Source organism: Shewanella sp. LC6 (assembly GCF_006385735.2).
Taxonomy (GTDB): Bacteria; Pseudomonadota; Gammaproteobacteria; order Enterobacterales; family Shewanellaceae; genus Shewanella; species Shewanella xiamenensis.
The window spans coordinates 53,356-109,283 of sequence record NZ_CP043904.1 but is presented as its reverse complement, the minus strand read 5'-3'; the positions used below and the strand labels follow the sequence as shown (position 1 = coordinate 109,283).

The 55,928-nt window shown below is 47.9% G+C and carries 64 protein-coding genes (2 of these 64 only partly in view); 3 read left to right on the top strand and 61 right to left on the bottom strand.

The window, feature by feature from the left end:
- The 12 genes from FJD32_RS24950 to FJD32_RS24895 form a co-directional block, all read right to left on the bottom strand.
- On the bottom strand, positions 1–1,273 hold the 5' portion of the coding sequence (locus FJD32_RS24950; RefSeq protein WP_140907135.1) for a conjugal transfer protein TraH. 161 nt of this gene lie to the left of the window's left edge; the window shows 1,273 of its 1,434 coding nt (coding positions 1–1,273); it begins with the start codon at positions 1,271–1,273; its stop codon lies beyond the left edge, outside the window.
- 1 nt (position 1,274) lies between these two features.
- Complete coding sequence (gene traF, locus FJD32_RS24945) at positions 1,275–2,315, bottom strand: conjugal transfer protein TraF (protein ID WP_140907136.1); 1,041 nt, start codon at positions 2,313–2,315, stop codon at positions 1,275–1,277.
- A gap of 111 nt (positions 2,316–2,426) precedes the next feature.
- Entirely contained in the window at positions 2,427–3,938 is a 1,512-nt protein-coding gene (locus FJD32_RS24940; RefSeq protein WP_140907137.1) for a UvrD-helicase domain-containing protein, read from the bottom strand.
- A 286-nt stretch (positions 3,939–4,224) separates the two neighbouring features.
- Positions 4,225–5,265 carry a DNA-binding protein gene (locus FJD32_RS24935; RefSeq protein ID WP_140907139.1) on the bottom strand — a complete coding sequence of 347 codons (1,041 nt, stop codon included), beginning with the start codon at positions 5,263–5,265 and terminating at the stop codon, positions 4,225–4,227.
- Between the two features lie 148 nt (positions 5,266–5,413).
- On the bottom strand, positions 5,414–6,289 hold the full coding sequence (locus FJD32_RS24930) for a DNA replication terminus site-binding protein (RefSeq protein ID WP_140907140.1): 876 nt from the start codon (positions 6,287–6,289) through the stop codon (positions 5,414–5,416).
- A 302-nt stretch (positions 6,290–6,591) separates the two neighbouring features.
- A complete protein-coding gene (locus FJD32_RS24925; protein WP_140907141.1) occupies positions 6,592–6,792 on the bottom strand; it encodes a hypothetical protein in 201 nt (66 codons plus the stop codon).
- Positions 6,793–6,889: 97 nt separating this feature from the next.
- Positions 6,890–8,143, bottom strand: coding sequence for a Y-family DNA polymerase (locus FJD32_RS24920; RefSeq protein ID WP_140907142.1), 1,254 nt, complete (start codon positions 8,141–8,143; stop codon positions 6,890–6,892).
- Positions 8,131–8,565, bottom strand: a complete 435-nt coding sequence (gene umuD, locus FJD32_RS24915) for a translesion error-prone DNA polymerase V autoproteolytic subunit (protein WP_140907143.1) — start codon at positions 8,563–8,565, stop codon at positions 8,131–8,133. Before umuD ends, FJD32_RS24920 begins: the two co-directional genes overlap by 13 nt.
- Before the next feature lie 163 nt (positions 8,566–8,728).
- On the bottom strand, positions 8,729–8,980 hold the full coding sequence (locus tag FJD32_RS24910; protein WP_140907144.1) for a hypothetical protein: 252 nt from the start codon (positions 8,978–8,980) through the stop codon (positions 8,729–8,731).
- A 191-nt stretch (positions 8,981–9,171) separates the two neighbouring features.
- The gene (locus FJD32_RS24905) at positions 9,172–9,663 is read right to left on the bottom strand and encodes a hypothetical protein (protein WP_140907145.1); all 492 of its coding nucleotides are present in this window, start codon (positions 9,661–9,663) and stop codon (positions 9,172–9,174) included.
- Positions 9,660–10,529: a 3'-5' exonuclease gene (locus FJD32_RS24900; protein ID WP_140907146.1), complete on the bottom strand. Its 870-nt coding sequence runs from the start codon at positions 10,527–10,529 to the stop codon at positions 9,660–9,662. The genes FJD32_RS24905 and FJD32_RS24900 overlap by 4 nt, the downstream gene beginning before the upstream one ends.
- 4 nt (positions 10,530–10,533) lie before the next feature.
- Positions 10,534–11,544 carry a tyrosine-type recombinase/integrase gene (locus tag FJD32_RS24895; RefSeq protein ID WP_140907147.1) on the bottom strand — a complete coding sequence of 337 codons (1,011 nt, stop codon included), beginning with the start codon at positions 11,542–11,544 and terminating at the stop codon, positions 10,534–10,536.
- 745 nt (positions 11,545–12,289) lie between these two features.
- Between FJD32_RS24895 and FJD32_RS24890 the strand changes: the two genes are divergently transcribed.
- On the top strand, positions 12,290–12,889 hold the full coding sequence (locus tag FJD32_RS24890) for a hypothetical protein (RefSeq protein WP_140907149.1): 600 nt from the start codon (positions 12,290–12,292) through the stop codon (positions 12,887–12,889).
- A gap of 99 nt (positions 12,890–12,988) precedes the next feature.
- Here FJD32_RS24890 and FJD32_RS24885 read toward each other — a convergent pair whose 3' ends face one another.
- From FJD32_RS24885 to FJD32_RS24690, 40 genes are all read right to left on the bottom strand, one after another.
- The gene (locus FJD32_RS24885) at positions 12,989–13,912 is read right to left on the bottom strand and encodes an HNH endonuclease signature motif containing protein (protein WP_219848072.1); all 924 of its coding nucleotides are present in this window, start codon (positions 13,910–13,912) and stop codon (positions 12,989–12,991) included.
- A 180-nt stretch (positions 13,913–14,092) separates the two neighbouring features.
- Entirely contained in the window at positions 14,093–14,932 is an 840-nt protein-coding gene (locus tag FJD32_RS24880) for a DUF2726 domain-containing protein (protein ID WP_140907150.1), read from the bottom strand.
- 13 nt (positions 14,933–14,945) lie between these two features.
- Positions 14,946–15,671, bottom strand: coding sequence for a hypothetical protein (locus FJD32_RS24875; RefSeq protein ID WP_140907222.1), 726 nt, complete (start codon positions 15,669–15,671; stop codon positions 14,946–14,948).
- Between the two features lie 113 nt (positions 15,672–15,784).
- Complete coding sequence (locus FJD32_RS24870; protein ID WP_140907151.1) at positions 15,785–16,159, bottom strand: hypothetical protein; 375 nt, start codon at positions 16,157–16,159, stop codon at positions 15,785–15,787.
- Between the two features lie 118 nt (positions 16,160–16,277).
- Positions 16,278–16,394, bottom strand: a complete 117-nt coding sequence (locus tag FJD32_RS24865) for a hypothetical protein (protein WP_181159837.1) — start codon at positions 16,392–16,394, stop codon at positions 16,278–16,280.
- Between the two features lie 9 nt (positions 16,395–16,403).
- Positions 16,404–16,643, bottom strand: a complete 240-nt coding sequence (locus FJD32_RS24860) for a hypothetical protein (RefSeq protein ID WP_021326768.1) — start codon at positions 16,641–16,643, stop codon at positions 16,404–16,406.
- A 72-nt stretch (positions 16,644–16,715) separates the two neighbouring features.
- Complete coding sequence (locus FJD32_RS24855) at positions 16,716–16,997, bottom strand: hypothetical protein (protein WP_140907152.1); 282 nt, start codon at positions 16,995–16,997, stop codon at positions 16,716–16,718.
- Positions 16,984–18,711 carry a toprim domain-containing protein gene (locus FJD32_RS24850; RefSeq protein ID WP_140907153.1) on the bottom strand — a complete coding sequence of 576 codons (1,728 nt, stop codon included), beginning with the start codon at positions 18,709–18,711 and terminating at the stop codon, positions 16,984–16,986. Before FJD32_RS24850 ends, FJD32_RS24855 begins: the two co-directional genes overlap by 14 nt.
- Before the next feature lie 176 nt (positions 18,712–18,887).
- Positions 18,888–19,274 carry a hypothetical protein gene (locus FJD32_RS24845; RefSeq protein WP_140907154.1) on the bottom strand — a complete coding sequence of 129 codons (387 nt, stop codon included), beginning with the start codon at positions 19,272–19,274 and terminating at the stop codon, positions 18,888–18,890.
- Positions 19,275–19,736: 462 nt separating this feature from the next.
- Positions 19,737–20,588, bottom strand: a complete 852-nt coding sequence (locus FJD32_RS24840; protein ID WP_140907155.1) for an NgrC — start codon at positions 20,586–20,588, stop codon at positions 19,737–19,739.
- A gap of 104 nt (positions 20,589–20,692) precedes the next feature.
- Positions 20,693–20,905 carry a hypothetical protein gene (locus tag FJD32_RS24835; protein ID WP_140907156.1) on the bottom strand — a complete coding sequence of 71 codons (213 nt, stop codon included), beginning with the start codon at positions 20,903–20,905 and terminating at the stop codon, positions 20,693–20,695.
- A complete protein-coding gene (locus FJD32_RS24830; protein ID WP_140907157.1) occupies positions 20,902–21,168 on the bottom strand; it encodes a hypothetical protein in 267 nt (88 codons plus the stop codon). The genes FJD32_RS24835 and FJD32_RS24830 overlap by 4 nt, the downstream gene beginning before the upstream one ends.
- Positions 21,161–21,766: a 5'-deoxynucleotidase gene (gene yfbR / locus FJD32_RS24825; protein WP_140907158.1), complete on the bottom strand. Its 606-nt coding sequence runs from the start codon at positions 21,764–21,766 to the stop codon at positions 21,161–21,163. Before yfbR ends, FJD32_RS24830 begins: the two co-directional genes overlap by 8 nt.
- Positions 21,767–21,837: 71 nt before the next feature.
- The gene (locus tag FJD32_RS24820; RefSeq protein ID WP_140907159.1) at positions 21,838–22,041 is read right to left on the bottom strand and encodes a hypothetical protein; all 204 of its coding nucleotides are present in this window, start codon (positions 22,039–22,041) and stop codon (positions 21,838–21,840) included.
- 202 nt (positions 22,042–22,243) lie between these two features.
- On the bottom strand, positions 22,244–24,694 hold the full coding sequence (locus tag FJD32_RS24815) for a phosphoadenosine phosphosulfate reductase (protein WP_140907160.1): 2,451 nt from the start codon (positions 24,692–24,694) through the stop codon (positions 22,244–22,246).
- Positions 24,695–24,764: 70 nt separating this feature from the next.
- A complete protein-coding gene (locus tag FJD32_RS24810) occupies positions 24,765–25,052 on the bottom strand; it encodes a hypothetical protein (RefSeq protein WP_140907161.1) in 288 nt (95 codons plus the stop codon).
- 232 nt (positions 25,053–25,284) lie between these two features.
- The gene (locus tag FJD32_RS24805; RefSeq protein ID WP_140907162.1) at positions 25,285–25,839 is read right to left on the bottom strand and encodes a hypothetical protein; all 555 of its coding nucleotides are present in this window, start codon (positions 25,837–25,839) and stop codon (positions 25,285–25,287) included.
- A 72-nt stretch (positions 25,840–25,911) separates the two neighbouring features.
- Positions 25,912–26,343: a hypothetical protein gene (locus FJD32_RS24800; protein ID WP_140907163.1), complete on the bottom strand. Its 432-nt coding sequence runs from the start codon at positions 26,341–26,343 to the stop codon at positions 25,912–25,914.
- Positions 26,344–26,403: 60 nt separating this feature from the next.
- Positions 26,404–28,029 carry a DNA cytosine methyltransferase gene (locus FJD32_RS24795; RefSeq protein ID WP_140907164.1) on the bottom strand — a complete coding sequence of 542 codons (1,626 nt, stop codon included), beginning with the start codon at positions 28,027–28,029 and terminating at the stop codon, positions 26,404–26,406.
- 77 nt (positions 28,030–28,106) lie between these two features.
- Complete coding sequence (locus tag FJD32_RS24790) at positions 28,107–28,409, bottom strand: hypothetical protein (protein ID WP_140907165.1); 303 nt, start codon at positions 28,407–28,409, stop codon at positions 28,107–28,109.
- Positions 28,410–28,482: 73 nt separating this feature from the next.
- The gene (locus tag FJD32_RS24785; protein ID WP_140907166.1) at positions 28,483–28,827 is read right to left on the bottom strand and encodes a hypothetical protein; all 345 of its coding nucleotides are present in this window, start codon (positions 28,825–28,827) and stop codon (positions 28,483–28,485) included.
- A 283-nt stretch (positions 28,828–29,110) separates the two neighbouring features.
- Entirely contained in the window at positions 29,111–30,238 is a 1,128-nt protein-coding gene (locus tag FJD32_RS24780) for a phosphoadenosine phosphosulfate reductase family protein (RefSeq protein WP_140907167.1), read from the bottom strand.
- 285 nt (positions 30,239–30,523) lie between these two features.
- A complete protein-coding gene (locus tag FJD32_RS24775) occupies positions 30,524–30,877 on the bottom strand; it encodes a topoisomerase II (protein ID WP_240200055.1) in 354 nt (117 codons plus the stop codon).
- A gap of 68 nt (positions 30,878–30,945) precedes the next feature.
- Positions 30,946–31,137, bottom strand: coding sequence for a hypothetical protein (locus FJD32_RS24770; protein WP_071681719.1), 192 nt, complete (start codon positions 31,135–31,137; stop codon positions 30,946–30,948).
- Between the two features lie 57 nt (positions 31,138–31,194).
- A complete protein-coding gene (locus tag FJD32_RS24765; protein ID WP_240200054.1) occupies positions 31,195–31,470 on the bottom strand; it encodes a hypothetical protein in 276 nt (91 codons plus the stop codon).
- A 4-nt stretch (positions 31,471–31,474) separates the two neighbouring features.
- Positions 31,475–31,927 (bottom strand): hypothetical protein, encoded by a 453-nt coding sequence (locus FJD32_RS24760; RefSeq protein WP_140907169.1) that lies wholly within the window; start codon positions 31,925–31,927, stop codon positions 31,475–31,477.
- A complete protein-coding gene (locus tag FJD32_RS24755) occupies positions 31,917–32,306 on the bottom strand; it encodes a hypothetical protein (protein ID WP_140907170.1) in 390 nt (129 codons plus the stop codon). The genes FJD32_RS24760 and FJD32_RS24755 overlap by 11 nt, the downstream gene beginning before the upstream one ends.
- Before the next feature lie 61 nt (positions 32,307–32,367).
- Entirely contained in the window at positions 32,368–32,592 is a 225-nt protein-coding gene (gene yfaE / locus FJD32_RS24750; protein WP_140907171.1) for a class I ribonucleotide reductase maintenance protein YfaE, read from the bottom strand.
- A 65-nt stretch (positions 32,593–32,657) separates the two neighbouring features.
- Positions 32,658–33,542 carry a DNA adenine modification methylase gene (locus tag FJD32_RS24745; protein ID WP_140907172.1) on the bottom strand — a complete coding sequence of 295 codons (885 nt, stop codon included), beginning with the start codon at positions 33,540–33,542 and terminating at the stop codon, positions 32,658–32,660.
- A gap of 73 nt (positions 33,543–33,615) precedes the next feature.
- A complete protein-coding gene (locus tag FJD32_RS24740; protein WP_140907173.1) occupies positions 33,616–34,116 on the bottom strand; it encodes a hypothetical protein in 501 nt (166 codons plus the stop codon).
- A gap of 80 nt (positions 34,117–34,196) precedes the next feature.
- Positions 34,197–34,736 carry a hypothetical protein gene (locus FJD32_RS24735; protein ID WP_140907174.1) on the bottom strand — a complete coding sequence of 180 codons (540 nt, stop codon included), beginning with the start codon at positions 34,734–34,736 and terminating at the stop codon, positions 34,197–34,199.
- A gap of 274 nt (positions 34,737–35,010) precedes the next feature.
- Complete coding sequence (locus FJD32_RS24730) at positions 35,011–35,343, bottom strand: hypothetical protein (protein ID WP_140907175.1); 333 nt, start codon at positions 35,341–35,343, stop codon at positions 35,011–35,013.
- 127 nt (positions 35,344–35,470) lie between these two features.
- Positions 35,471–37,267: a VWA domain-containing protein gene (locus FJD32_RS24725; protein WP_140907176.1), complete on the bottom strand. Its 1,797-nt coding sequence runs from the start codon at positions 37,265–37,267 to the stop codon at positions 35,471–35,473.
- A gap of 84 nt (positions 37,268–37,351) precedes the next feature.
- Positions 37,352–38,614 (bottom strand): DUF3150 domain-containing protein, encoded by a 1,263-nt coding sequence (locus FJD32_RS24720; RefSeq protein ID WP_140907177.1) that lies wholly within the window; start codon positions 38,612–38,614, stop codon positions 37,352–37,354.
- A gap of 201 nt (positions 38,615–38,815) precedes the next feature.
- Entirely contained in the window at positions 38,816–39,826 is a 1,011-nt protein-coding gene (locus FJD32_RS24715) for a lambda-exonuclease family protein (RefSeq protein ID WP_089140445.1), read from the bottom strand.
- 61 nt (positions 39,827–39,887) lie between these two features.
- The gene (bet, locus tag FJD32_RS24710) at positions 39,888–40,880 is read right to left on the bottom strand and encodes a phage recombination protein Bet (RefSeq protein WP_140907178.1); all 993 of its coding nucleotides are present in this window, start codon (positions 40,878–40,880) and stop codon (positions 39,888–39,890) included.
- Between the two features lie 185 nt (positions 40,881–41,065).
- Positions 41,066–41,971: a hypothetical protein gene (locus FJD32_RS24705; protein WP_140907179.1), complete on the bottom strand. Its 906-nt coding sequence runs from the start codon at positions 41,969–41,971 to the stop codon at positions 41,066–41,068.
- 11 nt (positions 41,972–41,982) lie between these two features.
- Entirely contained in the window at positions 41,983–42,951 is a 969-nt protein-coding gene (locus FJD32_RS24700; RefSeq protein WP_140907180.1) for an AAA family ATPase, read from the bottom strand.
- Positions 42,952–43,169: 218 nt separating this feature from the next.
- Positions 43,170–43,355, bottom strand: a complete 186-nt coding sequence (locus FJD32_RS24695) for a hypothetical protein (protein WP_240200053.1) — start codon at positions 43,353–43,355, stop codon at positions 43,170–43,172.
- Positions 43,356–43,659: 304 nt separating this feature from the next.
- A complete protein-coding gene (locus FJD32_RS24690; protein ID WP_140907182.1) occupies positions 43,660–43,980 on the bottom strand; it encodes a hypothetical protein in 321 nt (106 codons plus the stop codon).
- Positions 43,981–44,270: 290 nt separating this feature from the next.
- On the opposite strand from FJD32_RS24690, the gene FJD32_RS24685 reads away from it, so the two are divergent.
- Both FJD32_RS24685 and FJD32_RS24680 read left to right on the top strand, forming a co-directional pair.
- Positions 44,271–44,912, top strand: a complete 642-nt coding sequence (locus FJD32_RS24685) for a hypothetical protein (protein WP_140907183.1) — start codon at positions 44,271–44,273, stop codon at positions 44,910–44,912.
- A 122-nt stretch (positions 44,913–45,034) separates the two neighbouring features.
- Complete coding sequence (locus FJD32_RS24680; protein WP_140907184.1) at positions 45,035–45,898, top strand: hypothetical protein; 864 nt, start codon at positions 45,035–45,037, stop codon at positions 45,896–45,898.
- 37 nt (positions 45,899–45,935) lie between these two features.
- On the opposite strand, the gene traN is transcribed toward FJD32_RS24680, so the two are convergent.
- The 9 genes from traN to FJD32_RS24635 form a co-directional block, all read right to left on the bottom strand.
- Positions 45,936–48,740 carry a conjugal transfer mating pair stabilization protein TraN gene (traN, locus tag FJD32_RS24675; RefSeq protein WP_240200052.1) on the bottom strand — a complete coding sequence of 935 codons (2,805 nt, stop codon included), beginning with the start codon at positions 48,738–48,740 and terminating at the stop codon, positions 45,936–45,938.
- 115 nt (positions 48,741–48,855) lie between these two features.
- A complete protein-coding gene (locus FJD32_RS24670) occupies positions 48,856–49,839 on the bottom strand; it encodes a TraU family protein (protein WP_231398180.1) in 984 nt (327 codons plus the stop codon).
- Positions 49,840–49,859: 20 nt separating this feature from the next.
- A complete protein-coding gene (locus FJD32_RS24665) occupies positions 49,860–50,531 on the bottom strand; it encodes an EAL domain-containing protein (RefSeq protein WP_140907186.1) in 672 nt (223 codons plus the stop codon).
- Entirely contained in the window at positions 50,528–51,793 is a 1,266-nt protein-coding gene (locus FJD32_RS24660; RefSeq protein ID WP_140907187.1) for a TrbC family F-type conjugative pilus assembly protein, read from the bottom strand. The genes FJD32_RS24665 and FJD32_RS24660 overlap by 4 nt, the downstream gene beginning before the upstream one ends.
- The gene (locus FJD32_RS24655) at positions 51,756–52,286 is read right to left on the bottom strand and encodes a S26 family signal peptidase (protein WP_140907188.1); all 531 of its coding nucleotides are present in this window, start codon (positions 52,284–52,286) and stop codon (positions 51,756–51,758) included. The genes FJD32_RS24660 and FJD32_RS24655 overlap by 38 nt, the downstream gene beginning before the upstream one ends.
- Positions 52,283–52,600, bottom strand: coding sequence for a hypothetical protein (locus FJD32_RS24650; protein ID WP_140907189.1), 318 nt, complete (start codon positions 52,598–52,600; stop codon positions 52,283–52,285). Before FJD32_RS24650 ends, FJD32_RS24655 begins: the two co-directional genes overlap by 4 nt.
- A gap of 14 nt (positions 52,601–52,614) precedes the next feature.
- Entirely contained in the window at positions 52,615–55,059 is a 2,445-nt protein-coding gene (gene traC / locus FJD32_RS24645) for a type IV secretion system protein TraC (RefSeq protein ID WP_140907190.1), read from the bottom strand.
- Positions 55,056–55,763, bottom strand: a complete 708-nt coding sequence (locus FJD32_RS24640; RefSeq protein WP_140907191.1) for a DsbC family protein — start codon at positions 55,761–55,763, stop codon at positions 55,056–55,058. Before FJD32_RS24640 ends, traC begins: the two co-directional genes overlap by 4 nt.
- 148 nt (positions 55,764–55,911) lie before the next feature.
- Positions 55,912–55,928, bottom strand: partial view of an Ig-like domain-containing protein gene (locus FJD32_RS24635; RefSeq protein ID WP_140907192.1) — the 3' portion only. It continues 5,470 nt past the right edge of the window; only the last 17 of its 5,487 coding nucleotides appear in the window; its start codon lies beyond the right edge, outside the window; its stop codon occupies positions 55,912–55,914.

Here is a 55,928-nt window from a genome sequence, read left to right as displayed (position 1 = left end):
GAAGATCTAGAGCCTCTTTTTTATAGGGTGAGTTGCTGTTTGCCATTGCAATGCGAGCGGCACGGAAAAACTCTTCCGAAAAGCTGTACATCATTGCCAGGGCAATTGCTCCAGACGACTCCGTGGCGAAAAGGTTAGCTCCGTCTTGCGAAAGGACTGACAGGTTGCGGACAATGGTGCCTATGCCACCTGGGAGATTGGATACAAAGGCTTTTTCTGGGTCAGTCAAAGTTCCTGAGTTAGTAGCATATTTGTAGATAACTCCCGGTGTGGAGCTGGTTCCTAGCAGCATATCCGTAATCTGGTTCTTAATTCCTTTGAGCGAGACCGTTTTATTGGAGGTTCCAGCACTCAAACAATTGGTTGTATCGCTATCACAAGAATAGATCTCTACAGAGCCACCTGAAATCAGATCTGAAAGGGTAATTTTGTTGCCAGGGAGCGTCGTCAAAGGCGTAGTTTTTGCGCCAGTTCCGGTTGAGTTAGGGTCGTTGACGAGATCACCAATGATTACCGTGCCAGTTAAAGACATGATCGCTTCAAGCAGGGTGTTATCTCCGTACTGGAACCAGGTGTTTGCATTGTTGCCCTTTAGTTGCTTCCAGACAATGTTGCCAATCATCTTATTGTATTCAGCAGGTTTGTTAGCTTTTAGTTCTTCCAGAGGGCTCTTACCGCTGGTTTCCTGTTTGGACCCGAAAAAGTCTTCATATAAGCCGGAAGTTGTGGCTGTAATAGAAGCATCTGTTTTGTGCTTAACGTCCATGCCGCTGGTTAGGTCATTTACGAGCCCTTGCGCTAGTTGGCAGGAATTTCCTAGATGCTGGTTGAGTGCTTGCACCTTCTTTTGGAAGTTCTCTATCCATTTAGCCCCATCAGGGAAAACGTTATCCAGTGCAAGCTGGAAGGCATAGCCTTTGGCATTTGCAGCGACAGCGCGAAGTAGTTGGACGATTTGATCGGCATTAATAAATGAAAGTGACCCACCGAATAGATCCACACCACCACAACCTGCTTTCCATGATGGAGGTGCAAAACTCACCAAGTTCTCGTCAAAGATACGAGTCTTCGCAGTGAAACGACCACCAGCTAACACACCGCGTCGCTGGCTTTCATAAACACCTGGCGGTGTTGTATTACTCATTTCATTGAACAGCTTGTCCATTTGAGATTGTAGGCCGTTAGATGCCATAGCTCCTGTTGGAGCAATAAAGAGACTGGCCGCCACACTTAGTGCAATCAGGCTCCTTTTTAATGTCTTGTACGTGACCATTTTAGTTCTCCTGTAATTTGTCCCGGATGTACTTCATTAGTTGTTCCGGTGGCACGAAGTTGTCTTTGTCTCCGCTCGCTTGTGATAGCTGTTTGAGGTCAGCCCCCAACTCTGGTGAGGCCAAGCGTTCGGCTATGTTGTTTTCTAGGTTGAGTACGGGACGAGTACGGTTGAACTCTTCGTCTGATACCCAGCCGTTGCGTTTAGCTGCGACCAAAATCCGGTGGTTCAGCTCTGGAAGTGACATTGGTCCTTGTCCTATCGGGGCGAATTGACCATCCGGAGAAGCTAGGTAAACAGCAGGGAACGTTACGATGCCAAGTTGTTTGGCATGGCCTTCATCGGTTTTGTAATTAGGAAAGATTCCGCTGGGGAGAGGTTTACCATCTATAGACACGGGGATAATCGAAAACCCTTCTCCTTGTTCAAGCATTTTGATGAGCGGAGCTTGTAATTCGCTGTAGTCGTCGTCTGACTTGTAGAAGAAGAATATCCCCACGCGGTCGGCAACACTTTTGAGCAGCATATTTTTGGCGTTGCCAGCATCTCGGTCCACCTGCTGTGAAGCAAACGTGGCCGCAGGGCGTCTGGTGATTTCATCCAAAAATGGATCACCCACAACAGCCAGCTCTGTTGCATCGGAAAACTGTTCTGAACGGTCTATCGCAAATCGCTGCAAGTAAAGAAACATTCTGACGTTTTCAACAGTTGGGTCATTCCAAGCTAGATCCTTGTATTTTGGAAGGTTCTCTCGGAACCATTTTGCCGAGAACATTTCTGGGCCGCTTGTTTGTGGTTCGGTAGGGTTCGTCGGCGTTGGCTTCGCTTCTGCCACCGGCTTCGGTTTAGGTTTTTCGGGTTTCTTCTCTGGTTCTTTTGGCTCTTCTTTGTACCAGAACCAACCCTCTTCTTTTCGCTCATAAAAACCTGAGCTAGTGACATCTTGAGCCCAAGCATGGTGTGATGCCCCCAGCGTGAGCGATGCTAGGAGCAGTAAGTTCAAAGGTGATTTTTTCATAGTCTCACGCACGTATTTTCCCATGTTCGTTATGGTAGAGGTGTGCGGCGTGAAATTAGGCAGGTCTAAGCGCCCATTTAGGGCGCTAAGAGCGATTTATTTGTCAACTTTCACATGTGAAAGAATTGACACAAGTTATTTGGACGTGTCCTCTTCAACTTCTTTGGCCTCAGCAGCAATCTTTCTCTGCTTCCCGACTAAGCGCTTATGGGTAATGTAGCGGATAACCATCTCTACAGCGCTGTTCAAGGCTAGGATACGCATCGCCCTTGTGGAGGCGACGTAGAGCAGGTTTATTTCGTCATCACGAGCCATAGGGTCGAGTTCAGGATCAAGGACATCAGGAAAGTCGTCATAGAGCTGAACAAAGTCCCATTCAAGCCCTTTGCAGCGATGGGCAGTCGAAACCGTAATATCGGCACCAAACTCTTCTTTGACTGTATTTCGTCGAAGAACAGTGAGTCGCTCAGGTATTTCATCGTAGCTGTTGATGATTTTGACAGCTCTCATCATCTCGGGGTCTTTTGTCGCTTTGGCTACTTCTTGATACTCAAAGTAGTCTTCATATTCATCAAGAAGTTTCTTGTTTTTGACCCGTTCAGGTTCAGCCATCGAGAACCAATACAAGTCCTGGAGCTCATTAATCTGGTAAGCGTCAATTCCACCCACCCAGAAAACTTGTGAACCTGCTTCGGTAGCAGATAGAGCCGTTTCAATAACACCCATTACGGTTCGGTGAAGTATTGCTCGATGGCCCACATCGCCAGGTAAAAACATAACCACCTGATCTGCTGCCCCCCGGCCAATGACAGGGCGAGTCTCACCTTTGAGTTCAAGAAGGGCGTTTGCCACAAGCGACACGTTGGGACCAAAGCGGAAACTATGAGTGAGATAAAGTTGGTCGGCGTTCATAAGTTCTTTGCTATCAAGAGCGTTGTTTGCTCCTCTGAACCTATAGATCTGCTGGTGGCGGTCTCCAACCAATATTACCTTGCAGTTCTGCTGCAAAACGATGCTGCTTGTGACAGGGTTTGCGTCCTGAGCTTCGTCAAACAGAATAGTAGTGTACCGGCGAGAAAGGTTTGGCATACCTAACTGATACTGCTTGAGGTAGCAGTCGTGGACAGTAGGGAACGGATCTTGGGCGTTGGTCATGCGCTTCCATATAAGCTCAGCACCCTCAATCACTTGTATTTGGTATCTCTCCTGTTTGGATGTAAGCAACTTGCCAGTGTCAGCACGAGCAAAATGAGTATAAAGAATCCGCATGTCAGCACTGCACATGAAGGCGTTGAGCGTGTCAATAATGTCTTTGGCAAAGGTCCAGTTCTTCGTATTTACCGCTTGCGCTATATCGGTAAGCCTTAGGTTGCCGGTGAGTTTATGCTGATAGCTTCTTCCAATAGTGGCATATGCAAGCTGATGGGATGTTTTGCAGTCCACGTTTGCAGGAAACTTCTCTCTGGCCTCGTCGCGGATGGCTCGGTTGTATGCCAAGTAGAGGATTCTGGAATTGAGGTTGTTGTGGGCATATTTAACCAACGTAGTTGTTTTACCCGTACCAGCATAAGCCTTAACGACAAGTCGAGACCCTTTATACTGAGTGATCATTGATTGTTCGGGTGTATCAGGAGGTAGTTGCTTCATGAAACCTCCTACGCCAAACACATCTGAGAAGTGATACGTTTCCTTTGTGTCGAGATGAAGGTACTGACCCGGTTTTCTTCTCGGGGGAGTGATGCTTCACAATCCAGATCTGTCCACCAGTCTGGGGCCTTCCCATGGGCCACTTCTGCAACCCAGGTATGCAGCCGGTGTAACCAGTCATCGTCACCAATAGACGCAGAGGTTAGTTCCATAGCCTCCTCGATATTGACTTGAAGAGCAGCCGCTCTGCTTCGCCACTCTTCTGAATATTTAGCCTTACGCGCCATCAGTTTTCCTCTTTCTTTTTCCCTCCCTTGCCAACTTTAACGAGTTCTAACTCTAACCCAGAAATTTTGGTCAGCGCCTCATTGAGTCTCTGTTCAAGGTTATTGGCCTGCTGGTCCTTTTCCTGTAACTGACCAACAATAACGCCTTTGTCTTGAACAAGAGTGCGAGCTTCCGCTTCGGCGCTAGAGAGTTTAGATTCCAGCTTTTGGATATCACCAGATAGACGCTGGTACTCTCGTTCTAAGGATTCGCCATGAGCTTTGGCTGTGGCAAGGGAGTCCTGTGATTGGGCCAATTTGGCCTGTGTTTTTTCGAGCTGCTCCTTTAACGCTGTATTTTGCTCGTGAGCGGCCCGGAGTTTTTCAGTCTGCTCTATACTCTTGCCTTTTTGGGCTGCTAACTCACCCTCTGTAGTTGCCAATTTTTGGCTCAAAGAGCGATTTTCGCTTTCAGCTTGCTCTAAGTGATCCTGAGCTCGGGTAAGATCGGTGGATTTCGCTTCCAACTTTCCTTCCAAATCCATGATCCGCTTTTCTAGTTTCTCGATGTCAGTTAGAGAGCGTTCTAACTCAGCAGATTTGAGTGATAACGAGCTCTCAGTTTTAGCAAGAGCAGCATCACTCTCTGCTTTTTTGTTGGTCATAGCTTCAAGCTGCTCTTCCAAAAGCTCAGATTTTTCTGTGGCATCATTAGCCATTTCCACGGCTTGCTGCATGTCTTCTTCGAACTCGATCTCTTTTTGTCGCAGAAGCTCTCGCTCGCGCTCAAGCTGATCATCAGCACTGGCTTTTGCAACAGTGTATATTTTCTGGAGAAAGAGCCGAGCATCACTCATGACCGATTCAGGCAGAATCACTTCTACGGGTTCATCATCGAGAGAATGTTCCTCTGACCACTGTTTTAGAAATGTTGATATGGTGGTGTAGCTTCCCTTACCAATGAGATCTCTAACCGCGATGAGAGTTGGACGTTTACCTGCGTCTTTGAGCCTTTGAGCCGCAGCGGCCACATCGTCGTACTCAACTAATTTTCTAGCCATAATAACGTTCCTCTTTTCTTAAAGTAATTATGATAATTACTGTAATATGATAATTATCATAATAATACATTAAAGCAAGGTGGATTGAAATTATTTCGGTTGAACAAAGTCCTTCTCAGTACGGAAGGGCTTTGTTACATGGTCACGTTTACTCAGGGGTCGATTCGATGGTGACGCCACCAAAGGTGCCAAGAATTTCCGACGCCGACTTATCCGAGCGTGTTTTGCGCTGTTCAGATGCGTCGAAGCTCCGAAGCATTTTGAGCTCAACATCCTTGTCTTGTAGCAGGATCAAGGGCATAGGCGCGGTAACGGTTTTGAGTACGCCTGCGGCCATGACGTTTGCTACCGGCTGCACTTTTACCTCCCTTCGCTCCCGGAGGTAAGGCTCTGGAGTGCTGACTATCCTCTGGATCAGTTGTTCAAGGGGAAGCTGATAGTCAGCACCAGAACGTTCAAGCTCCTCTCTTATGCGTTGCAAGAGCTCTTCTTTCACTGGTTTCTTTAAAGAGTCCTTCCGTTGCCAGGTGAAGCGGATAGAGTCGATGTCGCCACTGGAATAGCATCGGATTTGCCTGTAAAGGTGAAGAGTCATTACTCCAGGGCAGTCTACTCGAAGTGCTTCAAACCGCTCTTGCCTGGTGGGATATGTAGAGATAATGAACTCTTCTATACCGGCTTTGGCCGCATTGATACGATCAACTGTCGCAGCAATTTCATCAGCCAGCCCGACTTTGGAAGGGGAGAACCATAGGACCCCCACTGTTCGCCTGGCAGACTTCTGCGAATAGTCTGGATTGATGTGCAGATCTTTGTAGCTATGCGCTGCCAGCTCAAGAGCTTCGCGTCCTATTTGTTCTGTCACGACAATGTTGTTGATGCGCTCACTCTCCATTCCCTTTCTGGTAGGGGGGATGGCCGCAACTTTTGCGTACCGTGGTGGTAGTCGTTTGATAATGGAAGATAGGTTTGTTAAGTCCCGGCACATGGCCGAGAATTGTTCTGAAATGAAATTTTTAGCCATGTTGCCGCCTGTGTGTGGGTTTGTTCTGATAGATCATTGGTTACATAGTAGACAGTATTAGACCATCATGCAACAAGGGGGGTAAGGGCAAGAATACGCCTCCGCTTCGCTTCGGCGGGTGTCCTGTTTGACCTTCGTGTGTGAGATTAGATTGAGAAAAAGAGAGAAAAAGAGAGAAAGAAGAAAAGCGCGGGTCAGGCCAGAAATGTGGCTGAGTGGGACTGCGGGGGTGGGGCTGGCACCTTCTATACCCCACCTTGCATGATGGTCTAACTTCTCAGCTTTAGTACAATGGCCCTATGTTAAATCTCTGGTTTAGACCAAGTGTTGGCAAAGCTAAAATCACTAAGCTGTAGATCCCATGCTGTCAAGATAACATCAGCAACGTCTTTTGCTATTTTGTCCTTGTCTGCATCACTCAGTTCATAACGCTTTAAAATAATTTCCACTTGATCTTTAACCATTAGCGCTTGTTGTTTTTTAACTTCTAAGTTTCTAGACATTTGATTATTCCCATTATTTTCAAAAAATGTAACCTATAACAGACGTTTGAGGTTGTATGCGTGGAGTAAGGCCAGGATAAAACACAATAAAATTCTATTACGCTTTAATCATCGGAATATCGGACCAACGGGTGGTGTACTGCGGCGATAAAAACTGGCGGCGCATAGTCCAATGCTGATCACTCCCCTGTGCAGCAATATACAACACATCACGGCCATAGCGATTATTCAGACTATCAAAGATTTTCATTAAATTAGGGCCGCTCTTTGGCGCATTAAATAAGTCATATTGCACTGACATTTTGGGGCAAAGATCAATCAGGCCAACACCAATTCGATAATAGCGCACACCAGGGCGATAAAGATTTGAAAGCTCTCTGCTTACCGCAGCGCACAGTTCGCGGCTGTCATCAGTGGCGCAGACAAACTTCACGAACCTTTTAAAATACAATGGCTGTGGGTCATGGGGCGAATTAGCAGCAAACACGACCATTGCTTTACATAACGAGCCTTGTTCCCGCGCTTTGGCCGCCGCTATGGCGGCATGTTTGGCTAACGCTTGGTGTAAATGATCACAGGTAGTGATTCGCTCACCAAGGCTACGAGTAGAAAAAATTTGTTGTTTATCCGCTTTTGTTTCGTCCCACGTTTTACAGATCTGTCCATTGAGTTCTCGTACTGTACGCTCTACATCTATTGAATAATGCTGTCGAGCTATTTTCGGCGCCAGTTGAGCCAAATCGTAGGCAGTTTGCACACCCTGTGAGCCCAATTTAGCACTTAACTTGCGACCAATCCCCCAAACCTCATTAACGGGCATAGATTTTAAGATTTGAATACGTTGTACATCGTTATTTATAACGCAAACGCCATGATATTGCGGCAGTTGTTTAGCTGCATGATTAGCCAATTTAGCAAGAGTTAATGTCTCGCCAACCCCAACACAAACCGGCAAACGACACTCACGCCAAACAACTCGACGCAGCTCAGAACAATGTGCCGTTAAGTCTCCAATTGAAGCGCAGCGTTTGAACGACACAAAAGACTCATCAATAGAGTACACGTATTGTTCGGGCGCGAAACGCCCGATCACTTGCATCATTTTTGCAGACAGATCAGCATACAGTTCATAGTTAGATGAAAACACATGTACATTATATTGTCTGCATAGATGTTGCTGCTCAAAATAAGGAGCAAATTTTTTCACCCCAACGGACTTGGCCGCACGATTGATTGCCACACAACACCCGTCGTTATTGCTGAGTACAATCGCAGGAAGTCCTCGCAAGTCGGGCCTAAAGACCATTTCACAGCTTACATAAAAGGAGTTAGCATCAATCAGTCCGTACATAATTGACTCAGATATTGTTCAAGTAAGCTTGAATACTCATGTACTCTGATCGATTTAGTGATCACCCCTTCAACCGAGAAAGTATCCGCATCATCAATTGCAACGGATGCTATGTTTTGTTGTTGATCTATCGAAACCAGTAACCGGCGCTTTTCATCGAGAAGCTTTACAGTAAATTCACCATTGTAGCTGGCAACCACAATCGAGAGATTACGGCGCTTAGCTGCACGGTCTATCACCAGTATATCGCCATCATAGATCCCAACCCCTTCCATTGAGCGTCCCGCCGCACGACCGAACCAGGTTGAGCTTGGATGCTCAACAAGTAGTTGATCTAGACTGAGCGGTAATTCTACGTAATCAGCCGCAGGGCTTGGAAAACCCGAAATTCCTGCACTCGCATTGCATGTGATGAGTTTCATAGCATTAAACCACTGTATAAATAATCAGTAATAATAGCAGTAAAAAAATAAAAATCTAAAATTTCGATCCTGCTGTCGATTCCTGGCATAATTCGGTGGGTAATCGCCACCGCTCTTTGCTGTGTCATCAACAAAAATAAGGTGGAGCTGGCAGTGTGCCAGCTTAGAGATAGCTATTTAGTGCGCGCATTAATCTTTCAAATTTGAGTAATGGAACTTGCTCTAAGTCATTGTTTGCTAGAGCCAATATATCTAAAGGAAAAAATCCGCTATTACTCAAATGTATCCACTGTTTAGTTATGTCTTGAGTAACTAATAATCTTGGTGTTTCCCCTGAAAAATTTCCCAATATTGCATTTCGCAATCGCTCTGAACGTTTTTGCTCAGTGTTTAAAATAATGAATGGTACTGCCATACGAAACTCCACACGAATTATAGTGTTGAGCAATATATACATGCGTATAGAGGAGAGCAAAAAACGAGGATATTTATAGCATTCTTGTTTCTATAATTGTTTCCGTGTTGCTTAAAACAGAACTTAAGCGTCACGGAATCCAATGGTTTCAAGAATTAACTTCACAACTTTGCAGACGCCTGATAGTGCTATTAGGACAGATTGCGGTCCATCCATGCTGATTGACGCAATAACGCTATAGCATCAGAAGGGCTAACTTTCCATGCGTTGGATAGCTGGCGAACAGCGAAAACTGCGAGTTCCAATCGGTCATCATCATTGATGAAATTCTGGAGCTGGTTGCCTCGCTCGCTTAGGGTGATTGCAACACCGGCTTTGCCGTTGTTGTAAACCGCAAAGCTCTTATTCTTCGAGTCACCGTGATAGGAACCCTCAGCCTTGCTACGCAAGCCAAAGAGAACACCGCAAAACGCCGTCAGCTCGCCACGAGTGAGCTGCACAGTGATCTTGCTTTTCCAGTCTGGGCTGACCCCCGATTCCCTGATCGGCGCAATCTCGATGCTGAGAGTAGGATACTCACCTCTGGTTAGCGTGTGTTGTACATTAATGCCGGTACGTTTCGCGGGCTCTTTCTGCCAGTCTGAGAAAAATTTCAGGCTTTCACCGTAGGATTGTTCTGTCATTCCAAATTACCTTTGCTTTGAAGCTCCTGGAGTTGAACCACGAGATTACGTTGGATTTTTGCTATCTCTGTCACCAGATCGGCGGTGGCAATAGCGTCGGTCGCTGCTGCATGGGCTCGACCTTTCCAAACCACGCCTGCTTGGTAGGTTGCATCCGCAAGCGAGATAGTGCCGTGCCGGTTGGTTGAGCCAAAGGCATCAGACGCCAGCGTCATCGCACACAGCAAATTTTTATCTTCCCACCAAGGCATATCATCTCCAAATGCACCGGCAGTCTGCCTCAACAGCCTGCTATCGAAACTGGAGTTAAATATCACTACATGTCGGCCAGAGAGAAGCTGGGCAAGATCTAGCGCAATTTGAGGCCACATTGGCTCATTCGTCAGATCCGCCTCGCTGATTCCATGAACATCCATTGCATGAGGGGAAATTTTCACGGTTGGCCGCAACCTGGTGTTTAGTAGAACATCGCCCCAGATGTCTGTGACAGCCAACTCTATCACCTGGTCTCTCTCACCAAGCCCGGTCGTCTCAGTATCGAGTACCAGAGGCTCCAGAGCGACCCACCTTTGTGCCATGACAGAGGCCTTTGCCAGGTTACTACGCATTCTTGCCTTGACCGAAAGGATGGATTGCGCCCTTATTTGCTTTTGTGATGCCGGTGAACAGCCCCTTCTACGCATTGGTTGGCAATCTGCAATCCGGTACACTCCAAATTGGCCGCCATACCCGTTTTTGTAGAACGAAACTGGCTCTACTCCCGGCTTGGGTTTCATCCGAAATTCGTCCCTGAGCCGTCCTTTTGAAAAGCACCTATCGGCTTTCATGGCTTCGACTCTGGCAAGTTCGAGTTCTTCATCATCCATACTGTTAATCCGCTATATCGAGACGTTGACTCGCTCTCTTCAAGCGCTCATCGCCGCGTCGGTCATATTTCTGAGTAGTGGCGATACTTGAGTGGCCCATAGCATCCTTCACGGTCACAATGTCCTCACCGTTATCCAGCATCGAGGAGGCGAAGGTACGCCGAAGATCGTGAGGCGCGAACTTTTCCAGACCTGTTTCGACTCTTCTGGTTTCCAGAATGTGGTAGATGGCTTGATCAGACATCCTCTCTCCTGTCACATCATCAAATCGCCTTATCCTCGGGAAAAGAGGACCTTCATGCTCTCCCCGAACATCTTCAACCCACTTCTCAAGTCTTTTCCATGCACCGCCAGGTACATAAGCCATTCTCTCTTTGTTGCCCTTGCCAAGCACCTTGAGTGCTCGGTCTTTATAAATCATGTCCACAATGTCCAAGGCGACAATTTCAGAACGACGTAAACCGCATCCGAGAAGAACCCCAAAAATGGCCGCGTCACGCACCCCCTTGGAGCTTGGATCGCTTTCACATGTGAAAAATAGGCTGCGAATTTCATGGCGCTCAAGGGCTCTACCCTTGGGTAGCCTGGACCCTTTCACAGAGCGCACTTGCTTAATGTGCTGGAAACTGTCCGTGTCTATTTGTTTCATCGTCCACGCTTCAAGTGCTACACCTTTCAGCGCTGCGAGATAGGTGTTGATGGTTGCCGGAGCTTTACCTGAATCGCTTAGCATTTCCAGCACGGCCAAAATGTGGTGCCTCCTCATTGAACTCCATGCACAATCACGAAGGTTCTGAAACCCGATCATCTTGGCGACTATATTGAGGAATGAGCCCATAGTCTGCCTACTTCGCTTTGAGCCAAGACTCAACAGGTAGGCGATTGCAGGGTTGTCATGGATGTTCTGGAGAGAACTGGATGATGGCAGAAACTCACTGCGGACGCTTTGTTCTAACGGAACAAGGGACTCTGCGTGTGGAATTAGAACTTCTTTGTCGTTGTTCGTATCGTGCAAAGTTACCTCCTAATTTCGGCCTCAGACTGACTGATGAAGATGACTTTTTTCATAGGTATCTCCTACATACGACGAGCACAAGGATGAGAAGCCAAAAGCTCACGGGCCTGGCGCTCACCTTCATCAGTACCGACCGGAGCAGTGGTATAGACGCCACCATGCCTCAGGTCCACTATATTGCTTCGGCAGCACTGACCGACGTTCTGCACCTTGCTGTCTGCATCCACCCCACCAAATGTGTGGCAAGGCACAGGAAACGTCTTTTTGCACACAGAACATCGGTTGCTGTTCTTGTTGATGACTCTCGCCAATACCTTTTCAAATTTTCTTTGGTTTAACATCTGGCTCTACTTGTTACTCGGTCGATTCTTTGGTTTAAATATAAGGAGTTGTGCAACCATAACCCATTGTAAATAATGGGTTTTATGTTTGCTTGTGCAGATTTTATCTTACACAAAGGTTGATTCGGGCAATCTTTATTTGATATTGGCAAACTTTATTCTACTTAGACAGATAATCACCACCAATCTTACTTTAAAAACACTACTTTTTCAAAGATACATTTTAATAAGTAGAACAACAATAGAGAAATTTCAATTTATTTACCGTAATTATCATAATTACGGTAATACGATAATTTTACAGATTTAAACGGAATGGTATAAGATGTTGCGTTGGAACATACTTGCTGAAAAAGCGCTTAACAACGATAGTGAACACATCATGTGCAGGTGCGAGAAATAATATGTATAAGAGCCTTGAAGATCTGATGGCCGGTATTTACGAGATGGCCGCGCCAGGTGGCGTAATCTATAACGAAGTTTCCAAGTTCCTTGCGGCCAATCAGGTTAAGCCGGAAGAAATCAACTCAGGAATTTGGTTTTTCCTTTGGCTTAAATCAGCCCCAATAAAAGCAAAACCCATTCAAAAGAAGATCCCAGGCTTTGGTGTTGTTCTCAATATTCCGACGCATGGCGGAATGCTCAATGAAGCGATTACTAGCCTAATTGAAAAGGAGTGCCGACAAGTACAACTAGCTGAGAAACACGAAAGTCTTGAGGAATGGATAGAGTCAGTGTTAACCAGCCGGAAAGATGATGAAGAAAATGAAATTGCGGCCAGTATCGTTGATCTGCTTAGCGGATGTCACGACCTACTGGACACAGCTATGATCAATTACCTTTTCGAGGTGGGTAAAATCAATGAACAAGAGATTTTGTCTCTGATCTATTATGGAGAGCTATGTGACCATTCTCTAGTCGGGACGCCATTTTCAACGTTAAATATACCGAGTGAAAATAACATCCACGAACGCAATATAATTCCCATAAAAAAAGGAGTCTAATAGAGAAATTAGCTCCTTTTATTTCTATGGATTACCACTCGTTTAAGTGGCCAAAAAACCAGACCTAAGCGGCGGTTTTATTAGTCCTTCTGACTCGACTTATTTTTCGCTTTCAAACAAAGCTTCGGGTAAAGTTAATTTTTCCTCCGCTGAATATTCAATCAGTCTTGTTCTAAATGACAAATCCATAAAAGGACCTTCCATTATTAAGAATTTCCCTTTTTCTGAAAAAAACATCGGATTTATATCTCTCCTAACAATATCCGCAAACCAGTTTGCAGCCTTCGTTGCTTGGTAAATTGATACATAGCAATCGTCTAACCATTTTTCATACGCAGCCAAATCACGGTCATAGTTAGGGTTGTTGGGCGTATCTTTATAGAACTTATGGGGGAAGTATGTGTCTCCCTGCAAGTAGGAATGCTCAAGGTATGTTTGAGCCGCTCTATTCAATGACACGGAAAGTGTTATTGCAGAATTTTTAAGCTCATCAAACTCATCAGGCCAGATGGCTGCTATAACCTTTTGTCTAAAGTCAAAAATCCTATCTGGACGCTCTTTAGACCATTTTGGATCTGGGGATAATGCGAAGCTTGTCCAATTTTGCCACTCGTCCAAATCACACAAATAAACAGCCGAGTCCACTATTGAGGCAATAACTGCCTGCTTCGCTAGCCTCACGTGATCTATTGTTTCACTCAAAGTTTCTGTAACCCAAAGCTCATGCTCTGATTTAATTTGATGAAGCTTCTCTACAGGCCAATCATCCTCATTGCTATCAATTTCTGTATGATGTGTAGGGCAAAGAAGAACCAGATTGTGATAGCTATCTCTCTGCTCATCAGTGAGAGGACTATTAGATCTAGCAGAACCTGGCATATCCCCGACAATGTGTGCCTGCTCTCCAAGAGTAAAACTGGAGTTAACTGCTAATTTATCTTGGGTTAATTCAGTTTTACATATTGCGCAACGATTCCCAGATCGACCCCAAAGTATTTTAATGTCTTTTTGTTTGATTCCCATGTGCTTCCTTAATGCGAATAACGTCCGCAGTTGCGGAGACTTGTAGCGACGAAGGAGCTAAAAGGCGTTCCTACAGCCAGCGCTTGTTATGAGTTGAACTACGATAAAGCATCGAAGACGATGCTCCGTATAATACTCATGGAACATGCCGAGTGTGTAACCACACTACACTCAGAAGTCTTACGTTAAACTACTTATCGTTTTTCTTATCACATTTTCAAAAAAAAATCGGTTCCCTATCAAATCCTCACCAGGTCGAACTCTAATTAGCTCAATATTTGCGGAAGCGAATATGCTGTTTTTTAGTTCATCCCTATATTTAGCTTTGTCGCTGTCATGGTAACAACTATCGACCTCAAAAAAAAATTTTGGACTATGGTTGTCAGCAGGATCATATACAACAAAATCCACAACCGATTTGAAAAAATAAGATCTTTGCTCGTGTGATAGTGACGGAGATATTTTTTTGAAATCAAAAATATTACTAAAGGCTACATTTGGATAAACAAAATACGTTGGAAATACATTTTTTAACGCCTGATAAAACTCGCCTTCCAGTGAACTTCTAAATAACGGCTGTAGCCAGTCAACACGCTTTAGCTTGTGTTCACTCGTTCGATTAAAATTGACACCACCTGAATTTACTGTTCTGTTATTACCATTCAACTCAAGAATAATATTCTTTGCTTTTTTTGAAAATCGACATTGCTTTGCGAAATAAAGTAATTGAGCATGATCATCACTACTGATTGCAGATAGCACAATATCCTCAACTTTAGCCGCTCCATCTTTTGAACAAATAATGTAGCCTGCGGTATCAAGCCGGATAAACTCCTCGCAAAGCTTTATAACCAGAACTGGTTTTTCAAGTTCTACATTTATCAAAAACTCATTCTCAATTATCCTGAATATATTCCCCCACTCAACATCATTTTTTTTTATGCTGGTCTGATTGCGTTTAATAAATGAGAAAAGGTCACGCCACCTTTGCTCTTTAATCATCAAATATACATTTTCCATATCTATCAACTACCTATTCATTTCGTTCAAACACTGTCACGAGAACGCGCTTCTTGTTGTCATCGTTGATCACCATCAGATACTTGAACTTGGAATCTCTATGGCCCCAGACTTCCACGTTATCTACGCGGCCATACTTTCTGGCTTTATGGCGAGCCACTTTCTCGTCAAAGGGCTGAACTTGTAACTCTGGATGCTGGAGGCGGCCAACGAGTGAGGCCCACGGTTTTTTAGGGTCTCCAGAGGTTATCCGGGCCTGATACTGATCGATAGCATGTTGAGTAACCAGGACGGGACCAATGGCCGGTGTAGAGATTTCGTCATGGGTTTGGGTATAGGCTTGCTTGTCCACATCGAGGAGCTCAACGTTGCCCTCACCCGGCTCATCCATAAACTCCATGCTCTGCGAAACTTCAATAGTAGCGCCCTTTAAACGTCCAGTGAGGCAAGCCGCAAACTTGAATGCAAACGCCTTGGTGGATTTGCCCAGCGCCAACTTTTTAATCGCACCTTTGGATACCACCAGCTTGTAACCAGCACCAGCACCTGGCTCTCTGCAAAAAACCTGTTTGTCCAGCGCCAGATAGCGAATGGCTACGAGCTCAGCCAAAAGATCTGCCTCTTCGTGGTCAAAATCAATACGGACATCAAGAATGCCTTTTCGCTTTGTGCCAACGCGCCAAAACACCAGAGCTGAGTTGTTTGAGGTTTTTTTCGAGACGGTAGTCAATGTCATCATGGTAAATTTCTCCATTGCCGGGATAGTGGTCGGCATCGCCGCCAGCATCCCTATTCGTTAGGGTTCATTTAGATGCTATCACGGGTTTTAAAAATGCAACCCCTGGTGTCACTCTATTTATTGTCCCAAGTATTTTTATAGGCTCGGGCTAGGCGTTTTTCGATCACTTCTGACAAACTGCAACCATCGACTTCTGACAACCGCTTCAAAATCCTGTGGGCGTTATCGCTTATAGTTATGCTTTTACCAACACCATATCCCCTTCTGCGACGTTGCCTAATAGATGTCCCGAGCTTATTGATTTGCTCTGCTGTCAGATATTTATTAATCCATTCGGTGAGTTCTGAGGGTGAGCGCCCTATATTGTTCAGACTGTTCACTGCTTCAAGTTTTTTATCGAATGGGACGTCACGCCAGAACGCTGGGCGCGAAGCAGCTCTGAGAAGATAGATCGCTGTAGCCTGGGCATCTTCATTGGATACTTTCAAAAAACACCTTTTCCGTTACATGTCACACTAACCATATCGTGACATGTAACAACCCAAACTGCAAGTATAAAAAAGGCCAGCTATTGCTGGCCTTTTCGTTCATTTTCGCAGTTATTCTTTAGGCGTTGTGATGCTTTTTTTCTTTCTGTTGCTCATGGTAGAGATACAGACTGCCGCCAGTGACGACAGTGAAAAATATAAGCAACCCTAACATACCTAATGTGAAAGCGTCCATTTGACCCCCTTAGGAATTGCTGACCTTGGTTAAGATTATACCATAGATCCACAGGATAACCCCAACAAACAACACTAAACCGGCTTCTTTGACGGTAATAGTGTCCCCAGACACAGCCAATCCTACAATACCAACACCGATGGCTGTTACGGCGACCTTACGCAGGTCTTCACCGATAGCTCCCAGAGTCTTCTTGTCAGGAGAAAAAAGACGCACAAACCACGTTTTAATACGCAAAAACTTTTTCATAATTACCTCCACAGTTGAAGAGGAGGCGAATCATGCCCGAGAGGGCATGAACACCCCCTCAGGGTTAAAGTTTTAAGCAGACAAAGCCGATGGCGGCTTTCCCTTGTTCATTTTCATTGAGTTAATGATCTTCGTTGCTTCGTCAGCAAAAGGACCAGTAACTTGGATAGACTCCCTTCTTGCGAAAGAAGCCGTCACCATCATTCTCTGGCAGTGCATCAGATAACGATACCGAGACCGCATAAGCTCAATGTAAGCCGCAGAGTCACCCTCCCACCCCTCAGGGGGTGAGAAGGAGCACACTTCGTCATTACCAGGCGTGGTATCAACTTTTGAGACATCAATGACGGGCATACTCATCTCTCCTTCTCGCAATAAAATCGCGCAGGTAGCGAGCATTCGGGAAACCAAGGCTTCCCTGACTCATCAGGACATCGTTCCAGTCAATCCCTTTCGCTCTGGGTGGGATAGGGAGCTTAGGCAGCAGGATGTACACACGAATGCCGAGCTTCTCCAGCTTGGCTTTCAGCACATTCGCTGACTTTTCACCAGTCACAGACTTATCTTTGTCAGCCCAGATCAGTACGGTGTGAACACCTTCCGGAACCTCGAAGGACTCCATCAGGGTCGCATTGACCGTTGACCAAACTGGGATTTGAGTGACTCGATAAGCGGATAGAGCTGTTTCCAACCCTTCTGCAACACCCAGGATACCCTCAGTCGGTTCACCAAGGCGAATGGCCGCACCATTGACATCCAAACCTTCCGGAATGGGCATCATTTTCTTGGCGTTGCCGACCTTCGCTTTCTTACCGTTTGGGGTGAGATAGGTGCGGTGGAGCGTTACCATGTTGCCTTCCACATCTCGGATAGCGCAGACGATAGCCGGGAATTTCCCAACTTCATTGCCATCTTCGTCATAGTAGGCCATAGCCGGATTGAACCGCAGACAGTCTGTTTTTTCTACTTCATCGACCTTGAACAGAAGTTCACGGTTTTTGAAGTACAGACGCATTGGCTCAGTCACATGACTGGAGAACGGTAAACACTCGTTCCATACCTTCTCGATTTTCTCACGGAGACGAGCACTGTAAGCGCGTTCGCGCTCCATTCTCTTCTCCATTTCTTCTTGGAGCTCAAGCAGCCAAGGTTTGGGTTGTTCACGAAACATCGGAACAACTTTCGGCTTGTCTTCACTGCTTTGTGCTTCCGGTTGTGTTGCCGCAGATTGTGCTTGCGGTGCCGGAGCAGCTACCGTGTGATTGACCACAGGGGCCGTTTCAACATAGTGGCTCACCGGTTCAACACCACCGTTTGAACGAGCGCGGAACTGCGTTACCGTAGCGCCACGACGTTCGACCAACCAAGTGTTGCGGTGCGTTTGCATAGGTTGTTCTCTCACAACATTCCCCTGATCGTCTTTAACTTCAACGACGACAGTTACAGGCTCGCGCCCGAGGTTTGTCATGATGATCTCATCTCCATACTTGGCTTCGCTTTCACCAATGGCTCTTTCAAGATCCACACCCCAAACGGTGCGTTCCAAGCCACTCTTGTCACGGATGAAGGCAAAGTAGCTAAGCTCATTGTCTTCGTCATGCTCGTAGGGAGCTTTACCGTGGGCGATCAGAGTACCGGCAATGGATTTCTTGCGATTCTTGGAATCGAGAACCTTGTTGTTTACCTTCATAGGCTCTTGCTGAACAGGCGCTTTGGCCTGGGCAGGAGCTCGTGACGGTGCAGCAGATTGTTGATACTGGGGCTGCTCTTTCTCAACTCCCAAGTAATCACCAACCTCGCTTAGGCACTGCTTAAAGTCCCAGTTGTTGAGCCACATGAGCAACTCAAAACCATCATGATTAGCACCGCATGTGTTGCATACGCCGCCACCAGTCAAGTGGGCATCCTTGAACAGTCGGAAGCCATCTTTCCCGCCGTGAATAGGGCAAGAAACATGACGACCTGGTTTACGGAGAGCTGGTTCAAGATGGGGCGCTAGGGCCGCCAGGATGAATAGCCAGTTTCCGTTAGCCGCTTCACGAACGGTGTCAGCTTTGTAGTAAGACATAGGTTTTCTCCTTAGCGTGAACCCCAGCATCGAGGCTTCCATAACCCCCCGTTGCCAGGGTTTTAAGGAAACCCCGACACTGGGAGGATGTGCCAAGGAGGCTCCCCAGCCGGGGAGAACTCCCCGGCAAGGGGTTTAAAAGATCGCCCCCGAAACGGAGGCGAATTTTGTGAATATCACAAGCACAAATGAGTGCCCTCTTCCGAGGCCATCATGACTGTGACATCTGCGGTTACAGGATCTGACTTAATCACAACCTCAGTGGGTTTGAAAAAGCCATCTACAGTAGGCATTGGGTAGTAAAGATGAATCTTTCCCCAGTTCTTATTGTTGGTAAAAGCGACCTTTGTTTGAGCAACACAAAGTTGCAAAAACATGAGAAGGAAGTCTTCTACTGAGTGTTTACCATCTGCACCAAATACACCATCGACAATTGCCGGGGTCACTGCCACATTCGTCAGGAAACCAGCTTGCTTACCTATGGAAGATTGGTCCACCAGCAGTCCATCATTGATGGCTTGTTGACGGATTTGGGCGATGTCCAATTTAGCTAATTGGTTCATAAGGTGTACTCCAAAGTTAATGGGTACACCAACCCCGTGCGGGGACGTGTACCCGCATGGGATATTGAAAGATCAGGCCAAAGCCGAGCTTTAAGGTTCCGAATTATTACGCTGGCAAGATGCGCCAAAGAACGGTCGGGGGAAACGAGTCAGCGACACGCTTCACATTCACGTAAAGAGTGTCTGTAAAGACACGCTCTAAGCGACGACCACTTTGACGATAAACCAGCTTAAAATTTTGGAATTTGCTATTCATGGATACCTCAAGAAAAAACGGGAGGTATCTCCAGCAGGAGATAAACTCCCGCAGGGATTAGTAAATTAACGTTAATTTGCTGTTTGTTTTTGGCGACCAGCTATCGCACGTTTTCGCTCTCCGAAGAGAACAAAATCTGCTTACTGATGGCTTTACCATGAGTAAGAAGACTTGGAAAGTAAAGCAGGGGTTTCCCCCTGCCTTAGTTATGCCGCTTTGAGGTGGCGAGAGAAAAAGTCCCTGGTTTGCTGGATAGCTCCCCGGAGAAGTTCTCGTCTGTAACCAGCGTAACTCTTGTCATCACTGGCAACGGTCAAACCGTGCAGACTATCTTCACCCAGAACTATCTCATTTTCACGAGAGAGTACCTCAACTCGTAGGCCAAGAACTCGCTCTTTCCCTTCCAGGATGGAGCAAATTGTTTGGTCTCGTACTTCGTCATCCCAGTGGCACATATCGAAATCCCGCTCCGGGAGTTCAGTCACACGCACCAGGTAGTTTTCAGTGGCCCGTTCCCAAACCACCTCTTCTTCGCATGGAGATGCCTCTATCAGCGAGTATCCGTCGGATTCGAGCTTCTTGGAAATGCTTTTCACATCATCCGCCAGCTCCAACACAAAACGATCCCAGATGTCTTGCCAACGCTCGATCATATCCTGGTTAATCGCTTCAATGCCGGTTCCTAGCATGGTGTCATCATCAGGGAAGATCCCTGTAAAGTCCACGTTGTCGTCGATGTTCATGCTGTTCCAGTGGCTGTAGTGATGCCCATAACTGTTCCGGGCAATGGACAAGTCACAGGAACCATACTCACGGAGGACAAAAAGCATATTCTCAATGTCTTTCTGTGCCATCAGGTTCTTCACGCGACTGACAGCATCTACTTGGCCGAGCTCAGTGGTGAATAGGCGCTTCATGAGAGCTTTGACGTCATCAACTCCCAAGTCTCCAAAGAATGCCATTCCATCGCCCTGGCAGTACCCGAGACTGTACTCAATTTTCAGATCATCCGGGTATCCGCACTTAACCAGTTCGTTTTGAAAATGCTGTTTAATCATTAGTATCTCCTTAGTTTCATAGGGAGACACCACCCCCGCAGGGACTAATGTCCCCCGTGGGGTTAGTATTTACAGAGCTTCGTCAAGAGGCTCGTCTAAACTTATTAAGACAGATTTTGATTGGCGAACTGTTGCAACTCAAATAGAGCTTCTATCACACAATCGTAGCCATCAATCTCAGACGACAAATCAATACCTAGTTCACTTAAATCAGAGAGTAATTCAGTATCTTCGGCCAAATGCCTTTGAATTTCCCCTAGCTTACATGTCAGCGTATTAACTTGCTCTTTTGATAAAGATTTTAGTGATGCTTTCATAGCATTTCACCAAAAAGGTCATCTTTGATGGCAGTAAAATCGATTGGAGATTGGTCTCCATTGGTTTGATTTACGCCACCAGCATCATCAACACTGACAAAGACCGTTCGGAGTAAACCGTTAGGCTTTGCTGGGTAAACGATACTGACATGCTGACCTTTGTACTGTTCAGACAAAGTGCTTTGAAGCTCATCAACCGAACGGAATTTCCGGTCGCGGCCAAAGTCCTTAATCTTGATGTCGCCAGGTTGTAGGTTAGTCATCGTTACCCCCTGACAACAGTTTATCTACTGAATGGCCGAGTCCGTTACCAAACCATTTATCCAGAGCGTCGATTTCCGGAAAGTCCAATTTCACCTGAGCAACAACCAGCTCCATTTTGCTAAGCGCATCCTGGAACTCAATGCCATTACCTGCGGCCACCTCAAGTTTGCACTTGATGTAAGCGGAGTAGGTATCACAGGCCTTAACCAGTGATTGTTCATAGCCACCGGGAGCGAAGGCTATGGCGACTGCACTCTGGAGCTCTACGGGAAGAGTCTGAATGAGTTTGTCCTCTGCGGCCTTCTCCAATCTTTCAAACTCACGCTGCAAAACAGCATTTGCTTTCTTGACTGGTGTTACAACATCAGAGCAGAGAACCTCGGCAGCGTCATGCAAAGAAGCATGAGCAAGCATAGTTGCCAGATCCACCGACTTACCTTGCTGAATAGCGATATTGCCAGCCAGATAGGAAAGTAAGGTAACAACGGCGCTGTGCTCTAACACAGACTCAGGTTGAACAGAGTGCATCAGTGACCAGCGTTTGATCAGGCGTTGGCGCAAGGCCAGAGCTAAAAAGCCGAAATTTGAATTAGACATAGTGCCTCCAAAATTGGTTGGAGGTACACCAAAGCCGACCGGGCCTTGGTATACCCGGTTGGGTTAATGAGTTATCTCGGGTCAAGCTGCTTAGCTATAGCGAGTAAAAACGGATGGAATGGATGATCTTGCGGGACACCCCCAACAAGCTCACGGGCTAAACCGACTGAATTGGTAGCCAACACCTCTTTGACGGCCAGAATGATTTCATCATTGATTTCATCCAGGGTCTTTCGTTGTTGATCCACCAGCCGACTTAACTTTTTTAGGCTCATGCTTCTCTCCTTTGGTTATGGGAGAGAAACCCAGGAGGGGTTTCCTCCCGAGGGGTTAGTTTATTGCTGTTTTAGGCCAGCTACCGTTATAGCCAGCAAACGCTGACAATAAGCAAAGAGTATGACAGGCATGTACAAGGGTAAAACGCTGTAATTGCCCTTTTGGGGCGCAAGAGAAAAAGCCCTCCCGAAGGAGGGCCTTTTATGCGGCCAAGGACAAGCCTTGTTGTCCTCTTTGCAACTCTGTACCGTTACGACGATGTTTGCGTTGAACCGCCTTGATCATCGTTCTGACATGTCGTTCCAAAGAGGCTGGGTGACGTTTTGACAGTAGGTTGATCCAATCCAGATAAATAGTCAGCGCGGAACCTTCGGTTAAAGCTGCCTGTATCGACTCATACTGCCCCAATGCCCCCTGCAACACATCAGACACCCAAGGTGCATCAGTATTGTTTAGGAGCTCACAGAGCGCCGTATAAGCCTTTCTTCTGGTCGCTATCATGTAGCGGCGGATGTTAGCGTTTCCGCTTCCTTCTCGCCCTTCCATGACGCTCATACAGAATGCACTGGAGTAACATAGCATTGCATCGGTCACGTAGTTAAACCATTGTGCTTGATGCCGCTTCTGTTCTTCCATTACTTCCTGGTTGAGCTGCTTCTCGATGAACAAACCTGTCGGAGTCCGGTGGTGCAGGTGGTACTTGAACGTTAAGTGCAAGTTTACCCACCAGCGTACAGTTGCCAGTCGTCCTTTGATTTTTCGCATAACCAAATCTTTGTACTTGGCATCGCTAAGCACTTTGACATCCTTACGTTGTTTGATTCCTTCCATCGTCTGGAGCCCAGTAAGGCCCATCTGGTGGTAGGTTTGGCCTCTTTGCATCATGCGGTGATACAAAGCGCCTTTTCCTTTCGCAAGCTGGATTGCTCCAAACCTAAGGTAAAACTGAGCAGCGCTGCCGGGCGTATAATGTCCCTTTAGCATAGACTCTCTTAGTCGCGGGTATTCGTTCCAAATGATGAACGCAGCGGAGTCGGGATCGACTTTCACCTCATCATCTTCTGCGAAACAGACCACCCTTCTCTTTCCGTCTGCGGTATTGATTAATTTCGTTGCCAACGGGTCATCCCCGCCGTCAAAGTAAACCATTTCCGCTAACGGATCGGCCAAGCCATCAGAAAGCGAACCATCGCCCCATCGTCCAACCTTCAACCACAATGGCTTCGGAATTGGTGACTGAGGAACAGTTTCACACTGCGGCTCATCTTCCAGCAAGTCCAGATCACCCATCGACCAAACCCTGTGGTAAATCTCCAGAGCATGGAAAGGCTTATCATTGAAATGATGGAAGGCCCACATGAAGTCGATATGGACTAAAGCCTCTTCCGATATGATCCGGAATTGTGGCTCTGCCATTCGACGGTTCCAGTCGTTATCCTCTGCTTGTCCAGTAGCCAGCTTGTAAGCCAGCTCATCAGCTCTCTTTTGCTCCATGTAGTCCATGCTGCAACAGACATGAAGCAATCGCTCAAGGAAAACAGGACTGTAAACGTCCGGCTGTATTTTGATGTATCCACCCTCGTAAATCGTTCGACCTACGGGATGGCGGTCTTCCCATGCGTACCGGCGCTTAGCCAAGTAGCGCTGGATGCGGTTCAGCCCTGACATGTAGCCATGCCTTTCAGGGTCCGTGGCAAGTAATGTCTCCATTGACTTATCCAACCCAACAGCCTGGCAAGCCCAGCAACCGAAGCGAGCGCCACAGGCGTCACTGGCCTTTTTCTCTGTTGCCGACCACACGCACTCTCCTGTTGCCGCCTTGTAGAGCTCTGCCGTAGTGACATTGCTCTCCAAGTAACTTGGCAGAGGATATTTTGAGCCCATGCCAGCGGATAACAAGAACTCCCATACATCACTCGCCAACCATTTTTTCACTACATACAGTTCACCCCCATCCTTCGTCTTAATGACGCGATCTGAGCTTCCTCGCTGTTTTGCAATGTTGGCTGCACGAATAGTGCTTTCAGCATCACGACTACCCAACAAAAGGCACACTTTCTGCCTAACCTCCTTGGGAAGGTCCCGCATATAAGCGGCCTTAGCTCTCTTAGCAGAAGTGATCTTCATGTCGTTCGAGCACTGTCTCGCACTATTGCTAAACGTAGGCAGCCCTCTCCCCGTAAGGATTCGGCCCGTCCAACTCTGCGTGATCCCCGGCTTTGCCAGAACGATGGTCAGAGGAAGATTTTCCTTCGCAATGAAACGCTCCAGCTCGGCCAGTTTCTGATCAGCCAGCCACCTTACTTCAGGGCTTTCGATCAGTGTGTCAGTGTGCAAGATGAAGTGGTGCTGGCTGATGGTCGCTCCACTCCTAACAGCCCGGATCAGTGCCATCAGGAACAGATGCAAGACCGTTTCAGAATCTTTACCACTGGAATAGCCGATCATCATGGTCCACCCATCAATCAAGGCCGAGTGAATGGCTTCAACCGATGACGTGATCAACGATGACAAACTGGTTCCTCTACTGGCATCAACGAAGTTCAAATCCTCGTTATCAGTCAGTTCTGACCAAACAGAATCCCACTTATCCCCGCGCAAAAGCAAAGGGAGGGGTTGTTCTGAAAGATCAAAGTTTAATGCTTGTTGCATAGAGCCTCCTGGATTAGCAGGGTGCCCATCCCTTCCGGGAAAGCACCCCGGTAGGGTTAAAATTTCGTCACTAACAGATGCCAGCATCTGATAGCGCGAAAAAGTCATTCAATCCCTCAATATCTATTTGCCTAGAACATTGAAGGTCATAACCTCGAAGCTTTTCAGCCGGAATAAATATGGCTTTTAAATGGGCTTGTGAGCGTCGCTCACTTCTTCCAACCGAGAACATATCTTTTACAGACAGCGCACCGATCTCAGGCTGGCAACCGCATTTGCATCCGAGGCGGACTTTTGCGATAACCTCACCAGTTTTCTGGCAACGCTGGGCATCGGTGTGAATTTGTATAGTTGACATATTATTTCTCCATTCAGTTAAGGACGGAGACCCCCTAACAGGAGGTTCTCCCGTCAGGGTTGATAATTTGCTGTTTGTTTTTGGCAGCCAGCTACCGCACTTGAGCGCCTAAGGCACTTTCCGAAACATCCAGGTAGAGCGAGATGCTTGGGAAAGCGAGGGGTTCCCCCCTGCACTTATTACCCATTTTAAGGGAAAGGTACGCCGATTTCTCGGCGCACTCGGGTTGAAACTACACAGTCAAGAACCAACGTTTCATCGGAACGGTGATGTCTAACATCCCGTTTCCACATGGATTCTGGCCCCAGAATCTGTATGTCGTATCATAGAAGTCAAACTCAGACAAAGACTGAATCTGCGCTTCTGAGATAGGCTCAAATGGTCCACCGCAACCGATGTGCATATTGAGCCCATAATCTTGAAGCTCTAACTCTCCAAGGTTTAGCGTTTTCCCACCAACACAAGCAATCAAGTTCTCATTTCTGACGTCCCCTTCTTTGAACAGCAAAGCAGATTCGTCGTACCTCCCATATTGGTAGGTAAACTTCACAATATGCCCGTGCTTCGGTGAGGTTTGTTCCGACAACTCTTTCAGCAATCGCTTTACGCTTTGAAATCTTGCGTACAGAGCTGGCGTAAATTGCCCTGAGTAGTTCAAGTTCGGGCAGATCATTTCAAGCATCTCATCAGGTATTGATTCAAGCCCCATTTGCGCGGCCAATGGCTTCGCCTTTTTCAGACCTTCCTCAAGCACCCTCTGATTTACAAGTTGTTCTAATGTATTCATTTGACTCTCCACTTTCGAGAGAGCAATGCAAGCCGTCTCCGGACTTACATTGCCCGTTAACGGCTTATTGGTTTATCCCAAGAGGTACGGAGCTACGCCGGTCAGGAAGCCCATGACTCCCAACACAGCACCAACCACGCCCAGTTTGATTGACAGTTGGACACTTTGCTCCGGATGATTCCAGAACCACTGCCAGACTTCCCAGCGCTTGGCTCTGCGAACCTCAAGATTTACAGTGTCTTTAAAACGAACACCCAGAGCATCTACCGCATCGTAATCCAGCGCGACCGCCAGCTTGGTGATGGATAAATTCCCAGGGGTGCCCATCGCATACCGGAGCACCTTTGCTTTGGTCTCTGGGTTTACGATCATAACCGGCTCCCTCCTGAAAAAACGGGTTTTGTCTTTTCGTTTGGAATCCATATTGCGGTTATGGAACCTGGCAATACAGTGTTGAAGGCCTGAATCCTCGGGAGGTAAAGGCACAACAGTTTCGATTTTCATAATTACTCTCCTTTCGGATAAGCCGGAGCAAAGACCTTTAGGTATTGCTCCGGTGAGTTACTAATGAACCAAAGATGAAGTGACCACAATTGCGTCTCCGGTCATCATTACCGGGAGATATTCGCAAGGCTCATGGCCGCAGCTTTTTTTGGTTCCATTAGGTGAATAGACAGCCAATTGACCGTCCATAATGTTGAATGGCATCCCCTGTCTTTCTGCTGTCGGTGACAGCTTGAGAGTGCCCTTTGCATCAACCAGAGCCGTTGCCCAATGGAAGTCTTCACCACCGATAACCGGCTGTGACTCATCCACGACTTCGACCATGATCGGCATCATTCCAACCCAGTTCCAAAGACTGTTCCCTAATGCGAGGGCTAAAGCCTCGAACGCGGGAAAGACTACAGATTGCCCGAGAATCTGGTGGGCAACAGTGTCCGATAGACCTTGGATGAGCTCCTCTGGTATCCCCTTCACTCGACAATGTTCTATCGGTGTAAAGATGCGAGACAACTCAGGCTGTTCCGGATGAACAATGAAAGGCTCGGTACTTCTGCATTTTGCATAGTCCTTACCTATGGTGCCGCAATACTCATCATCTCCAGTCAGGAGTTGACGAGAGAACCCCTTACCAGCGGCTTTGTCTCTCAATTCCTTATCAGCCAGATAGTCAAATGACTTCCAACGTTCAGAATCGAGAGGCACCGGCTCAAGGATTTCGTGGATGCGGCTTTCCTTGGTACGAACAGGCTGAACCTTCTCAAGTTCAAAACCGTCGATCCCGTGGGAAAGCGCAACGACACAAAGACGCTTGCGGCGTTCAATAACCCCAAACTCATTGCCGTCGAGAATGCGCTCTTGTAGGGAGTAGCCCAACGAAGAGAGTACAGAACGGATAACTTCCATCGAAGCTGTGTTCTGGTACTCGGGCACGTTCTCAATCAGCACAACGGCTGGGTTTAGCGCTTCTACGAATTGCAGGAAATTAAAGAACATAGCTCCTGCCGCCTCATGCGATTCGGCAAACTCCAGTTTGTTCTTACTACGACCTGACTTCGATGCGCCGGTACAAGGTATTCCCCCCATCAAGACATCCACCTGCGGTGGGCGCTTGCTGAGATTCACTGCCTGGATTGGTGATTCGATAACTATTGAATCTTCATTCCAGAGCTCAGGGTTATTTGCCAAAGACGAATCGAGATATTTCCCTTCCATCTCCACGGCCACAGATATGGCACTGGCAATTCCCGCCTTGTGAAAACCGGCGTGAACCGCTTTGTCGAGCACACCACCCCCATGAAAGAGGCTGCATACTGACAGCGATTCTCCATTCTCAAGCTTACTGATAAGCCTGTTGACACGCTCGATAACTAGCTCTTGCTGATGGTGAGCGGAGATCACGATAGCGCCGTTACGAATAAACACGCGGAGCATCTCTACGCCGTCAAAAACGGTAGCGAGTTCCTGCGCGGTCAGATCGATGATTGGATACACTCGGCCATTGCGCTCACGCTTACTGATGGTGAATTTACCTTCCTCTTTGACACGGAGCACAACCTGGGAGTCTTTCAATTCCAGATCGTACTTCATGCCAGGATAGTAACCTTCACGCAGTAGCTTTTGACCTTCCAGCCAGACGCGCTTCTTGCCTCGATGTTCCCCTAACTTAGTGTTTACGATAGTAGCCATGAGCACTCTCCTTTCGGTTGAGAGGCCACTACCGTCCCAATCGGGAAGTAATGGCCCCGATGGGTTTAAAGTGGTTCTCAGTTCACAGCGAAGCTGTGAGACTGAATGGCGTTAGCAAAGCCAGCCATTTGTTCAGGAAAGGTGTAGCGGTTAATGTCCTGGCTGCGAGCCAGATTGACATGCACCTTTTTCACCTTCGTATCGTCAGAGTCGTACTTCTCAAGCGCCAGCTTTTCAGCTTCTTCCGGATCTCGGCCCAGCGAGTAGGCGTAAATCACAGAGGTGAAGCCAAGTCCTGAGCCGAATGCGTAGACTTGTTTCTCGAAATGGACGTCAGCGAAATAGATGCTGAATCCAGATTTGAGGTTATGTTTTTCCATGATGCTCTCCAATTAGTTTGGGGGCGCACCACGTCCAGAGCCGGGCGGATGCACCCGGCTTAGGGTTGATTGATCAAGCTGTCACGCCAGCCTGAGTTTTTATTGCTTCAAGAGCGATCTCTGCCTCCTTGATAGAACCAGTGCTGTACAGCTTATGCAGCACCCGTCCAAGGTTCACAGAGGTCTTTTCTTTCACTTGGAGATACTTGACATAAAAGTCATACAGTTTCTCAGCCTGCTCTATGTGGGACATGCTCTCAACGGGAATGGTATTCCCTGGATTGCAGTACCACTTTCCGAGCACCTTTTGTACAAATCCCTCTTTGTCTCCTACGAACTGATTTGAGCCAAACACCCCACTGGTTGGTGAGAGTTGAATAACAGAAATCGGATTCGCAAAGCTGGCAAGAGTAGTCATAGTTGTGGCTCCATGTTTGACAGGGAACCACCAGCCCCAGGGGCAGTGATCCCCCAAGGGTTAAGTTGAATGCTGTTTGTTTGAGGAGGCCAGCTACCTCACTATTCACTCTCGTCAGAGAGCAAAATCTTGCTTTCCAAGTTATTTAACTTCTCACGGCTTAATCATAAACAACTTGGGAAACAGTTTTTCATCTTACCCCAGAAAAATAGATCTGACACACGACAAGCGTCACTTTAAGGTGCCGAGTAAAAATCCTGCCCCGGAGGGCAGGATTGGTTTCTCAATTAGCTCCAGCCGACAATCCGCTATACGCGCCAGCAGGCAGTATCCACGGTTGTTTTTCTGGAACAAAGATTGGCAGATCATACTCTTTGCAGATCGATTGACGTAGCGCCAACTCATCAGCAATTTCTAATGGCTCTGCCATCGCAGCTCTCTCGATGACTGTTTTACCATTACGGCTGATTGCCATCCCAAACTCTTCCTCATACTGAGAAATAGCTCGGGCTCGTTCAGGCCAGTAATGCGCTATGGTTGCCCATATACGATCACCGTTAAAGATACAGGTCTGGCAGCTAGAGCGTCCCCATCCAAGCCGATACGGCACAGGTGGATTAATGCGCCAGTCACAGAGCATCTGCCATACTTCCTCTTCGCTAAGATGTAACACCGGTCTCCACGCATCAACATGACGCGGTTTCAATGGTTTTGCACTTTTACGAACAGTGTCAGTTGAATGAGGCTCCAACTGATTGTACTTGGCCCGATTACTTGATTCCTCGCGGCGTTCACCCGTAACGAATAACACCTTTTTGTCGATAAATCGTTCTTGGCAAGTGACAGCTCGACGGCCAACATCAATCTTCAATGCACTAGAGCACCAGCGAGTTTGAAGACTTGCCGCTTGTTGTGGGAATTTGCGTCGAGTAGCTTCCTTTGCTGCATCTCTGGCTAATTCCACAATACCATTCGGAGTACCAACCATGTGCGAATGACTCCGAGAGTTATTCTTGAGCATCTCTCCCTTGAAGCCATGCTTCAACCATGAGAAGTACAGTGGCATGTTCAGCGTATCAGCCAGTTTTACGCAGTAGTCGTCAATAAACGGCCAGTCCATAAAACTCTCAACAGCTTCTTGTCCATCAACCAAGTGGTGCCACAATTCTATCCGAGATGCCGGAAATCCTCGGTCCAAAAGGTATTTGAGCGCAGCCAAAGAGTCTTTACCACCAGACATGCAAACTACTGCGATGTCATAATCAAGCTCAATCTCAGAAGCGTTGAAATACACTCCTGGCATGGCTGGTTGACGCGCTATGATGTCTTTCGGTTCGAGACCAAATAAGGTCATTTGTGCGCCAGGTACTATTATGCGGTCATCGTATTGATCTGATGATGCTTTATTCATATATGCCTCCATGAGTAGGTCCACAAACTCCCGTCAGGGGCCAATGGACTAGCGTTAATTTCTCCGTAAGGAGAAATGATCTAAGGGGCTTTCACCTGTTGGAGAAAGCAGTTAACCAAGATAGGTTCCCTGGGCCTTGTAGCCGCAGAGATATGTGATAGATGCTGTTTATTTTTAGCGACCAGCTATCGCACGTTTTCGCTCTCCAGAGAGAACAAAATCTTGCTTTCCGAGTGGCACAAAACTTTCACATGTGAAAGTCGATGCTACTGGGAAAGCAGGGGGTTAACCCCCCGCTTTAACCCGCGCTAAGCGGTTTAGGATAGACTTCACGCCTTCCCTTATTCCAGATGGATCGTAACCGGCTTCACCGCAGCAGGCCACAAATGAGAAAGGATGCACCTCGTCAGACATCATCCATTCCATCGTTTCCTGCTTGATTTCGGTTCCGGCTCGACCATCTGCCATGACCCTAAGGCTGTGCCATAGAAGCCCATATCTTAACTGCTTCACCTCATCATCAGACCATTCAAGCCTTGGCTCAAATGGAATAACTTCTGCGGTTTTCGGCTCTTCGTCCAAGAAAAAAAGAGGCAGCTCAAGCTGGCTTTCCTTCTGGATCATCTTTACTGCGTTCATGGTGGCTCCTTTTATGGGCACCATGCCCCCACCGGGGCATGAAGCCCCCAGTGGGGTTACAGTCATAGTTACTTCGCGCCTGCCAGTTGAGAGTTGATACTCTCTTCCAACCAGATTTGAAGTGATTCAAGGTCGCACTTGTCTTTCAGATTGCTTGCTTTACGTGCGTCTTCCGACACAGCGCTCAACATGGCGTTAGCCTCAGCAAGTGATTCAACATTGTTCCCTGGGAACACAATCGTTTGACTGTGATCTGTCATGGTCTTCTCCTTTGAGAATGTGGGACCGTCTCCCATCAGGAAGAGCAGCCCCGAGGGTTAAAAGTAAAAATCCTCCAGCTCTTCATAATCCGGCTTTTGCTTAACTGACTGAGGCAATTCAGCTTCGGCAGCAAACTCAAACTCAGGATGAAAAGCGGGATGGAATCCTCGATGCCAAACTGGATGGTCGTTATCGAGGTCTAAGTAGCAGTGCCTTCCACTAGCCGAGTGATAGCAGTAAAGCCACTGCCTACCACTAACGGTAAACGGCTTCTCTGCACCTCCACATGCTGGTACAAGGCTATCTGCTGCTATATGCGCAACAGCGTCCATAGGCTCAGTCCTCGTCTTCGTCATCACGAACACAGAGATCACGAGCTACTATTTCCGCAGCTATCAACGCATAATCGTTGCCCTGCCAGAACCACCGCTCCGCAAGCTCATAGGCTTCACTGGAAGGTTCGCCATAACCATGAACCACCACGTACTCGTGGAATACTTCATGATCAAATGCCTTGCCATCTGCTTCCATGAACCAACCGACTGGGCATTCCAAAATTCGATGCCTTACGACATCTCGTTCTGAATAGCCCTCTCTGACGGCTTGCTCCAGCATCATCCGCGACATACCTGGAGGAGTGATGATCTCTAGGCTGATCCCATCGCTTCCTGCAAGATTGTCGTCGTATGGAAGACCGGCAAGTGTTAGGTGGTTGCGTTTGCACCAACCTATGGTCCGAAGAATCCGACTCTTGTCAGATTCTCTGGCCGTGTATCGGTTAAGCTGCATAGCCACCTCCAGCACACTCCGCTTCTTCGATTTCACTTCCGAACTCGACCATTCCAATCAGGTCAAGCTGGGTCATGTCAGAATCCAGAGAGCAGTCAATTGCTGACTGAATGATGCCTTTGTGGGCCAAACCTAAAACCGACTTAATAGTCGAAAGCAGAGACTCAGCTTCGCTCTCGATTTGCTCCAGAATGTCTTTCCATTCCCAGTGCTCAAACGGTTGCCAAACGATCAGATCATCAGGCACATCTCCCCTTTCTACACACTCAGACAAATACTCATAAGCCTTGCACCAATTCTCTTGTTGTCCCAGTTCACTGAGCACTAGAGCGGTAGCATGACCGTATGCGATTTGTTCAACTTTGGTATTGATAGACATAGTGTTTCTCCTCGTAATGGATAGAGGAGCCCCACCCGCAGGAAAGGCCCCTCCGGATGGGTTAAATTTCCAAGGTCACATCGGTTTTTGCTTTAGCGCAGCAAACCAACACTTCCCCTTCTTTGACAAATGCGACGGGGGTCTCGTCATAGGCCACTTGACCTTTGAGAAGACGAACCCGGCATATGCCACAAAAGCCACTGCGACAATGCGTTTCAACAGTGAGGCCTTTGCTTTCGATTTGCGCCAACAGCACATTGTTGCTGGCTTGAAGTTGTACGTTCATGGTCACGCTCCTTTGTTGTTGATGAGCGCGACCAATCCCTTCCGGGATGTCACGCCCCGGTTGGGCTACTCAGCAAGTGCATAGACACCTACTTCGATGCGAATAAAGAACCTAGCATCTTGGAGAACCTGCCTGACCTTTGCTTGCCAGTGGTTGTTCTCTCGATGCTTTGCATAAGGTTCGATCTCTTGATAAATCTGCTCCAGCTTCAACGTCTTCCCTTGCAGGACACGCCGTATTGCAGCTTTCCATGTTGTCGAAACCATATTGGTGGCTCGACGATGAACAGTAGCAAGAAGACTGAGCGATGAGGCAACGTCGTTTCGACGAAACACTAACAGTTTCTCATGGGCGATCCGCACCAGCTTCCCTGAATACTGAGTTCGATCACTTACACAGTTGTGCTGCGTTTTGATGATCTCATCCACCAGCTTCCCAGGCGCTATGCGTTCAACAAGGCTAGACAGGTTGTAATAGTCCCCATCTCGCCTCAGGTTTCCCATAAGTATTCCGTAGTGCCCACCTCGCTCGCATGCGTCATGAATGTTCATAACAGCCAGCTCCAGAGCTTCAACGAACTCTGGCAATTTCATGCGACTCATGTCCCATTTGTTGGGCTCGCCCCATTGCATACCGGAATACTGAATCATGTCCCAGTAGGGAGGATGCCACCAGATAAGGTGAGCTGGCTCTCCCAGGAACGAAAGGAAGTCATCCCGCAACAGGTTGAACCCCTGATGCAAGTCTGTTCCTTTGAAACGGATACCTAGTTCATTGGCAACGTCGATACTTGAACCTCCCCCAACACTGGGATCGGCCACCAGACCATTAGGCTTTCTCATGTAGGACTCAATAAAGTCCTTCACAATAAAACCTGAGCAGTTACCTCTGTACTTGTTGTTTCCGTAAGGCCCTCTATTTTCGTAGGAGCATACTGATGATTTGAACATGGCGTCCTCCATCATAGATGGGGCGCACCATGCTCCCATCAGGGGCAGGTTCGCCCCTGGTTAGGGATTAATATCAAGCGTTTTCTGCATACCACCAGCTAAGGCGATTGCAATCACGGAAGAAAGCAACCTTATCTGGAGCCTTCATCATGACAACATCACCTTCGCAGTAGGTGCATAGCTCAAGCGTTGCTTTATTTTTCCAAAAGGCACTGCAACCCGATTCTTGATACACAACCTCCCATTCGGGATGGCGCAAGTACCTATGGAAGAAATCGAGAGTGTCACCGTAGGGAAAGTTAAAGCGTTCCATCACTGATCCATGCTCAGTCAGTTCAGGTTTAACTTTGCCGGTTTTTAAGCGCTTCTTGATGATGCGCTGAATCCAACGAAGTCGTGCAATCAGTCGCTTGGTGTCTTTCTCGTACCGCTGGGGATTACGCTTGCTCCAATAGAGCTTGGCGAATATCTCCCCTGACAGGTCCTTCATCTGGTTTTCGTTGAGTCCATCAAGAAAACGTCGAGAAGGTTTGTCGTGGTTAAGAACTGATTCTAAAGCTGATAATTTTTTCATAAGGGCACCTTATTGCGATTGCAGAGCCCCTGCCCCTCAGGGCTATTGAGGCCCCATAGGGTTATTAATTGAACGGCGTATTAATGCGGGTTCGTAAATCGAATGGCTTTACCAATGAAATCAGCCATCAGCCGATTCCCTGTAGAGCTGAAATAGCTCTGCCACTCTTTCCAGCCACCAACTGATTCCACCGAGCTTGGAGACTCGAAGATACCCCAGATACGCATTTCACAACCTCGTTGCAAAACTCGGTTTACCTGGTCAACCAGGTGTTCCTTGTTCTGCAATGAAGAGAGGTTGCAAGGCATCTGCATGATCAGCTTTTCAGCTTGCTCGAAGTCGATTTTCTCAATCAACCCTGTGCGGGTATCCACAGAGAATGGTACCACCTGCTGACCGTGGTTAGACCACAACCAATGGGTGATGTAGATCGGATTAACGCCAACTTCCGCTGGCACCAATACGCTGCCGCAAGACCGCAACAGCCAGACCAGACGTAAACCATCGAATCGAACCAGAGACTCCACATCGGTTGTGATGTCATCTTGGTAGATTTCAGGCAGCTTATGTTCGGCGGCGAGAGAGATCATTACGGATTTAAGATTGTTCAGATGAGACATGTGTGCTCCTTAAAGTAACTTGGGCACACAGAGCCTGTCAGGCGCAGTGCGCCCTTAGGCTGAGGTTCAATGCTGTTTGTTTTTGGCGACCAGCTATCGCACATTTTCGCCCTCAGAGAGGACAAAATCCACTTTCTCAGCAACCCTCAATGAAGGCCTCTGAGAAAGTGAGGGGGCATTCCCTCCTCACTTTGCTCACTTTGATTGTTCCACGAGAGCTGTGTGAACAGGAACGCTCAAACTGCCCTTTTCGGGTGCAAAGCCGAAAGACGCATCAACTGCCCCGTCTTTTCAGTTCTTCGACCAGATGTTCAGGCACCTTACTCGCAGTACATGCCAACAAAACATTGAGATTTACCGGCTTGTGAAAGCGCTTATTTGACCAAGAATCACCAACTGATGATTTTGCCCAGTCGATTGCTTGCCCAAGGCTGTGGAACTGCCGCCTGCCGGTGTATCCCATACGACTATCCAAGGTGACACCCTGGAACAGCCTCCAGTACATAGGAGGAATACGCTTGGCAAGCAGTAAGAAAGGCGTATCAGGCACTGATGCTCTTCTACCCTTGTTCTGATGATACAAGTCCAGCCGATGGAATTGGTTCATAGATTCTCCAAATAAAAACGGCCATCGTTTCCGACGACCGTTTTCCCTCCTAACAGGAGATAGGAAGCCCCTGCTAGGTTAAAAAATGGCGGCCACCCAAAAGGGCGACCGCGTTTATTTACACATGCTATGCCGCAAAAGCCGTCAGAGACCGCTCCATCAGCTTAAACAGTGTGCGTTGCAGAGCTGCCGCGTCATCTATGACTATGTTCTTTTGGAACAGTCCTGACACTGCGGTCGTCTCTACTCCTATGCCGATCACCTCAACATCGCTTCGTTCACAGAGGTCAATCACAGAGCGACATGCCGGGGCGCTTTGAGGCTGCCCGTCAGTCACCACAATCAACATTTTCCGCTCTTCACGGGTCTTGGTGAGTTCAAAGGCTGCATACCACATAGCTTCCGCCATAGGAGTGCCGCCTGTTGCTTTGAACCCAAATCGACCGGCCCGATTTTGAACAGTGTCTCCATGCTTAACGACGCTAAACACTGGTTGATTCCGATTGCCACCAAAAAAGGTAACAGCCGGGTTTACGCCGGGGATCGCTTCTAGGGCCATCGAAATAGCCAAAGACGCTTCCCGCGCAATGTCTTGACGCTCCTTTCCATTGGCGGCCTTGTAGGCCATCGAGGAGCTCATATCAACCAGGATGTGAACCGCCGTGTTAGGGCGCTTCTTGGCTTCCGGCTTGAGGAATACGCGAGTATCACCCGTCACTACACGATGTAGTTTCCGAGCATCCACACGCTTCCCTGAACGTTGGTTACGGTGAGCAACTCGCTGGCTGGCCTGAACCAATCCGTAAAGCTGCGTTCTTATCTTTGAAGTGGTACTCTTCACATCCCCCGCAAGGCTTTTGCCAACAGCAGGATTGTTTTGGGTATCTACAGCGGAGCGAACAGTCATATAGCTGTTATCCCCCTTATCCTGAGCCACCCGGTTAAGCTCGGCTTTTAGTGCGTCATGCGCGTCACCACGCAAGTCACCGGCACCAGCATTCAGAACCTGCTGTAGCATTTTGGCCGCGTCTTGTTTCGCCGCGTCAGAATTACCACCAGCCTGGCTTTGTCCTGCCTTACTGCCACCATCAGCATCTGACTTAGCTTGGTCGTCCTGTCCTTTCGGATCAGACTTAGCGCCAGCTTCATCTTGCTTCTGATTTTTGCCTTGCTGATCACTGCCTCCGGCACTAGGCCCTTGGTTCTGATCATTACCACTTCCACCCTGATTGTTCTGAGGTTGGTCTCCACCAGCATTTTGTTGGTTGTTACCGTCCTGACCATTCTTGGGTTTCTGCTCTTCTTTTTCCTTTTCCTCTTCGATCATCTTGATGATTTGGTCGGCCAAGGATACTACCTCTGCGGTGGATTTCGTGTTCACAGCTTTACGCAGCAAAGCGTTCAACCGAACCACAACACCTTGAGGAAACACTCGCTCGAATACGGTAGTAGCCGAATCGAGATAGGGTTGCAGGACAGATTGCCCAACAGCCTTAGTTTGCAGCCAGTACAAACAGAACCCTGTCAGAATGGAGGCTGGAGCCTCTTTATCTGTGACATGCTCGTAATGTCCAGCTTGAGACATATAACGAGCGACTTCATTCAGGGTTTGTGAAGTGCCTGGGAAGAGATCCATCATGGCGCGTTCAATGCGGCAGTCCTCCAAAACGTTGGACAGCTCAGCATGAAGGCCTCTTCGGCGTTCTACACCAAAATCCGTAAAACGGACGTGGGCGGCTTCATGGGCCAAATATCCCCAGACAGCATCCATATTTGGATAGTCGTCGGGGATATTCGGAACCACGATGGTTTTACCGTCGGTGTAAGCGTCATCGTTACCGATTGCCACTTTAACACCGAGTTTTTCACCATAGGCTGCGGCCACGATTGGTAGAGCACTGTAAATGGTGCGTTTTTTGGACATATCTTTTCTCCTGGTAGGGAAGGAGATAGTCCACCCCGAGAGGGAATGGCTATCCCCTCCGGGTCGGTTTAGTTGAAGTGACTATTAAAAGAACAAGTCATCATCGTCAGTTTTAGGCGGCTCTTGGTTGAGAGGCTCCTCATGGATAGGCTCTTGCTCTACCAGAGTTTCCTCAGGTAAAACAGGTTCGTCCTCGACATCAACGCGCTCTTCTTGAACTGTATCACCGGCATTGGATTCATCTTCCGATTCCACCTCGCCTCGTTCTGCAAAATTCTTGAAGAAGTTATCGATGTCTTCATCCAGGTCAACAGTGTTACCACTGTTGTTAGTCTGTTCAGATTGAACAGAGTCAGTACCACCTAACTGTTGCGGCTTAGTTTCGCTCCCCTCAGGTGCAAGGGGAAGCTCACAGGCTTTATCACTTTTCTGTTCGGCTTTTTCATCTTTAGAACGGTCCCCCATATGGGCTTCCGAACCGCCAATGTCATTAGCCATACTCTCTATAGTAATCGAGCCGTTGGCATACTGCTCGATGCGGTCTCTCTCGCTCATGATCAGCACTGCGGCCACGACCTGATAAAAGAAAGGCGCAACGATGTTGCGGCCATCGGCATGTTGCTCGTATCCCCGAAGGGTTTGGTCGAGCAGCTTGACCAGAGGGTTAAAAGCGCTGTTTAGGAAGCTAAGTCCATCCACCTTGTCGCGGATGTTTCGGAGTGTCTGCCGAGTAGTGACCGCACATTGATCTCTACCGGCCAAACGTTCCATATAGAACTTATTCGCTTCCTGAACCACTTCGGAGATGAGATCGTCACCCAGACGTTCAACCTTGCGGTTAAGGCGTTTGGCGTTGGCCTCATCTTCGTTCACAGGCTGGATCATGAACACTTGGTACTCAAAGCCAATCCGCTCCTCGACCGTTTCCTTTGGAAGGGAACCAGCACGGATAGCTCGTTCGTACTCAGGGTTTTCCAGACACCATTCATCCACGGCTTTGTTGTAACCGTTGATGAAATCCTGTTTCAGTTGGTTGAACTGAAAGTTGATGTCGTTCAGTTTGTTACAGATTTCATCGGTCTTACTGACGGGGACGGCAAATCCGTTCATGAACGGCATACCGAATTTCAGCAGGAGACGACGGGTTTCTGTTTTCAGACGGTGAAAGCCTTTCAGCTTCGCCGGATCACATATCTTCTTGCTACCCAGTTGAGCTACTTTCTCAGGTGGAATTTCACCACCCTCGCCCAGCTTGAGATCAGATGCAGACAAACGGGTTTGTCCACTCCAAATGTCAAAGTCAACGTGGATAACACAGAGGCTTTGTAGATGGTTCACTTTATTCATGATGCACTCCAAATAGTTTGGGGGCGCACCACGTCCCGAACCGGGCGGATGCGCCCGGTTGGGCTAGTAAATTAACGTTAATTTGCTGTTTATTTTTGGCGACCAGCTATCGCGCATTTTCGCCCTCAGAGAGGACAAAATCTTGCTTTCCGTTGGAGACTCTCAAAATCTCCAAGGGAAAGCGGGGGAAATTCCCCCCACTTACCAGTAGCATGTAACTACTTCTTCCGGCAGATCATCAAGAGGAGCTAGTACGTCCTCATCAACAATGTACCGTGGTTTCACCGAACCTGTAACCGTTACACGGCACCGTTCGGATGACTTCTCTCTGTACTGGTCAATATCCTCAGGCTTAACACCTGATGCTTTGTCAGCAAGCAGTTTTTTGTAGTCTACCCGACCAGCCGCTTTGTATCTCGTCACCATCACGCCGCAGTAGTCGGCATGGAAGTATTCCCCCATGAGGGACTTCATGGTTTCGAGATGAGGTTTTTGCCTTTCTTGAAGCTCAGTCAGTCGCTGTTTAAGCTCCTGAATCTCAGCATCATAGAGGCGGTATTCCTCAGCAGCAGCAATCCAACAATTAACCTCTCCACCTTGCGGTATGTATAGGTCTCTCTCTGGATCTTTATCAGGTTCCTTCTTATCTACTACCTGTTGCCAGAACTTTTTAGCCTCAGCCAAGATTTCTTTAATCATGGCTTCATCTCGGAGTATTGGAAACTCCTTTATCTGTCCTTCAAAGTAGAAGACTAACCAACCTTGCTTAGCACCCGTAACTAGGAGCTGGTGTTGCACCTGCGGGTAATAAAGCTGGTATGCCTTGCTGTTTGCTTTCTCAGCACAAACATCTTCCCATACAGTAGCACTCGGGCTTTTTAGCTCGACGGGTTCCCCGTTATCTCTCAGGCCATCCAGTGAAGCCCTCATGAGCGGGTATTGAACCGATTGAACACAGGCAGGGAGGAGCATGTCATCATACTTCTCCTCAAAAGCACGTCTTGCGGCATCTTCGTTTTCTATCCCCCGGCGAACCAGCGGATTAAGACTCAGATCGACTTCACGCGCATACCCAGTCTTCTCAGCCCACAGTCTCCATCGTGTTTTGTAGGGAGACCGGTTGAGCAGAATAGCGGCGTCAGTTGCTGTTACACCTTGACGCCGCCAATCAAGCCAATCTTCCTCGCGTTGCGATAGGTTGACTATTTTCATGGACCTCTCTCCAGTGGTAAGGAGGGAGATCTCCCCCAACGGGGGAGTCCCCCCGTTGGGGTTAGTAGTAATGACCTTCTGCACCCTCCTCTTCTGCTACGGGGATCATGTCCTCGTCACTCAAAGGCGGCACGTCATCGGCACCAGGCTTTGCATTAGCTGAGTCACCAGCGATGATGGGCTCTTGCTCATGCGTTTCCTGGTAGTCAGGCGTCGGTTGCTCCATTTGATCCAATTCCTTCTCACGAAGAAATTGGGTCGCATATTGCAATTCCGAACCTTCATACCGTCCCTTCACATACTCATGCGCCGCAGACCATGCTTTTTCAGCAATAGCGCGATTTGCGAGTTTGGTCAGGATCGGATCAAGCTCTTTATGCTCGATAGCCAAAGGCTCTTGGCTATGAACTTGCGTCGGTGAAGGGAGGTTGGCAATAGCCGGGTTAATGGCCGAGGCCTGCTCCATTTCACGGATGCGTTCAGCTTCATCCTGGTCATAAATACCAGAGAAACCAAATGCGACACGAGAACACTGGATCAGCGACTTGTGCCGGAGTTGACGCTTGGTGTGCGTTTGCCAGGGGCCATCAATAGTGTAAGCACCATTGCGGCCTTGACCCTGGAACGGTTCACGGTACACCTCATCAATGAACTCCTTGATGCGGATAGGGCGAGATCTGTCCTTACGGTAAATCACGCATTCAATCCACTCAGGGCATTCAACTTTCGCCCCTTGCATTCTGATCATCTTGTCCGAATACACGAACTCAACGCCATCATACTGGGGATGCTCGTTGATGATGCGGCTCCAGCCGTCAACACCTACTACCGGAATGATCCCGTTTTGTTTATCAGGAAACGCATAGATTTCCCGAGTGAAAGGGTTCAAGCCGTACTGTTCGGCCACGATCAGGAGCGTCATCATCTGCTCATCGGTCGGGGCACTTCCATCTCGCTGCTTGAATGCGGTCGCCTTCAAAGTTTCATAGAACTTTCGGGTGTCCACGCCAAACCGGCTCGCGATACGGGTTACAAGAGATTTGTTATCAGACATGGTGTTTCTCCAATTCACGAATGAACGTTGAGAGGACACCATGACCCCCTAGGGGCATTGGTGCCCCCGTGGGGTTTAGTAAGAGTTGGCGGAGTTACCCGCCAGCCAAGTAGTGCATACTGTCGAACGGCAGTTCACATAAAGTTATGCCAACGCCCCTTTCGGGGAGCAAGCCCCCGTAAGGGTTAAAAAAAGTGATCCTCTTGTTCGGCGTCGATCTCTGCCAGGCGAATCAGCTCAGATACAAGGCCAAGCCTTTCCGCATCTACTCTTACTTCGTCGTAGCTGAAACCAAACCGTTCAATGAGGGTTTTTAGTGAATCAAAACGCTCGTAGTCGAAGGTATCACCCTGTTCATCACAGAATGCCACCAGCGGCTTCTCTACGTTTGAAAAGTCATCCGCGAAACGCTGTTGTAGGTAAACCAACATCAGCAGGGGTTTGTGACCATGTTCAGGACGGAGTTCACCAGCGCCTTCCAGCGTTGCTGGATGGATTGTGTTCTCGCCAAGACAAGTGCTCACCCCAAGCTCATAACCGCTGTCTGTACGCATTAGCACGCAGGGCAGCAAGTCGTTAGAGCCTTCATTCCGAGCAACCTCAAAGCCGATTAAACTGGCTCCTTTGGCAAATATCCCTGCTACAAAACCTTTGAAGAGGTTTATGTCGCCAGGAGGTAACTCAGAAGGCGGAGACAACAGCCAGTTTAGAGATCCTAATCTGGTTGTTTGTTCGGCTGAAACATTTTCCCCTTCCAGCACAGTCTGTGTCTCTGCGTTTATCAGCACCTCATCCAGAAAGGTGTACCCCTGGCTGAGAAACTGTGACACATACTGGCTTTCTTTGTCCTTGTAGGACATTGGGATCGTGTCTGGGCCGTTGGCTTCAAAAGGTCCTTCGAGCTTTGTCTCAGACCAGTTTTCAGCTTTCCCATCAGTGACGGTTCGGTTTATCTTAACCATCGTGAATTGACCTGGCTCCGAGGAGCTGGGCTCCCGGAGAGCTTTGTAGCCAATAAATACCTCGAATGTTTCCAACGTTAACGCATCTTTGAATGCGTAACGACGGCACAAACAGTGATTTTTTTTCATGCGTCCCCCCCTTAGCGCCATTGGTCCCCAAACACATCCTTCGCAACACGCAGGATGGCTTCACGCTCTTCTTTGGCCGCTCGGATAAGCAAAGCTTGATCCAGGGCGTATTCAAGAGCATTTGGGGCACCTCGGAACGCAAGAGACAGTTTCGCCCAACGCACCAACGTCCGGGTGGACATGGTGATGCTGAGCTGACCATCTTCACCATTCTCACCAAGAAACAGTTTGCGGACCTGATTAGCAATCCGAACCATTCCCTTCCGTACATTTTCCGGAAGTTTCGGAGTAACACGGCCAAGAATGCTGAGTTCAGCTTCTTCATCCGCATACCCTACTTTGGTGAAACGATAGCGATCCATAGCTGCGAGGTTCTGCATCATCACCCCCTGGTACAAACCAGAAGCATCACCGGAACCTGTAGAGTTACCAGTAACGACCACACGAAACATTGGGTGTGGTTTGATGATTTCGCCACCATTCTGAGCAATCACAAGAGGACGCCCTTCAAGGACATCGTTGAGACCAGCCAGCTCGGCAGGGTCGGCCAAATCCACCTCGTTGATGAGGAGTAGATGACCTTCACGCATAGCAACTGCCAGAGGTCCATACATGAACTTCATGACAGGTGGTTGACCTGGTTTTTCCGCGACCAGAGCGTGATGTCCAATCAGATCTGTCAGCTCCATCCGCCCGTGGGCAGTGATTTGCTGAACAGGCCAGTTGAGACGACCAGCGATCTCGGTAATACCAGAGGTTTTACCTGACCCGGTAGGGCCGGTTACGAACAGTGCGTCACCGCCAGGTTCTTTGAGATAGGCCAAAACCTCTCGCAGAAACTCTTTGCGGAAAACGTAGTTGCTATCAGTGGCAGGGATAAAAGGATGCGAGCCGTCAGCATAGCCGATGGCAGTTACCTTCTCCGGAATGCTAGGCATACCGAAAACCTTGCTTACTGAGAATTGAGTATATTGAGACATAGATGCGCTCCTAAATTGACAGGCGCACCACGTCCCGAACCGGGAGGATGCGCCCGGTTGGGCTAGTAAATTAACGTTAATTTGCTGTTTGTTTTTGGCGACCAGCTATCGCACGTTTTCGCCCTCCGAAGAGAACAAAATCTGCTTACTGATGGCTTTACCATGAGTAAGAAGACTTCTTTGAGCGAGAAGAGTAGCCTCTCCTGGAGGCTACTCCCTCAATGGACGAACATCACCACATCGTCATCTTGACCAATGACCCCAGTTTCTTTGGCCCATTTCACTGCTTCGCTGTGCGCCAGGTAGGCGCTGGAATACAGTTTCGGATCAAATTTCACCTCGCGTCCATCAGCTAGATAGATGATGCCTGCGTGATCGTCGTAAACATGAAGTTTCTGTTGCATTCGACATTCCCCCTGTAGCTTGTCGTCAAAGCAAACTGAAACCAGAAAACTTTGAGGACAAGCCACAGAGGCTTGACCAGAAATAGAGGGGGAACCCCCTCTATTTTCGTTGACTATCAGCAGTAGCCAAACGATTCAGCAATTCTCACGAAAGGACGAGAGATTGCCCAACCAGTAGGGATACACAAAGCGATGATAGCGATTTCCATGATGTTGCTCCTAAGCAAAAAAGGGGCAACATCCCCGTCGGGGTATGATTGCCCCGATGGGTTTGAAAGTGTCGAAGATTACTCAGCGACAACAATTACCAAACAAGCTCCTTACCCTTACGAAGGTAAGTAGGGATTTCGAGATAATCCCAATCAGGTTCTTGTTTAGCGGCTTCTTGAACTTGAGTTACCTCAGGCTCAACGGCTACTTTGGCTTGCTCAGCCTTAGTAGCACGTTCCTTTATGACGGCCTGTACAGACCGCATTGCAGGGACTGCGAATTTGTTCCAAAGGAACAAACCGATACGCTGGAACACTTTAGCGAGAGCGATGAAGGAAAATGCAAATACCTTCGCGCCAACGTACAGTGCGCCCAGAGATGCAAGCAGAACTACAATGAAAGTGATTATGTGCATGGTGTTGCTCCTATAGAATAATCAGGGGCAACACCCGGAAACCGGGAGAAGCCCCCGGTTTGGGGTTAAGTAATGCCATACGGCATAAAGCTAGATGCTGTTTGTTTTTGGAGACCAGCTATCTCACCTATAGCCGCAGGGCGACTAAGATGGTTCAAATATAGCTCACCTTTGCTCAAGAGAAAACGCTGTAACTGTCCATTTTGGGCACTTCGGGATGTCAGGTTACAGATTGACCGCATTTATCCTTTCCAGTGCGTTTATCTGTATCTCAAATCTAGGAGTATCTAATGGCAGAAGCACAAGCAGCAATGGACACAAACAGCGACCGTAGCAACCACTACTCTCGCCCTATTTTCAAACAATCATTGAAAGTGAATAGCCTCCAGGCTCAGCGAGTCATGGAGCGCAGCTTTGAGCGAGTTTCCAACTCTCTGTTCTCCATCGACGTTATCCTTCGTATCATCGGTGAGCAGGATGAAATCGACCAGGTTGAAACCGTCATCCTGGAACAAATCTCCAAGGTCTCCGAAGATCTGGACAAAGCCACAGCCCAGCTCAACAAGCTGATGGAAGATAACGGCATCGACATGATGCCTGGCTATACCAACCCGAACGAATACACTATCGAGATTAACTCTCCCCAAGTAGCCCAGTTCGCGCATCTGATCCGTAAGCTTGACAAACTGATGGGGATCGTTGACACACTCTGGTTAAACACCGTTCTGACCAGTAAGCAGCGCACTGACGCGACCTATCAGTGGCAGCAGCGCCTCATCAAATTGGCAGGGCGCATCATCGGTATCGAGAAACGAGCTCGCATTTCAGCACACTCCAAAGGTAAAGAAGGTGAAGTGGCACAAGCCGCTCCTGAATCTGAAACTGGCGACAAAGAAATCGCAGATGAAGCCGAAAAAACGAAAGCAGCATAACCCAGCCCAAACCTTTGCCCCTCACCTGAGGGGCTTTTTTTTGTCTTTTATGGTTGCATTTTATGATGCCGTGATATTATCGAAGTAAATCAGATTCAACTCAGGCAAAAACGGAGAACAACATGAACAAAACATTAATCACCACCGTAGCTTTGGCTGTAGCAACTCTGTCTGGCTGTGCATCTACCAGCAGCAACTACGAACCCTCAGCTTATAAAGCCAACCACAGTCGCGCCTACAACGTTGCAGAGGCTGGAGGTCTGGTCACAGGCATCCAGGACGCTTCTGTTCCTCGTGATAAGCTGGAGCGTCTTACTGACACAAAGACGTTTGGTGCAGCTTACGTGCTATCTGGTTACACCTCACCTCAGCTTGGAATGACAAACTGGCAGGGTGGCTTAGTGAACCTTGCGAATTGGGCTATTGGCCCTAAACAGCATGGTGCCCGTAACAGCTTGGTTGCATGGATGCCAGCAAAAGAAGCAGATTCACCGGTAGATGCTCAAGCCAAATTTCTTTCACATGTGAAAGTTTCCATCGAGTCAGCGCTGACCGACTTGGGTGCAGATTTCACGCTTCTGTATGACAAAGATGGACGCCTCACCTATCAGTTCTACAAAAACGAATGGGGTTGCCCGACGTGGGTAAACGGAGAAAGCAAAGCGGCTGACATGTGCTCAGTCAAGGTGAAGCTCGTGGAGCCTCGCATCGGTGTAGCTCCTGATTTTGTCTCTAGTGTCCAAGGTTCGGCTTATGCGTTTACATCAGGTCATGAGACCGCGTACAACTTTGTGAATGTCAGTAATGGAACCTCCAGCCACGCCCCTCAACAAGCGATCTATGCAGCTATCAGCAAGCAGCTACCAGCTTGGACCTACCTTTATCTTGCTCCGAAATCAGTGGAGCTGGAGAATGGAGAAAAAGTTGCATTCCCTTACCTCCTTGAACAGGGAAAAGCAGAACTATTTGTTTACCCGGAAGCGTAATCAATCGACATAAAAAAGGGGCCTAGGCCCCTTTTTTTTATCCCCCTCCTCCGCCATTTATCGGCGCTCCAGTTTGAGGGGCTATACTATTTGTTGCCTCTTTACGCTTAGCATCAACATCAATCCCCTCTAAACGCTCTAGCGCCCTTTCCTGCGCATTCTTTCGCGTACCGTCAATATTAAAGTCGTTTCCTGCGCCTGTCAGCGAATCGAGGTTGATTGCGTTTGGATCTGGGAATTTACCATTCTGCTGCAATATCCCGAGCCACTCATCAAGATTTATCTTACTCCAATCAATTTCGGCAATTTTATCTAGTGGAATACCTTCACACTGAGGGTTTTTCGGGTCCCCAAAGTTTTGACCCAATTGTGGTCGAACTTGCTCCTGTATAATCCGAGATAAAGGAGAGTTGAAGCAGCAGTAAGCTTCTCTCTTTTCAATACAAGCGCCCAATACCTCAGATTTACAGTAAGAACCAACGTAAGCGCAGTTTTTTAGCGCTCTTTTGGCGTTCATGGTGAACTCATCTTCCTCACAAGCATAAATCATCTGGATCATGACCATAGCAACAACATAAACGGTATAAATTGTCATTGCTGTACTTAGCCATGTTGCCGCAGACTCCATCATAGCCTCTGCTGCTTGCTCAGAGGCCGCAGCAGCCGCTTGCTCCGTTGCTGCATCTTGCCCCGCACTTTTCATGACATCCATCATGACTTCTTTTACTTGTTCTTTTAACTGGTCAATTAGCTCGTCAACAAATTGCTCTACTGGTTGAAAAAATGAATCAACTGAACCAGATATGTTCTCAATATAGCTGGTGAAAGGTTTTGTTACCTCTGTCCACCCTTCTAAGGCTGGATCGCGCAGAACTTGATAAGCACCTTTAAGAGCATTGCCATCAGTCATCCCCATAACTGCCCCGTCTAGTTTTGGAACAGCCATTATTAGATTCAAGTAATCGGCAAGAGATATATTCGTTGGCTTTTCACAGCAATCTGATACCCCCCCAACAGCTATTTTGCACTCGCCAGCCTCTCCAGCAAAAGCTGAACAAATAACGTTTTCATCCCCGGTTGGATTGTCATCACCGTCTTGGCCTGTGCAGCTCATATCCTGAGTCATAAACTGGGCCGCATTAAGCAATGCGGTAGCACGAGCGAAATCTGTACTTTGTGTTTTTGTCAAGTCAAGACAGTCGTCCCCCATACAACGTATAGGCCCAGCACATTGATACTCGGTTTCCTTTTCTAAGGTAGGAACAGCAACATCAGTACCGCAGTCATAGGTATCTTCGTGGACATAGCAGGTGCCAGAACTCCCTTTTGCTCCATCAACACATTTGGAACTGATAAAGCCGCACTGTGGGTTTGCTTCGAACTTTAGACAACTATCAAGGTTGCCACCCGTGTTTACAGGGCAGTGTGTCTCACCTTGAGGGTCAGTCCAGCAGTCCATTTGCCCCTTGTAGAAGTCATAGTCGGCTTTAACTCGAACCTTTTTGCATAACTTTGGAATACCTGGCAAAGGTGAAGTTTTGAGTTGTGATTCACAAATTTTGATGCCGTTGATAACTGTGCAGCCGGTAGTATCAGTCGGATCTTCTATACATGTGATTTCACCTTCCGCAAAACCATCAGCAAGACCTTTCGCTGAATCCATGCAACTCTGCGGAGCCCACTCATCCTTGGTAATAGCTTTCGATGGGTCATAACGGAGTTTAATGCGTCCATAGCCTTCACCAGCACCACCAACGGAAACTCGTATTTTGAAATTGACAATTCCGTTACGATTTTGTCTTTTGAATATGTTCGTTACGTCTACATTTGGTGTGCTTTCCCATTCAGTTTTGAGCTCACATTTTCCACCTGTTTCAGGGGGGAAGTTATCATTCGGCCCATTCCACACTTGTACTTCTTTACCAGGCTCTCCTACCAGTACCTTAATATAGTCATCCCACTTAACATATTCTAAGGTCGCAGAAATTATTGCCTCAGGGTTACTTACTTGAACGCTGGTCTGTTCTTCAAATATTTTACAATTCCCTTCCCAGTAGTTGTTCCCTACCTTACCAATCCAGAGTTCTGTACATCCTTCACCACAAGATTTGAGGTTGTATGGGCCGTCATGGTGCTTCACTACAGAAGCGTCGTAGTCATGAACAACTTCGCAATCGGCGCTTTGGTCCACAACTCTCTGGCATCGCTCATACTCAGGAATATGTGCGTTGATAGTGTTTTGGTTGATAGTTGTTTCGGCAGAACAATCTCCAAAGCCATCGGCTATGAGGTCCATGTCCTCATAGGTCTTTTTGCTAAGGTTCAGTACCGGGTCATTACTAAAATCAGGGCGTGAACGATTAGAGGCATCGAGAAGAACCTTATATGCAGCACCTGAGATTGATGGGTTTGTACTATTGGCATCACTCCAGAGTGACCCCTTGGCGTTATTGCCCACGCTGTCCATGTCATCGCCTGACTCGTAAATGCCTTGCAGGCCTCCAACGTCAGGTTTGTTGGCATCAGGGAAATAATAACTGTCCGGTTTATTGTTAGTACCGCTTGTTCCTGGGAACAGATCATTGACATTAATCTGGCTCCCACCATTCATTTGGAACTGACCATCTTTCAACGTCGGCATAGAGATTGTGCCATTTTGCACAGTCCCAGAGCTCGACTTGAATGAGTTTGAGAGGTTTTGTCCGAAAGCTTGGGCCTCTTTACCTACCGCTGTGATGTCCTGGTCTTGGCTACCGTTAGCATAGGTATGTATCGGCAGCGCAGACATGGTTACTGTCAACAGCGAGGCCACAGCTCTCATAAAGTAATTATGACTTCGCATTGTGTTCTCCATTTTAACCTTCCCATGCTATCTGAGAAGAGAAGGGCCACCTGTACGTGTAGTGGCCCTTTTGGGGCATAATCGAAAGCGCCCATTCAGATTCATTTGATACTGATTAATTGTTGCAGCAATCATTCCATCGCCAGATGGTGTAGATAGGGTCTTGTCCAATTGCCGGTATAGTACGCGCCAGCCCCCAGGTAAGAGTGGATTCACCGATGACGTGAGATGAATTGGTCTCTGGAACCGGATGTAATAGCGTGAATTTGTACTGCGTTTTGGGAAGAGTTGGACTGATAACACCTCTGCACATTGCCTCTGACCCCATTGTTTTCCATGCCAGACCACGGCGATGCAATGCGGCCAAAACTCTGGTACTAAGAAGACTGCTATCACGGATAACACCTTTCCCACCGTTCTGATTTCCACTAAACGGATACAAAGTGCCCCATGATCCTGCACACCAGAAAAGTTGTTTTAAAGGCTTTCCTGCGGTTGATGAGATAGCATCCGCTGTACAGGCAGCCGCCGCAATTGGGTTTGCCACTGCCGCAGCTTCTGGGTTGGTGAAAAAGGCGAGCTCGTCATTGTTCCAAGTAGGGTCAAGCTCAGACATGTACATGATGTCTAGATCCATATACCCATCAGCATTACAGGTTTGCTTAATGAACAAATCGAGCATCACTAACAAAGGAAACGCATAGTAGTGATAGTGCATAAAAGAACCATCACCACCATCCATGTCGCCCATGCCGTGGTGTCCTTGGTTAGTCCTATCAAACGGGAACCTGACACCATTCAAGACAGATGAGCATCCTGGCACTCTCTGAAACTCAACGAGCCGGGCTGGCTCCCACATTGATGTGGTAACACCTGGCCGAGGAACTCCGAGATTATCCTCGCACATGCACAGAGGGTTGCTAACGGCCTCACTTGGGAACGAGCCTCCACCTCCACTTATAGGAACCCCAGCTACTTTGATGGGGAAAATACAGCTCCAGCAAATGTCTGTGATCAGCTTACCGCCGATAACTTCTGCATTCTGGCACCCAGGGTCAGCCGACACAGAGTTAACCCAAAAGACCGCGCTTACGGTCATGATTCGTAGTATTTTTTTTATCATGGTAAGGCCTTTACGTTATTAAAATGTTTATCCATTACAGCAGGCTTTCCATGAAAGAAACCTTGCTGCCATGACAATCCAAGTAATTTGGCGCTCTCTCCTAAAGGAAAGGTTTCTACCTGTTCAGCAATTAACTGAATACCTTTCTTTCGGCAATGGACAATAGCTGGATAATCTTCGAGAGAGCGAAGTCTTCTCGCGTCAAACTTACAGTAACGCCAGGGATAACCACTCAAACGCTCCATAGATGAGTATTTATCTCCATAATCATCAAGGGCTAATTCAACTCCAGTTTCGATCAACGCATCCCATCTGGATGCAAGTGACGCATCCTGAATGCCCTCTGTAATCTCAATCACAAAACGGCCAGAGTGATTTTGCGCTATGGCATGAATAACCCTTGTCCATGCTTTGAAAATGACATCAGAGCGCAAAGTGTGCTCTGAAACGTTAAGAAAAAGCGTCGGATATAAATCCAAGCATTGATGCAGGTTTTTATGGATGAACCTTGCCACTTCCATGTCCACCAGCCCCCAATGAGGTTGAGACAACAGGCTGGATGGCGTAAGAACCCGGCCTTCGTCGTACCAGCGAGCCAATACCTCAGCAGCGACAAACGAACCAGTGCCGACATCTTTTATTGGTTGGAAAGCCGGGACAAAAATCATTCATCGCCCTCCTCGGCCAGCTCGCGGACTACGAACATCTTGCCTCTGGATGTAATCACGCTCGGAGTATGCTCCAGCTCGAAACGAGTAATCAGATCAGGAGTTAGTAGATATACCGGTGCATCAAAGGTGTCGGTGACACTCTTGTAAGAATCCCAGCCTTTGTTTTTATCGAACGAAGTTGCGATGTAGGTGATCCTCTGCACACCAGGCTCCAGCTTAATTTCAGGCAGTTTTTTGGCGAGCAGTTCCATTTGTTTTTTATCTAATGGGTCGAAAACCACAACAGCCTGAGTGAATGGGCGAGATCCCGGCTTGCAAACTTCTTTCGGGTCGCACAGCGGGTTGATCACATCACCAGCATGAGCAAATACGGTGCCATCAGGAGTGCTGATGTCACTGGTAATCATCACACTTGGGTCAATCTCTCTGGTTCTAGCTTTAGACGCTCTGGGCAGCTCATTGAAGTTCTGTTTGGTCCAAAATCGCTCAGCAGCCTGTTTTTTCTTATCTTCCCAGTCAATGTTGGCAAGGCGTTTCTTGGCAACATCAATAAGATCAGGTTCACCAATATTCTCTACTGGCCCCCTGACACCAAGATCACCCTTCTCGCCGTTATCAACTTCACGAGCAAGCCATACCGGATCGGACAAACCAGACACTTGGGCAACAACATTTGGCTGCTCTCCCGGTAACGGTTCATCTTCGATCATCACAATCGTCGGGACGGCTGTGATTTTGTACGTTTTGAACAATGTAGGGTTGATGATAATGTTCGGCACAGGGTCTTTCTTGGCCGCTAGCGCCTGAATAGCCTTTACACCCTGGCCCAAGTTCATCCCTTCCGGAATGCCACGGAACACAACCACAGCATCAGGCTGACCTGACACTGTTGTTAAGACATCATCTAGCCCCTGTTCGCCAAGAGAAAGTGAGGCAAAAACCAGTATCCGATGGTCGGTATAAATACCTTTCTCGGCCTGCTTGAGCTGCATTTCCTTTAGTGTCTGGTTGGTAGACTGGAGCTGCTTGAAAAACGTCTTTGCTTCGGCCTGAGCCTGGTCCATGTGTTGGTTTTGCAACAAAGACGGCATTTCCATCTTCTGAGCTCTTTCGGCTATCTGTTTTCCTTGCTCAATAAGCTCCCTGTCCAGCTCTGTAAGCGGGGATTCTTGAGCGACTCCCCCACCAGCTACAGAAAGCATCAATATCGTTAGAACGGTCTTAGAAAAGGGGATATGCGCGGCCAATGATTTGATCATTTTTCACAGTCCCCCAATAGCGTGAGTCGAAACTGAATGAGCTTTTGCCCATAAACCAGTAGTTGTCATCTTTCAACGTGGATTTGCCGTAAAAATGGCTCTCCGGCAAATGCAGTTTTCCTGCAAGCTGGAGCCCTTCTCCAACGACATCTCCGTTGACGGTGATCTTCCATTTATCGTTGATTTCCACCTTATCGCCTGGCATCCCTGTTAAGATTTTGACCATGCGGGTCCCATCCTTGTAAAAAGGCTCCATGTTCTTCGCACTAAAGGCGTACACAGCTCCTTTCTCCAATGACTGATCTTTGAGATCAATTAGGAAGAAGGTATAACCCGGCAGGCATTTCTCTTGTTGTGGATCAATGCCTATTCGGTAGCGACTGGCAAAAGCTGCACCAGCAGTCCACAAAATAAGAAGAGTTACTCCGGCCTTAATAGCGAAGCGTTTCCAGGACTCCTTTTTGACGAAATATTTAGTGAGATGAAACCTCATTTCAGCACCTCCTCAGGGAGATACAAATCGTTTGGCGCACCGACAACAGTGCTGGCATCAAGCACCAAATACCCTGCGTCTTTCAGCTTCAAAATCGCGTTATTGGTATTAACCATCAGTTTCTCCAACTCCTCTTGAGAGGCTCCAGCAGGATATGCAGACGCAACCTTGGCAAAATCGACCACGACTACAGGCGGAGTTTGATTTAAGCGCTCATGGATACTTGCCGTTTGTTCGTTCATTACGAAGTAACTACCGCCAACGCCTCCAGCAGCACCAAGAACGGCAGCGATTACGATTGATTTAATGTCCATTAATGTCTCCCTGGTTATGCAGCCTGTTTACGGCTTCGCATCACGGCTTTAATAGCCTCAGGGATGCTCATGCCTTGTTTTACAAATAGGTCGATGGCGTTAACATCCACCGGATCTGTCGAATACAGCAGCTTCTGGAAGTCGCCCACTATCAAGCGTCCTACCCCCATACCACTCTTCGATTTAATAAAGATTTCTGAGTACACACCCTGAATGGTGTGTACCGTCTTGAGGGTGTGGAACCCTCCCTCAGAAAGGGTCAGACGACCGCTACGCTTAACGGATTCCACGGTTTCTTCGGTTTGGCCAAGCAGGTACATACTGGCCGAGTTTTCAGCGATGGCGCGGCCAACAGCGTTTTCATAAAGGTCGTTGATAGACTGGGTTGCAATAACAACTGAACCGCCATACTTACGGAATTTCCGGTAGGCGTGTTCCATAAACGTAGATACTTCACCTTCTTTGAGCAGATCCCATGCTTCATCCACGATGACAACCTTCTTGCGATTACGTTCACCAAGGAATACTTCCTGTTGGATCTGATAGATAAGCTGGAGTAGCACAACCTGACGGAGGTGTTTACGCCCTTGCAGCTCATCGAGCTCCAGTACAGTGAATTGATTCTGGAAGCTGACGTTGTTCTTACGAGAAAAATACTTGCCATAGCTGCCTTGAGACGTAAAGGCGTAGAGCTGCTGACCAATGTCTCTTAGTCGCATATCTTCACCTTCGAGACAGCGCTCAGCGATGTCGTCAACCTTCATATCTTTGCCTTTCTCATCCCACAGACGAGAAAGAACCTGCTTCAATGCAGAGATCTGCCACTCATCCAATAGGCCTTTTGCTGAGGCCATCGCACAAACGAGGCTGACAATCGCGTCCTCTTCGTCTTCATAGTTTTGTATGAGCTCGAACGGATTAAGACAAACGTGCGTCCCTTCCTCAAAGTGAACAAAATCACCATTGAGCATTTCCGAAAGTTTCTGGTAAGACTTACCGGCATCAATAACCCAAACCTGGGCTCCCTCGGACAGGTAGGAGAATATTAGTTCGTTGGTAAGAAACGATTTACCCGAGCCTGATTCAGCAGCAATAACCAGGTTTTTGTTCGTGTTACTGTCGTGAAGAGACAAACTCATGAGTTGGCCGTTGCGCGAAATCAGCGCAGCATGGTAGGTCCCTGTTCCCTTCCACTCACCAAACACCGGCAACACTACAGCGGCCTGCTCGGTTGTCATGGTCTTGTAGCGGAATAGGTCTCTTACCGCCTCACGGTCGGTGCAAAATGGCAGACAGTTGAGGAACATCGGCAGAGCAACGAACTTATCCTCCATCAGCTCGAATCGAGATTCACGCCAAATGTTTCGTGCGGCCATCGCAGCAGCTTCAACACGCTCTTTGGTCGGAGCAAACAAGACCACTGAGTAAGTGATCTTGACGGGCTTAGCACCCTCTTTCATAGACTCATAAAGAGTGTCGAAGCTCTCCTTTTTATCAGCAAGCACCGGCACGAACTTGAGCATAGGACCGTAGGCTTGGTTTACTGTGAATTGACGCTTACGCTCTAAAGTGTTTTTCGTACTCTCCGCCTCAGGGAAGAACACATTGGTCACGACCATGTAGTTTTCTTTAATGCTGGAGTTACCGCCACTCAGATCACCTGCATAAGTCAACGCATCACCGAAGTAGAAAACATCAGGCAGTTTCTTAGCTGACATGACTTTTGCATGGTAATCACCCAATCTGAGACCGTTCTTACTGACTTCTACATCGGTGCCGTAATCGAAGATTTGTTCGCAGATAGGCTTATCCATTTCCCAGTCAACAGCATCATGCCTCCACGACGCATCAGGCCCCCAGTTCAGGATTGTGCTCATGATCCGGATGTAGTTCACAGCAGTCATGGTGCGAGGGCGAAGGCCAACGGTTTGAAGTGACGACTCAACCTTCGTGCGGAGCTGGGCGAGGTTTTGGAGCTCGCCTTCACTCGGGTTGTTGTTATTGATTGGAACTTTGCATGTAACAAACAGCTTGAGGTCTTGAATAAGGCCGTTGTCGTAGGTGCCTTTGTTGGTCTTTGCTGATATGCGGTCAGTAGTATGGTGCTGTAGGAAGTTGATTCTTTCCTTAATGACAGATGTCAGAAGCTCGTGGCGGAAGCCGTCCCGCAACCCCATCATCCGATACATCTCCTGGTTGATGTCCGGTGATCGGAACAGAACAAACTGGAGCGTGGTTTTAGATGGAAATTCTTGGTTAAGGAAGCCGTTCATCCGCTCTTGAACTTTTTCATCGGCACCACATAGAGGCTCACACATGAAGCCAAAACCAACGCTATGGTCGTCCATAAGGAAGACGTGTTCGTCTTCGTCATAGGCCAAAACAGGAATAATCCCGGCAGCTCGCAAATGCTCCGGGATCAACGTTTCTTGAAGTTTCTTTTTGATGGTTACGATCATTCTGCACTCTCCAACCATGATTTCAGGTTCTTTGGGCGTCCCTTACTAACACGTCCATCGGGAGCAACAACGAACGGAACTCCTTCAATCCCAATGAAGTGGGCTGTCAACAGCGTTTGATCATACTGACCGGGGTCGCAATTTTCTTTTGAAGAAAGTGTGCCCAAGGTGTTATTCATCAGCGCATCGAGCGCATGTGTCTTGTCTTCCGCGCAGTACAAGTTCTTGGCGAGTCGATTAGACTCTGCTCCCAGAGCGGGGATTACGACGATTTTGAAGGTGTACTCATCTGCCAGCGACTTGGACTCGTCCATGAGCTTGTGGCAAACAGCACATCGGGGATCGACAAATACCACGACTTCTTTGTCACCATGCCCCATCGAGAGGGTGTTCAGCGTGTCCACGTCCATACCCATGCTCTTGAAGTGAATTCGCTCTGCCACATCGCGCATCTGGGACATCGTGTTGAGAGGCTTTTTGCTCCACAGGTCATAGATTTGTCCTGAAATAACAAAACGCCCGTTTTCGGAAAGGAACATTATTTGTCCGTCACTCTGAACGGCTCGAACCCCATTAATGGGCAGCTTCACGATGTCCTCTATCTTTGCTGCTCTTGGATCGGTGATTTCCAATTTCGATGACGCATGAGCCGTGCCGGTAATAATTCCGAACACTATCAGCGCCCCAAGTAATTTTGTCCGCATGTCTATCCCCTAAGATTGGATTACTGGATGCTGGGCAGTGTATCTGGAGGATGGAAGCAGACTCGCCTCTGTAATAGCCCAATTTGGACAACTCCAGCGAGATACAAAAAAAAGCCCGGTCTGAGCCGGGCTTTGTGAGAAATGAACCTTAGTTCATCGTGACAG

Bases quoted from the DNA above. Each gene is read 5' to 3' on its own strand.
- FJD32_RS24640 (WP_140907191.1), bottom strand. From the start codon at position 55,763: ATGCGGACAAAATTACTTGGGGCGCTGATAGTGTTCGGAATTATTACC.
- FJD32_RS24810 (WP_140907161.1), bottom strand. From the start codon at position 25,052: ATGTCAACTATACAAATTCACACCGATGCCCAGCGTTGCCAGAAAACT.
- FJD32_RS24860 (WP_021326768.1), bottom strand. From the start codon at position 16,643: ATGAAAAAGTTTTTGCGTATTAAAACGTGGTTTGTGCGTCTTTTTTCT.
- FJD32_RS24885 (WP_219848072.1), bottom strand. From the start codon at position 13,912: ATGGGAATCAAACAAAAAGACATTAAAATACTTTGGGGTCGATCTGGG.
- FJD32_RS24890 (WP_140907149.1), top strand. From the start codon at position 12,290: ATGTATAAGAGCCTTGAAGATCTGATGGCCGGTATTTACGAGATGGCC.
- FJD32_RS24820 (WP_140907159.1), bottom strand. From the start codon at position 22,041: ATGAGCCTAAAAAAGTTAAGTCGGCTGGTGGATCAACAACGAAAGACC.
- FJD32_RS24770 (WP_071681719.1), bottom strand. From the start codon at position 31,137: ATGACAGATCACAGTCAAACGATTGTGTTCCCAGGGAACAATGTTGAA.
- FJD32_RS24790 (WP_140907165.1), bottom strand. From the start codon at position 28,409: ATGGAAAAACATAACCTCAAATCTGGATTCAGCATCTATTTCGCTGAC.
- FJD32_RS24905 (WP_140907145.1), bottom strand. From the start codon at position 9,663: ATGACAGAACAATCCTACGGTGAAAGCCTGAAATTTTTCTCAGACTGG.
- FJD32_RS24700 (WP_140907180.1), bottom strand. From the start codon at position 42,951: ATGTCTCAATATACTCAATTCTCAGTAAGCAAGGTTTTCGGTATGCCT.
- FJD32_RS24850 (WP_140907153.1), bottom strand. From the start codon at position 18,711: ATGTCTTACTACAAAGCTGACACCGTTCGTGAAGCGGCTAACGGAAAC.
- FJD32_RS24795 (WP_140907164.1), bottom strand. From the start codon at position 28,029: ATGGCTACTATCGTAAACACTAAGTTAGGGGAACATCGAGGCAAGAAG.
- FJD32_RS24865 (WP_181159837.1), bottom strand. From the start codon at position 16,394: ATGGACGCTTTCACATTAGGTATGTTAGGGTTGCTTATATTTTTCACT.
- FJD32_RS24780 (WP_140907167.1), bottom strand. From the start codon at position 30,238: ATGAATAAAGCATCATCAGATCAATACGATGACCGCATAATAGTACCT.
- FJD32_RS24685 (WP_140907183.1), top strand. From the start codon at position 44,271: ATGGCAGAAGCACAAGCAGCAATGGACACAAACAGCGACCGTAGCAAC.
- FJD32_RS24695 (WP_240200053.1), bottom strand. From the start codon at position 43,355: ATGCAACAGAAACTTCATGTTTACGACGATCACGCAGGCATCATCTAT.
- FJD32_RS24765 (WP_240200054.1), bottom strand. From the start codon at position 31,470: ATGGACGCTGTTGCGCATATAGCAGCAGATAGCCTTGTACCAGCATGT.
- FJD32_RS24875 (WP_140907222.1), bottom strand. From the start codon at position 15,671: ATGATGACATTGACTACCGTCTCGAAAAAAACCTCAAACAACTCAGCT.
- traC (WP_140907190.1), bottom strand. From the start codon at position 55,059: ATGATCGTAACCATCAAAAAGAAACTTCAAGAAACGTTGATCCCGGAG.
- FJD32_RS24740 (WP_140907173.1), bottom strand. From the start codon at position 34,116: ATGAAAAAATTATCAGCTTTAGAATCAGTTCTTAACCACGACAAACCT.
- FJD32_RS24920 (WP_140907142.1), bottom strand. From the start codon at position 8,143: ATGTACGGACTGATTGATGCTAACTCCTTTTATGTAAGCTGTGAAATG.
- bet (WP_140907178.1), bottom strand. From the start codon at position 40,880: ATGTCTGATAACAAATCTCTTGTAACCCGTATCGCGAGCCGGTTTGGC.
- FJD32_RS24805 (WP_140907162.1), bottom strand. From the start codon at position 25,839: ATGAATACATTAGAACAACTTGTAAATCAGAGGGTGCTTGAGGAAGGT.
- FJD32_RS24660 (WP_140907187.1), bottom strand. From the start codon at position 51,793: ATGATCAAATCATTGGCCGCGCATATCCCCTTTTCTAAGACCGTTCTA.
- yfbR (WP_140907158.1), bottom strand. From the start codon at position 21,766: ATGTCTAATTCAAATTTCGGCTTTTTAGCTCTGGCCTTGCGCCAACGC.
- FJD32_RS24910 (WP_140907144.1), bottom strand. From the start codon at position 8,980: ATGGCAGTACCATTCATTATTTTAAACACTGAGCAAAAACGTTCAGAG.
- FJD32_RS24670 (WP_231398180.1), bottom strand. From the start codon at position 49,839: ATGACCGTAAGCGCGGTCTTTTGGGTTAACTCTGTGTCGGCTGACCCT.
- FJD32_RS24730 (WP_140907175.1), bottom strand. From the start codon at position 35,343: ATGAACCAATTCCATCGGCTGGACTTGTATCATCAGAACAAGGGTAGA.
- FJD32_RS24705 (WP_140907179.1), bottom strand. From the start codon at position 41,971: ATGAAAAAAAATCACTGTTTGTGCCGTCGTTACGCATTCAAAGATGCG.
- yfaE (WP_140907171.1), bottom strand. From the start codon at position 32,592: ATGAACGTACAACTTCAAGCCAGCAACAATGTGCTGTTGGCGCAAATC.
- FJD32_RS24775 (WP_240200055.1), bottom strand. From the start codon at position 30,877: ATGAACGCAGTAAAGATGATCCAGAAGGAAAGCCAGCTTGAGCTGCCT.
- FJD32_RS24935 (WP_140907139.1), bottom strand. From the start codon at position 5,265: ATGGCTAGAAAATTAGTTGAGTACGACGATGTGGCCGCTGCGGCTCAA.
- FJD32_RS24665 (WP_140907186.1), bottom strand. From the start codon at position 50,531: ATGATTTTTGTCCCGGCTTTCCAACCAATAAAAGATGTCGGCACTGGT.
- FJD32_RS24760 (WP_140907169.1), bottom strand. From the start codon at position 31,927: ATGCAGCTTAACCGATACACGGCCAGAGAATCTGACAAGAGTCGGATT.
- FJD32_RS24900 (WP_140907146.1), bottom strand. From the start codon at position 10,529: ATGGATGATGAAGAACTCGAACTTGCCAGAGTCGAAGCCATGAAAGCC.
- FJD32_RS24830 (WP_140907157.1), bottom strand. From the start codon at position 21,168: ATGACTAACCTACAACCTGGCGACATCAAGATTAAGGACTTTGGCCGC.
- FJD32_RS24655 (WP_140907188.1), bottom strand. From the start codon at position 52,286: ATGAGGTTTCATCTCACTAAATATTTCGTCAAAAAGGAGTCCTGGAAA.
- FJD32_RS24720 (WP_140907177.1), bottom strand. From the start codon at position 38,614: ATGAATAAAGTGAACCATCTACAAAGCCTCTGTGTTATCCACGTTGAC.
- FJD32_RS24835 (WP_140907156.1), bottom strand. From the start codon at position 20,905: ATGAAAGCATCACTAAAATCTTTATCAAAAGAGCAAGTTAATACGCTG.
- FJD32_RS24745 (WP_140907172.1), bottom strand. From the start codon at position 33,542: ATGTTCAAATCATCAGTATGCTCCTACGAAAATAGAGGGCCTTACGGA.
- FJD32_RS24925 (WP_140907141.1), bottom strand. From the start codon at position 6,792: ATGTCTAGAAACTTAGAAGTTAAAAAACAACAAGCGCTAATGGTTAAA.
- FJD32_RS24880 (WP_140907150.1), bottom strand. From the start codon at position 14,932: ATGGAAAATGTATATTTGATGATTAAAGAGCAAAGGTGGCGTGACCTT.
- traF (WP_140907136.1), bottom strand. From the start codon at position 2,315: ATGGGAAAATACGTGCGTGAGACTATGAAAAAATCACCTTTGAACTTA.
- FJD32_RS24940 (WP_140907137.1), bottom strand. From the start codon at position 3,938: ATGAAGCAACTACCTCCTGATACACCCGAACAATCAATGATCACTCAG.
- FJD32_RS24845 (WP_140907154.1), bottom strand. From the start codon at position 19,274: ATGAACCAATTAGCTAAATTGGACATCGCCCAAATCCGTCAACAAGCC.
- FJD32_RS24690 (WP_140907182.1), bottom strand. From the start codon at position 43,980: ATGCACATAATCACTTTCATTGTAGTTCTGCTTGCATCTCTGGGCGCA.
- FJD32_RS24840 (WP_140907155.1), bottom strand. From the start codon at position 20,588: ATGATTAAACAGCATTTTCAAAACGAACTGGTTAAGTGCGGATACCCG.
- FJD32_RS24815 (WP_140907160.1), bottom strand. From the start codon at position 24,694: ATGCAACAAGCATTAAACTTTGATCTTTCAGAACAACCCCTCCCTTTG.
- FJD32_RS24855 (WP_140907152.1), bottom strand. From the start codon at position 16,997: ATGCCCGTCATTGATGTCTCAAAAGTTGATACCACGCCTGGTAATGAC.
- FJD32_RS24800 (WP_140907163.1), bottom strand. From the start codon at position 26,343: ATGAAAATCGAAACTGTTGTGCCTTTACCTCCCGAGGATTCAGGCCTT.
- traN (WP_240200052.1), bottom strand. From the start codon at position 48,740: ATGCGAAGTCATAATTACTTTATGAGAGCTGTGGCCTCGCTGTTGACA.
- FJD32_RS24680 (WP_140907184.1), top strand. From the start codon at position 45,035: ATGAACAAAACATTAATCACCACCGTAGCTTTGGCTGTAGCAACTCTG.
- FJD32_RS24735 (WP_140907174.1), bottom strand. From the start codon at position 34,736: ATGTCTCATCTGAACAATCTTAAATCCGTAATGATCTCTCTCGCCGCC.
- FJD32_RS24650 (WP_140907189.1), bottom strand. From the start codon at position 52,600: ATGGACATTAAATCAATCGTAATCGCTGCCGTTCTTGGTGCTGCTGGA.
- FJD32_RS24715 (WP_089140445.1), bottom strand. From the start codon at position 39,826: ATGAAAATAGTCAACCTATCGCAACGCGAGGAAGATTGGCTTGATTGG.
- FJD32_RS24785 (WP_140907166.1), bottom strand. From the start codon at position 28,827: ATGACTACTCTTGCCAGCTTTGCGAATCCGATTTCTGTTATTCAACTC.
- umuD (WP_140907143.1), bottom strand. From the start codon at position 8,565: ATGAAACTCATCACATGCAATGCGAGTGCAGGAATTTCGGGTTTTCCA.
- FJD32_RS24930 (WP_140907140.1), bottom strand. From the start codon at position 6,289: ATGGCTAAAAATTTCATTTCAGAACAATTCTCGGCCATGTGCCGGGAC.
- FJD32_RS24755 (WP_140907170.1), bottom strand. From the start codon at position 32,306: ATGTCTATCAATACCAAAGTTGAACAAATCGCATACGGTCATGCTACC.
- FJD32_RS24725 (WP_140907176.1), bottom strand. From the start codon at position 37,267: ATGTCCAAAAAACGCACCATTTACAGTGCTCTACCAATCGTGGCCGCA.